The organism is Pseudomonas tumuqii (genome assembly GCF_013184545.1).
GTDB classification, from domain to species: domain Bacteria; phylum Pseudomonadota; class Gammaproteobacteria; order Pseudomonadales; family Pseudomonadaceae; genus Aquipseudomonas; species Aquipseudomonas tumuqii.
Map to the genome: position 1 here is coordinate 1 of NZ_JAAOJA010000015.1, position 57,671 is coordinate 57,671.

A 57,671-nucleotide genomic window follows, 5' to 3' on the forward strand; every position below is an offset into this window, starting at 1 on the left:
TCGCCGCCAGCTACCTCGAGCTGCCGCTGGTACAGAACCTGGCGACGCTGAAGACCTTCCTGCGCACCTCACCGCAATGGCTGATCGTGCGTTTCAGCAACCGCCAGGGACTGAGCGCCGAAGTCTACAAACAGCTGCGCAATTGTCGCTACGAACATTGGCCGACCCTGGCCGACATGGCCGAGGAGCGCGCCCTGAGCATCGCCAGCTTCCGCCGCCAGCTGCAGCGCGAGGGTTTCTCCTTCCAGGAGCTCAAAGACGAGGTACGCCGCGCTATCGCCTTCGAGTGCCTGCGCAACACCGACCTGAGCATCACCGCGATCGCCGAGAAGGCCGGCTTCTGCGAGGCCAGTGCGTTTCACCGGGCGTTCAAGCAGTGGACCGGAGAGAGCCCCGGCCATTACCGGATGAAGTGGCACAGCAGCGAATAGCGTCGCCCACAAGCCTGCCTGTCAAGCAGTTGGACATGAACCAAGCCTCTTCCGCGAGTGCCGATGTAGGAGGTACGCAGCTTCTGGTGACCGGGCACGTGGCCGGGGAAGCCGATGGCCGGGCCGCGCTCCTCGCTCAGACAGATCTGGAAGCTGGAGAAGCGGATCCGTTGGAAGCGGATCAGCCCCCCGAGGAACACCCGGAACAGTTCAGCGCACTACTGCTGAGCTTCCTCGCCGAGCCGTGTTCTCCAGGCGACGCCAACACAGGCCCTTTGCAGCAGAGCCCGCGTTGCCGGTCTGACTCGGCGCAACGCCGAGCATGGTTCAGGATAGGAGCCACGAATCAGCCGGTGATCTCTTTGCCGAAGATGCCGCGCGCGATCACCATCTTCTGGATCTCATTGGCCCCTTCGTAGATCTCGGCAATCTTGCAGTCGCGGTAAATCTCCTCGACGCGGTAGTGCGAGCCATCGGCGGCAATTTCCCGCATGCAGCCGTAGCCGCCGAAGATCTGCACCGCTTCTCGGGCGAACTCGCCGGCCAGGTTGGTGGCGTACCACTTGGCCATCGCAGCCTCGGGCTCGGGAAACGCCTGCCCCTCATCCATGCGCAGTGCCGCCTTGAGGTAAAGGTTGCGGGCATTCTCGATTTCGGTGGCGCGCTCGGCCAGCTTGAACTGCCAGTACTGGAACTGCCCGATGGCCTTGCCGAAGACGCGACGGGTCTTGAGCCGCTCGACACTGTGATCGAACAGTGCCTGGGCCATGCCGGTGCCGCTGGCGGCGATTGCGACCCGGCCGAAGGTGAGCGTCTGCAGGGCGATCTTGAGGCCCTGACCGGGCTGGCCTACGACATTCTCCAGGGGCACCTTGACGTCGTCGAAGTAGATATCTGCCGTCAGTTGGCCATGATTGCCCAGCTTCTTGTCCGGCTGGCCCACGCGTACACCGGGCCAATCCAGCTCGACCACCAGTTCGGTCATGCGCTCGCCATCGACGCACAGCAGCACGACGAAATCGGCGACCGGCGAGTTGCTGATGAAGCGCTTGCGGCCATTGACGATGTAGCCATCCTCGGTACGGATGGCGATGGTGCGCATGGCCTCGACGCTCAGGTCCGAGCTGGCGTCAGGCTCGGTAGTGGCGAAGCTGCCGACTTTCTCGCCCTTGAGCAGAGGCGTGAGGTAGCGCTGTTTGATCGAGTCGGAGCCATGCCTGAGGGCACCACCGGCAAGAATGCAGTGCACATCGACTATCGCCGCAACGGAGTTCGAATGATAGGCCAGCTCTTCGATCATCACCGCGGTCGCAGTGGCGGGATGCCGAAGGCCGCGCCCCCCGACCTCTGCCGCGAAGGGAATGCGAAACAGCCCGGCCTGGGCCATCTTGGTGAACAACTCGCGCGGAAAAGCGTCTACCGACTCCTCGGTATGACCGATCGCATAGGCCACAGGTGCCACATGCTCATCGGCAAAGCGGCGTACCTCCTGGCGGATGGCCAGAATTTCCTCGGGGGTGTTCAGGTCGTGGTACAGGCTGTCCTGATAGCGGGTAACGGTGTTCTGAGCGGTCATGGAGTTTCCCTTGGTGAACTCGTTCGGTGAAACGACGAAAACTCTAGGGAGCCCCGATGGCCAGGGTAATAGGCTAAATCGACTTTTAATATGCGAATACAGCCATAGGCAAGGATGAGAGTCCTCGACCGGCACCTGGCCGTCAGTCCTCGTCAGCCGACAACTGAAAGCGCTCCCGATAAGCCCCGGGAGTGATGCCGACCCGCTCGCGGAACAGCCGGCTGAAGGAGCTGATATCGCGGTAGCCGACATACTGGGCAATCCGCTCGGTGGAGAGGTCGCCGGCCTCAAGCAGGGCCCGCGCCGTGTCGATGCGCAGGTGCTGCAGATAGGTCAGCGGCGACTGTCCCAGCACCCGCTGAAACCGGCGCCCCAGGGTCCGCTCGCTGACCGCCAGCCGGTCGGCCAGCTCGGCGATGCGAACAGTCTCGGTCATGTGCTCCTCAAGCCACTGCTGGGCGCGGTGCACCAGCGCATCGTTGTGCGACTTGTCCGCAATCAGTGGCAACAGTGGCGTCTGCGTGGTCTGCGTCAGATCGATCAGCATGCTGCGTGCACACTGCATGGCAACGGCCTTGCCGACGAAGTGGGTGAGCACGCGAGCCGTCTGCAGCAGAAAGGTGGCATGGGCACCACCGCACACCAGGCGATCGGCTTCTGTCACCACGGGACGCATCTGCAGATCGACCCGGGGAAAACGCGAACGGAAATGTCCCTCCAGCCACCAAGTGGTCGTGGCCACGCGGTGATCGAGCAGGCCGGTATCGGCGAGCAAGAAGGTGCCCGTACAGTTGGCTACCAGCCAGGTGCCCTGCTGCCACTGCCGGATCAGCCAGGCCCGAGCCTCGGCTTGTCTGCCCAGGAAGGACTGGAATTCGTCCCAGCCCCGGTAATGCCGGCTGGGAATAAACACCAGGTCGAAGCGGCTATCCATCGACAGCGGACGCATCGCCAGCTCCAGTCCATTGCAGGCCCTCACCGACCGCCCATCGACGCTGATGAACTGCCACTCGAAGAGTTGTTCCGGAGCCGCACCTTGTCTGCGCAGGTGTGCATTGGCCACCTGCAGCATGTCGGCAAAACCGCCAAGCACCGAGGCATAGACATCATCGAAGCCCAAGATGGCGGCACTGGGCACGGCTCTCTCCACAGGTTTTCCGTGATTCGTTAGACCAGGCCCGTGAGCCTGACCGTACTGTCTGTATCCGCACATTAACTGTCGTTTCAGACCAGTGCGCAAGCATGCCGCCGCCCCTAGAGTGGGTGCATCCCGTTAGCCACCTGCCTGGACAACCCCTGCATGAACGTACTGATCATCCACGCCCACCCCGAACCGCAGTCCTTCAATACCGCCATGATGAATCTCGCCGTGCAGGAGCTGAGCGCGCAAGGCAATGAGGTGGAGCTTTCCGACCTCTATGCCATGCACTGGAATCCGGTCGCCAGCGCCGCCGACTTCGGCTCCCGCCAACAACCGGACTATCTGGTCTATGCCCTGGAACAGCGCCACAACCATCAGCAGCAAACGCTGGCAGCGGACATCCAGGGCGAACTGGACAAACTGCTGCGCGCCGACCTGCTGATTTTCAATTTCCCGCTTTACTGGTTCTCGATGCCGGCCATCATGAAAGGCTGGATCGACCGCGTGCTGCTGTCCGGCGTCTGCTATGGCGGCAAGCGCTTCTACGACCAGGGCGGGCTGAGCGGCAAGCGGGCCATGCTGGCGATCAGTGTCGGCGGGCGACCGCACATGCTGGTCGAGGGCGGCGTGCACGGCGACGTCAACACCATGCTGCGCCCCATCCTGCAGGGCACCCTGGCCTACACCGGGATGACCGTGCTGCCGCCCTTCGTCGCCCACCATGTGCCCTACATCTCGCACGAGGCCCGCTTGGAACTGCTCGATCAATACCGCCAGCACCTGCGCCGGCTGGACCAGTTGCAACCGTTGCAGTTCGTCAGCCTCAACCAGTTCGACGAGCATCTCAACCCGCTGTAGCCCAAGGCAGCACACTGAGGCAGTTGAGGTGAACACCGGTTCTTCCAGCGTCAGCGGAAACTGCTCTGCTGTCGCCCTCTGCCTGGATGTAACCCCAAGCGACAATGCCGGTATTGAGTAATACGGGCATTACTACTGTTTGTTATGAGCGTGGTACGCCCTGATCAGCCGCCGGCTCGCCGGGCCGAACAGCAACCCGCCGAGCAGCAGGAACGCAGCAGCGGCTCGCGCAATGCGCGCTGCAACAAAGTAACGCCAGCGGCGCTGAGCGGTGCAATTCACATGGTCTCTCTCCCAATCGGTGTAACGCCGGAGGCGAGGGCATCGCCCCTACCGTTGTGCGGCAGCCGTTTAGCGCCGCACTGGCTTCGCCGGTTTAGGCCTGCCGGGCACCGAGCAGCGCCCGGTACAGCGCCCTTACTTGGTCGCCTTCACCGCCGCATGCTGATGCACCGGCTGCAAGGTGCCGGTATCGGCAACGTCCGGCTGGATGCAGACGAAGGCAGGCAGGCCGTCCTCATGGGCATAGGCCGGCAGGTTGGAGTTGGAGGTGCACACGCGGCCATCCTGGGTGAACTCGAAGTCACGGAACCAGATCACCCGGTTGGGCATCGGGTAGGCGATGAACTTCTTCTGGGCCGGGATGTAGCGCATCACTCGATCGGCATTGTTGGTGGCGATCCACACGTCGCCGTGCTTGTCGACGTTCAGCGCATAGGGGATCTCGTACTCGTTGGCCGCCAGCAACGGCAGCGCGATGCTCTCGAACGTCTTGCTCTGGGTGTCGAAGCGCATCAGGTAGCCCTCGTCGAAGGACGGAATCCACAGGCTGCCATCCGCCCCGAAACGCAGGCGACGCGGGCCCTTGTGCGGCACGTCGTACTCGGTGACCTCATGGGTGACGGGGTCGATGTGGCCGATCTTGTTGGCCAGTACCTTGCTGTACCAGACGCCGCCATCGAGTGGATTGATGTCGATGCCGTAGGGCCAGTTGAACACGTCGCGGCCACCGTTGAGCCACTTGTGGTGCGACAGCGCCAGGTGGAAATTCTGCTCGGGGAACCAGGCGGAGATCTTCAGCACGACGCCGATGAAGGTGTCGGTGATCCAGCGCAGCACGCCATTGTGCGGGGTCTCGATTTCAGTGAATTGCTCGGTCTTGGTGTCGAACTTCATCACCGTGTTGGAGATCAGCACGGTGAACCAGACATTGTCATCCTTGTCGACGCGGATGGTGTGCGAATACAGGCCCTTGCGCCAAAGGAAGCCCTGCGGGATCGGGTAGAGCTTCCAGGCCTTGGTCGCCGGGTTGAACATGATCAGGTTGCTCGACAGCGCGCCGGTGAAGAAGATGCGCCCGTCGGAGATCTGCGCGCCACTGTGCGGGCCGTGCTTGCCGGTGAAGATGCCGATCGGCATCTGCATGCCGCGGAAGTTGCCACCCTTGACCTCGTCGGTCACCGGCATCTGGTAGGTGTCGATCTGCCCGCTCTGGCGATCGAGGATGTACACCTCGTCGCGGCCTTCGTCGATGCCCATCAGCTTGTCGTCGGCTAGCACCATGGTGTCGTGCAGGAAGGACAGGGGCGTGGCTGCATGCCACTCCTCGACTCGCGCCTTGGCCAGCTCGGGGCTGAAGTCGTGACTCTGGATCGCCTTGATCGGCTTGCCGTCGTAGCCCTCGGCGAGCATCTTGGCGATGCTCTTTTCCTCGCTATAGGTCAGCGTCGCCAGATAGCCTTCCATGCGATTGATCGACTCCCCCCACTGCTCCTCGCTGCGCGGAATACGGGTGGTCGAATTGCCCTGCTGGTGGCAGAAGCTGCACTGGGAAATGAACGCTTCCTTGGTCGGCGCATCCGGGAACGGCAGGGTCGCGGCATGCGCCGAGGCGGTCAGGCTGCTGGACAGTTCCTCGACCGAGGCGATCTTGGCCACGCGAAAATCCAGGCGCTGCCGATCGGACGCGGCCAGTTCCAGCGGCTGCACGACATCCCTGAAATAGGGGGTGCGCGTGCGCACCTGCAGCTTGCCGACGAAGCCGGTTTCCAGCGAGTAACGGCCGTTGGCGTCGCTGTAGACGGTTTCCTTGCGGTTACGCGCTTCGTTCCAGACGGTCACCATGCTGCCGGCGACCGCTTTGCCATCGTCGGTCATGACGTGGCCGCTGAGGGTGGCGGCGCTGGCACTGGCACCGAATAGCAGGGTGAGCAAACCGAGGGAGTAGGCTGATTTCATGGGAGGCATCTCGCTCAACCGAAGATATAGAAGTAGAAGTGCAGCGCGGCGACGACCGTCACGGGCACGACAATGTTCAGGACGATGTGTTTGCTTATGAATTTCAGGATATGCATGTTGTTTTTCTCCAGATTCATGGGGTGGCGAGAAGGCATGCTCAGGTCGTCAGCTGGCGGCGCAGGCCTGCGAGCGCAGCATTGAGCTTGTGTTCGAGCAGATAACGCAGGAGCACACCCAGGCCGGGGATGCGCGAACGGAAGCGGATCTGCCAGTCGACGCGGGTGCCGCCGCGGCAGGGGGTCAGGCGCACCTCGCCTTGGTGGCAATACACCGGTGAGCCCTGGAGCACGCGATAGCGGTAGCCCCGGTTCGGACTGAACTCGGTGATCTGTTCATGAATGGCACCAAATGGCGAATCCAGCACCCGTTCGGCACCATAGCCGTTGACCTCGCCGGCCCCCGGCTTGACCAGGCGGCACTGCCCCAGTCCCGCCCAGCGACCCAGCGTCGGATGGTCACTGAGCTGGGCGAAGACCCGCTCCGGCACGGCGGCGATTTCGATGCTCGCTGCGCAGGCCTGGTTGTCGGCGAGCGGCCGCCGCTCGCGCGGCAGCGGCAGGAAGCCGAAGTCACGATGCCCCCTGCCCGGCCGGGCCCACATGAACTCGTAGGAAAACCCCAACGGGTCGTTGACGTAGACGCAACCAGCCAGCGGCATATGGATCGGCCGGCAGTTCGCCTTGGCACCCGCGGCCAGCGCCCGCAGATGCATGGCGTTGACGCCATGGCGGTTGCGCGGATCGCCAAAGCAGATATTGAGGATGCCCTGGTCGTTGATCCGGTAGCCCGCCTCGCGGCCCCGCCCCGGGTCGCGGCCATACTCGACGATTTCCAGCAACAGGGTCGGCCCGCCGAATACCCGGCGCTTGGCACCGGCGTCCGCCAGTCCCCACAGCGCTTCATGGGCGTCGTCGTGTAACTGCAGGTCGTGCTCGGGCACTCCCAGGCCGCTGCCGACGAACGTGCTGGAGGCGGCCAGATCCGGGGTGGTCATGCTCACGTAACGGATCGCCACCGGACAGTCCTGGCGACCACGACGGTTCTCCTCGGGTAGTGGATCCTGCTCCAGCAACTCGACATAGACCCCGTCGGGGTTGCGCACGCAGACGCGGCGCGCACCAGCTGCGCCGAGCGGTGCCGTCAACGGCTGGGTACCGAGCTTGGCCAGACGGGCCAGCGCCAGGTCGAAATCGGCCACCCAGACGCCCATGCGGCTATAGCCGATGTCGTTGGGCTGGCGATCGGCCGGCATCAGGCGCGCCATCGGCCGCTCGTACTGGAACAGCTCCAGCTGACACCAGTCGTTGCGCCCGACCAGGCACCAGCAGGTCATCGCCGCGCCGGGCAGGTCGACGATGGCGGCGCTCAGCGGGCCGCGCATCATCAGGCGGCTGCCGCCAGCCGGGAGGAAGCCCAGACCGTCGCACCACCAGGCTTCGGTGCGGCGCAGATCGACCACGCTGAAGGCGATCTGGTTCAACGGCAGGGGCAAGGGCGAACGTGCGTTCAAGGTCGTCGTCCCGCTCATAGCTGGGCCACCGCGCTTTGCGGGTCGATCAGGATCTTCGCGTGCTGCTCCGGATCCTTGAGGGCGTCAAACGCGTTGGCGACCCCGTCCAGGCCGACGGTGCCGGTGATCATGGGCGCACAGTCGACCTTGCCCTCGGCGATCATGTGCAGGGTGTCGCGGTATTCCAGCGGCGAATGGCCGAAGGCGAAGCGCAGGTCGATCTCCTTGTGGATCGCCAGGGCCGGCTCGTAGCGGTCGACCTGCATGCACACACCGACCACCATCACCCGCGACAGCAGCGGCGCGCCATCGATGATCTGCTGCAGCAGCCCGGGCAGGCCGACGCACTCGAAGATCACCGGACGCTTCGGTGCCCCGACACCAAGCTTCTCGGCCAGGCGCCAGGCGATGTGCCAGGGCACCGGCAGCTTGCCGAGCTTCTCGCGGGTGCCCAACGAGAGTTCCAGCAAGCTGGGCAGATCGCGGATGAAATCCTCGCCAGGACGCTCGGCGTAGGGCGAGCCCTCGCGCGGATCGATCAGCACATCGGCCCCGCAGCGCTGCGCCAGGGCACGCCGCCCGGCGGAGAAGTCGCTGGCCACCACGCGCTCCACACCCTGCGCCTTGAGCAGGCAGATCAGCGCCAGGCCCACCGGCCCGCAACCGATGATGATGGCCACGTCCTTGCGCTGGATTTCGCTGCGGCGTACCGCATGCCAGGCCACCGCCATCGGCTCGGTCAGGGCCGCCATCTCGGCCGACAGGCCATTGGGCACCGGCACCAGCGCCGACTCCTGCAACAGCATGCGCTCGGCGAAGCCGCCGGTGGCCAGCGGCGACAGGCCGGCCAGGTGGATCGCATTACCGATACGCAGGACCGGCTGGGCCACCACCCGGGTACCGGGCTTGAGCTTCTTGTCGCACCCGGCACCGTACTCCAGCACTTCGGCACAGAGTTCATGGCCAAACACAACCGGATCGCTGCTGGACGGCAATACCTTGGCGAAGCCGACCTTATCCACCACGGCCTTGAACTCGTCGCAATGGTGGCGCATGTGCAAGTCCGAGCCACAAATTCCGCAGCGCAGCACCTCGACCAGTGCCTGACCCTTGGCGGGTACCGGCTCCGGCAGCTCGACGACCTGCAATTTGGTGTTCTGGCAAACAACAGCTTTCATCCGCTACCTCCGGAATGTTGGATGGGGTGGGTGCCGGGCAGCGGCTGCCGCAGCTCCCAATGTCAGTTAGTGCGCAGGGTCCAGGCCACGGCCAGGAACAGGATCAGCAGGCCAGCGCTGAGCGGGCGGTTCAGCGCAGCACCAGGCGCAGCAGACCCTCGGTGAGACGCCCATAGGGTGGTTTGAGCAGGAAGCTGCCATTGAAACGGGCCTGGTAGAAGATTGGCCGCATCTTGCTGAAGGTCTGGAACCCCTCCTCCGCGTGGTAATGCCCCAGCCCCGAGTTGCCGACACCGCCGAACGGCAGGTTTTCCTGTAGCACGTGAAGCATCACGGTGTTCACCGAGACGCCTCCTGAGAGAGTCTTCCTCAGCACCTGCTCAACCCGCGCATCGTCCTCGTCGAAGAGGTACAGGGCCAACGGCCGCTCATGCGCATTGATGTAGTCCAGGGCTTGCTCCAGCTCGCGATAAGCGAGCACCGGCAGCAGCGGGCCAAAGATTTCCTCCTGCATGATCTGCATGTCGTCGCGCACATTCAGCACCAGGTGCGGTGCCAGCTTACCGGCGCGGCGCGCCTCCTCGGCATCAGCCAGCGCCACGACTTGCGCGCCCTTGTCGTGGGCATCGGCGAGCAGAGCCTCGACCCGGGCCAACTGCCGGGCATTGATCATGCAGCTGTAATCCGGGTTGCTGCCAAGTGGCCCCGGGTAGTAACGGGCCACGGCGCTCCGCGCCTGCTCGATGAACTGCTGCTCGCTACCCTCGGGCAGGAACAGGTAATCCGGCGCGACACAGGTCTGCCCGGAGTTCAGGCACTTGCCCCATAGGATGGCCTCGGCGGCACGCTGCAGCGAAAAGCCTGGCGCCACCAGGGTAGGCGACTTGCCGCCGAGCTCCAGAGTCACGGGGGTAAGGTTCTCGCTGCAGTTGCGCATGATCTGGCGTCCGACGCCCGGCGAGCCGGTGAAGATCAGGTGATCGAACGGCAGGCGGGAGAACTGGTCGTTGATCCCGGGTCCCGGCTGGATCACTGCCACCAGGTCTTCCGCGAACCGCTCGCCCAACAAGCGCGCGAGCAACGCCCCGTAATGGCTGGAGTCGCTGGCGATCTTGATCATGGCGCGGTTGCCGGCAGCCAATGCACCACACAGCGGCCCCAGGGTCAGGTACAGCGGATAGTTCCAAGGTGCCGCAATACCGATCACCCCGAGCGGCTGCGCCAGCAGAGCAGCACGCCCAGGCTGGAACCACAGACCGACCCCGCGCTTGTGCGGCTTCATCCACTGTTTTAGGCATCTGAGCGCGTGGTTGATTTCGCTCACCAGGCCAAAGATGTCGAGCAGCTTGCTCTCGTGGCTGGAGCGGTGACCAAAGTCGGCGGCGATGGCTGCAGCGATCGCATCGGCATTGTCCAACACCACCGCCTTGAGTGCCTGCAGGTTGGCCCGGCGCACCGGGTACGACGGATAGCGCTCGCGGGCGAAGGCGGCCCGCTGGCTGGCGAAGACCTGGCGCATCTGCTCGACGGCCGGCCCGACTTGTTCAATCGACATGAGAGGAACTCCGAATAAGGGGGAATCATCTGGAGAGGTGCCACGACAGCCGGCAGCTCTCGTGTAGCTTCGCCGCCAGCCATGGCTCAGTTGCGACTGCGGCGCAGCGCGCGGACCCAGGCCACAGCCCGGAGCAGGATCAGCAGGCCAGCGCCCAACTGAGCAAGGGCAGGATCAGATCGCCCTTCTTCTGCGCCGGCCAGGGCAGGTTCTGCTCCAGGCTACTCATGTAACCGTCGATCTCGTCGGCACCGTGCTTGCTGCCCGGCGTGTGCCACTGGGATAAGACGAGGAGGCGAGCAGCAGCGCCGCCAGGGTCAGTTCGAAACGATAGGTGTGCATGTGAATTCCTTGCTCAACGCAGGCAGTCGAGTAGCAGTGGATTGAGTTTTTCCGGCGCGTGGAGCTGCAGCCAGTGGTTGGCACCGTCGATGCGCTCGTAGCGAAAAGGGCCGTCCACATGGCGCGCGGTGTCGCGCATCTGCCCTTCGGTCAGGAAACGGTCGCCGCTGCTGTAGATGCCGCACACCGGCACCCGGGCCTTGGGCCAGGCGTGCGGCAGGATCACGCCGGGGTTGGCACGGTAATAGTTGATGCCGGCCGCGAGGCGCCCCGGCCGCGTCAGGGTCTGCCGCCAGTGGCCAAACTCCTCGGGAAAGGCGGTGACCTTGCGGAATAACCACCAGTAGCCGGCCTTCAGCAGCCACTCGGGAAAGCCACGCAGCTGGAACATCAGCACGTACCAGCCTTTGAGTTTCTGCGCCAAGCCGCCGCTGCCATAGGCCGCCGGATGGCCAACCGACAGGGTGATGTAGCGCTCCACCCGCTCGGGATGGGTCAGGGTAAAAAACCAGCCCTGCATCGCGCCCCAATCGTGGCCGACCAGGCGCACCCGCTCGATGCCGAGCGCATCGAGCAGCGCGCGCAGGTCCGCCACCAGCAGGTCGCGGTGGTAGTCGGCGACCCGGCTCGGCATCTGCGACTCGCCGCAGCCGCGGGTATCCGGGGCGATCACCTGGTAGCCGGCCGCGACCAGCATGGGGATTTGCTTGCGCCAGACTGCATGGGTGTCGGGAAAACCATGCACCAGCAGCACCGGTGGGCCTTCGCCGGCAATCAGCACGTTCATTTCCAGGCCGTTGATCTGCAATCTGCGCATCGGATAGTCCATCTCGTTCATTCTCCCAGGGCGTTGGCCAGACGCTCAGGCAGGTGGCCGAGGAAGGGATGCACCAGCGTGCACGGGAAGGCCGCTACCACGCCCGACTTCACGTGCTTGTCGATCAGCCTGGCCATCTCGCCCGAGGAGGTGCCGGTGATCACCGCGGTGGAGGCTGTGTCTGTGTGCATGGGGCTATTTCTCTTTCTTAGAAATGGTCTGGGGTGGAGCTGTGCGTGAGGCCCTGGCGGGCCTCAGCCGATGGCCAAGACCGAACGCGCCTGCTCGCGCAGGACGAATTTCTGAATCTTGCCGGTCGAGGTCTTCGGCAAAGGGCCGAAGATGAACTGCTTGGGCACCTTGAAACGGGCCAGGCGCTCGCGGCAGAACTCGCTCAGCTCCTGCGCGCTGGGCGCATGGCCATCGCGCAGTTCGAGGAAGGCACAGGGCACCTCGCCCCAGCGCTCGTCGGGAGTGGCGACCACAGCTGCGGCCAGCACGGACGGGTGGCGGTAGAGCACGTCCTCGACCTCGATCGAGCTGATGTTCTCGCCCCCGGAGATGATGATGTCCTTGCTGCGATCCTTGATCTTCACGTAACCATCCGGCTCTACCACCGCCAGGTCGCCGCTGTGGTACCAGCCACCAACGAAGGACTCCTCGGTGGCGCGCGGGTTTTTCAGGTAGCCCTTCATTATCAGGTTGCCGCGGTGCATGATCTCGCCCACGGTCTCGCCGTCATGGGGGACTTCCTCCATGGTCTCGGAATCGCGCACGCTGATGCCTTCCTGGCAGATGCTGCGCACGCCCTGACGCGCGCCGAGACGAGCCTGCTCCTCAAGTGGCAACGCCTCCCACTCCGGGTGTTTGGCACATACCGTAGACATGCCATAGGTTTCGGTGAGACCGTAGCCATGGGTCAGGTCGAAGCCCAGCTGCTTCATGCCCTCGACCATCGCCATCGGCGGCGGCGCACCTCCGGTTATCGCCGAGACCCGATGACTGATACCCTCGCGCCATTCGGCCGGCGCATTGATCAGTAGCGACTGCACGATGGGCGCGCCGCCGTAGTGGCTGACCCGGTGCTCGCGGATGGCCTGGAAGATCAGTTGTGCGTCGACCTTGCGCAGGCACACATTGGTGCCGGCATTGGCCGCCAGGGCCCAGGTGAAGCACCAGCCGTTGCAGTGGAACATCGGCACCGTCCACAGGTAAGTCGCATGCGGCGGCATGCCCCAGGTGACGATGTTGGACAGCGCACTGAGGTAAGCACCGCGGTGGTGGTAGACCACGCCCTTGGGATTACCGGTGGTGCCCGAGGTGTAGTTCAGGCTAATCGCGTCCCACTCGTCGGCCGGCAACGACCAGACGAACTGCGGGTTGCCACTGGCGATGAACGCCTCATACTCGTAGCTGCCGAGCGGTTCGCCGGGACCGTCATATTCGCTGTCGCAGACATTGATGACCAGGATGTCATGGTTGACCCTGGGCAATGCCGCCCGGATGGTCGGGGCGAACTCTCGGTCGGTGATCAACACCTTGGCCTCGCCATGCTCGAGCATAAAGGCGATGGCTTCGGCATCCAGGCGGGTGTTGAGGGTATTGAGCACAGCCCCGCACATCGGCACGCCGAAGTGGCACTCATACATTTCCGGGGTGTTGGCCAGCATCACGGCCACCGTGTCCTCTTGCCCCACACCGGCGTCCGCCAGCGACGACGCCAGTCGACGACAGCGCGCATAGGTCTCGGCCCAGGTATATCGACGCCGACCGTGAATCACCGCCGGACGCTGCGGATAGATGCAAGCCGAACGCTCGATGAACGTCAGCGGGCTCAACGCCATGTGGTTGGCCGGTTGCTTGTCCAGCCCTACGCGATACGGACTCATACGACACACTCCTCGAGTACTGCGTTGTTCAATGAAATGGCATCTAACGCGGAGGGGAAGGAGCAGTCCGCTATACCCGTCCACGCTGCCACCATAGGCCGCCCATACCGCGGCTCCACCCCCCTCGATGGGGGGGCGCGTCGGAATCCGATCAGACTCGGCGCAACGAACGTCTAGACTTCTGTTCGTCTGCAATGGCCAAATGAAAAGATCGCATCGCGCGCCGGCAGCATCGCCAGCCGGCGAAAACGGATGCAGAATGGTCCGACAATAAGAACCGCCAGCGGCGCACCGTAGCCAGTTGGAGACCACTCTCCGTCAACCGTGAGAACAGCGTTTGAGCTTAGTGAGTACCGAACCCGGGCTGGTCCTGAAGGCCACCCCGCCGCGCCTGCAGAAGTCCGCCACGGCGCGCCCCCGACTGAGCCTGGACTCCGCCGAGCTGGCCGACAAGGCAGTGATCGCGCTGCAGGCACCAGCGGGCTTCGGCAAGACCCAGCTACTGGCCCAGTGGCGCCGCGACTGGCTGGCACAGGGTGGCGTGGTGATCTGGCTGACCCTCGACGAGCATGATGACCCCCAGCGCCTGGCTCACGGCCTGGCCGTCGCCAAGGCGGTCGGCAGCGGTCGACCAGCGATACCCCAGAACAGCACCGCCCTCTTCGGCAAGGGTGCCGACGACCTCGACGACCTCGACGAGCTGACCAGCTGGCTGGCCGAAATCGCCGACCTGGGTGCCGAAACCCTACTGATTCTGGATGACGCGCACAGCCTGCCGGAGGCGACGACACGCCACTCACTGACCTACCTGCTGCGCAACACACCCGCCAACCTGCGCGTGGCCATGGCCTCGCGCGGACGCATGGCCCTGCCGATGGCCGACCTGCTGGCCCAGGGTTATTTCGGCGTGGTCGGCGTCGAGGACCTGCGCTTCACCCTCGACGAGACCCTCGCCCTGCTCGCGATGCGCTTCGGCCAGCGCCTGGAACTGGACGACTGCGCACACCTGCACGAGATCACCGAGGGCTGGCCGCTGGGCCTGCAACTGGCGATCTCGGCGATCGAGCGCAGCAGCGACCTGCACAGCGCCATTCGCGACCTGGCCGTCAGCAATGGCAATCGGCAGAATTTCTTCATCGACTCGCTGCTGTCCCGCCTCTCGCAGCAGCAGACCGACTTCCTCACGCGCATCTCGCTGTTCGAGATGGTCCATCCGCAACTGTGCGTCGTCTTGCTCGCCGATGAACGCGCCGCGGCATGGCTGCAAGAGCTACTGAGCAGCACACCGATCCTGATCGAGGGCGTGGACAGCGATTGGTTGCGCATCCATCCGCTGGCCCAGGAGTTGCTGCGCAGCCGCTTCGCCGTGCTGCCCGAAGCAGAACGTCAACTGCTGCACCAGCGCGCCGCCGAATGGCTCGCTGGCCATGGCCTGCCAGAGGCCGCCGCGCGCCAGGCACTGCTGGCCGGGCAAACCAGGCAAGCCTATGCACTGGCCGAGAGCTGCCTGTACGAATTGATGTTGCGCGGTCACTTTACCCGGACGCTGGACTGGATTGAGCAACTGCCCAGCCACGAAGTCGAGCGGCGTCCGCGCCTGCGCCTGGTCGCGGCCTGGTCACTGGCCTTGAGCGGGCACCAGACGCAGGCCGTGCAGATGATCGAGCGGGTCAGCAACGACCCGAACGCCAGCGCAGAAGAGCAGTGCGAAGCGGCGGCGATCCTCTCGACCGCCGCCTTTTCCGCCGACCACCCCGATTCCTCGCAGCAGATCATCGAACCCTGGCTGGACAAGGCTTCCGCTTTCTCCATCAAGCTGCAGGCCATCCTGGCCAACCACAGGATTCGCCTGGCCCTGGCGGCGGGGCATACCGAGCGCGCCCGCCATTACTGCCAGCATGCGCCGCGCTTCGAATGGACCTCCGGCATGGATGCCGTACGCGGCCATCGCGACTGGCAGTTCGGCTTGTCGTATTTCTGGGAGGGCCAGATGCTCAGCGCCGAGCGGGCGTTGCGCGCCAGCCTGAGCCAGGCCGACCAGGATATCGGCCGGCGCAGCGGCATCGCCTTGCTGATGGCCACGACCCTGGCCAACGTGCTGCTCGAACGCGACGCCCAGACCGAGGCCAGCACCGTACTCGCCAATCGCCTGGACTTGCTGGCGCGCCTGGCCGCCCCCGAGGCGATCGTCCAGGGCTATGTCAGCGGGGCCCGCCTGGCGGCCCTGCAGGGGCAGACCCACCGCGCCCACGACCTGCTCGACGAACTGTTCGCCATCGGCGAGACCCGGCAGATGCCACGCCTGTGCATCAGCGCGCTGGCCGAACAGCTGCGCCAGCACGCCCTGCGCGGCCACAGCGAAACCTGCCAGGCCCTGTGGCAGCGCCTCGACCAACTGCTGCCCGACTTCGTCCGCGAACCACGCGGCCTGCTGGGCCCCGAACTGGCCCTGTACGCACAACTCGGGCATGTCTATGCCTGCGTCTCCAGCCATGACTGGAGCGGCGTACTGGCGCTGCTGGAGCAGGCCGCGCCACTGGCCGAGCGCCTGCGCCGTGGCCGTGAACGCGTACAGATACTGCTGCTCCAGGCACTGGCCCGCCAGCGCCTCGGCGAGGACGGTGTGCCGGCCCTGCGCGAGGCCGTCAGTCTGGCCGAGGAATACGGCCTGCTGCGGATTCTCGCCGACACCCACCCGGACCTGCCGGCCTGGGCGGCCCAGCTACAGGGCAATGCCCCGGCGGCCGCCGTGCAGCCACCCGCCGCTGCGCCCGGCCCGCCGCGCAAGCACTCGACGGTGAGCGTCTCGCCGAGCAGGATGCTCACCCCCAAGGAGCGCGAGGTCCTGCAGTTGCTCTCGCGCAACTTGTCGAACAAGCAGATCGCCCTGGCCCTGGAGGTCGGCGAAGAAACCGTGAAATGGCACATGAAGAACCTGTTCGGCAAGTTCCAGGCCGGCACCCGCAAGCATGTGCTCGATCGCGCCTATCTGCTGGGCATTCTGCAGCCCTAGCAACCCTCCCTGGCCACCCGCACAGCCCCCCCCATCGCCGGGGGGGTCAAAGTAGCGCGCCGGCAATAACCTCGATCCCATGAAGAACCGCCGGCAAGTCTGCTGACGGCTCGGCGCGACGCCTATTGCTAGGTCGCGCTATCGACCTCGGGACACAGACGATGAAGCACAAGGTACTGATCGCAGGTGTTGGCATGACCCCGTTCACCGCATTGGGCAGTGGCCATGCCTCTGAACTGACCAAGTCGGCGGTGAACCTGGCCTTGGCCGACACGGACCTCGATCTCGACCTGATCGACCAGACCTTCTTCGCCTGCGTGCACGCCGGCTCGGGCATTGGCGAGCGCTTGATGGCGCCGCTCGGACTGAACGGGGCAAGCCTGGTCAATGTCCGCGACGGCTGCGTCTCCGGGCATAGCGCCTTTCACCTGGCGCGTCAGAGCCTGCTCTCGGGCGAAAGCGAGTGCGTGCTGGTGGTCGGTTGCGAAGCCATGCCGGCAGGCATTTCCAGCCGGGCGTTCTTCGATCTGGGCGAGCGCGCGAGCAAAGCGCAGGAGCTCGCGGCGGAACACCATCAAGCCCTCGAACAGCTGGAGCGACGCCAGCATCCGGCAGAATTGTTCGCCGCCCAGAGCAGCCATCTGCTCACCGGCCTGGGGGTCTCGGAGGCCACCTTCGAACAGGTTGTGCTGGCTGCCAGAACCCAGGCCCGCCTCAACCCCTACGCCCTGTTCAACCAGTTAGATGAGGTCGATAGCTGGCTTGCCCCTTACCTGAGTGCCCCGGCATGCGGTGCCGCCGCCCTGATCCTGTGCACGCCGTCGTTCGCCCAGCGCCACGGGCTGCGTGCCGACATTGCCTGCCTGGTCAGCCTGCGCGGTGGCGACAGCAACGCCGACCAGGAGTCGCTCAGTGCGCTCGACGTACTGGGCCGAGTCGCTACCCGACGCCTGTCGACGCGCGCCTACGAGTTGGCCGGTCTCGGCCCGGAAGATATCGACCTGGTTGAGTTGCATGACCAAAGCGTCGGCGACTACCTGATCAACTGCGCCGCGCTGGGCTTCTGCCGTGAGGATCAGTTCGCCGCCTTCGCCCAGGGCCGGCATACCGGTGACGACGGCGGCGTGGCGATTTGCCCGTCCGGCGGGTTGCTCGGCCGCGGCCATGCCCCCGGTGCCAGCGGCGTCGCCCAGCTGGTCGAGCTGGTCTGGCAACTGCGCGGCGTGGCCGGTCCGCGTCAGCTGAGTAGAGCCAGAACCGCCCTGCAGCACAGCACGGCGCTGGGGCGCGCGGTCTCTCTCAGCATCCTGCAACGGCTTTCCCAGTAACGGCCGTTAAAGGTCCGAAAGGTCTGCCACACAACCAACAACGACAACAAAAAGGTGCATCAGCCCATGAAGAGCAATAACAGCCACCTCAACCTGCGGCAAAGCCTGCTGGCCTCGGCCATTCTGGCGGCCGCCATGCCAGCCGCCCAGGCCTTCGAACTCGACACAGGCAGTGACGATTGGGCAGTGCGCTTCGACAACACGCTCAAGCTGAATTACGCCCAGCGTGTGGAAAGCGCCAACTCCAAGTTGGCCAATTCGTGGAACAACAACGACGGCAACCGCAATTTCTCATCCGGCAGCCCGGTGTCCGAGCGCATCGACGTGCTGACCGAACTGGATGTGGTGTTCAAAGAGCAGATGGGCTTCCGGGTCAGCGCCAACTCCTGGTACGACCATGCCTATGACAAGGTCGGCAGCTATAACCCGGCGACCAACCAGATCAACGACGGCCAACCGGACTCCCGTCACATCAGCGGCTATGCCGACCGTTATTACAACGGTCCGTCCTCCGAGATTCTCGATGCCTTCGTCTTCGGCAGCGTCGAGGTCGGCGACGGCTCCCTGCTCAGCTCCAAGCTGGGCAGGACCACCAGCTACTGGGGCGAAACCGTGTTTGCCGCCGTTCATGGCATCGCCTACGGCCAGGCCGGCATCGATGTGGCCAAGCAGCTGGCGATTCCGGGCACCGAGGCCAAGGAACTGTTCATCCCGCGCGAGCAGTTGCTGGTGAACTTCAACCTCAACGAGGAATGGAACTTCTCCGGCCAGTACTTCTTCGGCTGGGATGAAGCGCGCCTGCCGGAATCTGGAACTTACCTAGGGTTCAACGATGGCATCCAGAATGGCGGGCATAACCTGTCGCTGATTGCGCAGCCCAACCCATTGTTCGGCGCCTCTGGATTCACCCCCTTGCAACAAGTCATGCCGGGCACCTTCCTGGGCGCGAATATCCCCGGCGCGGTGAGCGCTGACTTCCTGAGAGTCTACAACGGACGGACCTATACTCCGGACGACACGGGTGACTTCGGCCTGAATGTGAAGTGGGCGCCGCTGTGGCTGGATGGCAGCCTGGGCTTCTACTACCGCAATACCTCGGACGTTCTGCCGAACATCGTGATCAATCCGAACACGGCGCAGACCCTGGTTACTACCGATCTGTGTGGTGCAGCAGTGCCCGGCGGCGGCTGTCTCAGTGGCCTTGGTCTCACGCCGAGCCAAATCAATCCCGGCCTGCCCGATGCCGTACCGCTGCCCAGCGCTGCGCTCACCGGCGACGCCGGCACCTACAACCAGTTCTATGCCGATGACATCGATATCTTCGGTATCAGCCTGTCGAAAAGCCTGGGTGGCGTGTCGATCGGTGTGGACCTGAACTACCGCGAGAACATGCCGCTGGCCAGCGTGGCTGCCACCGTGTCTCCGGGAGCCGCCGCCTTGGGCATGCCCGGCTTCATCACCAGCTTCGATGGTGACAGCGACGATGCAGTCGCCAAGGGCAAGACCTTGCACCTGGTGGTCAACGGCCTTGCCACCTTCGGCGATACCCCGTTGTGGGACAGCTCCACCCTGCTCGGTGAAGTGGCCTACAGTCGCTGGCTGAGCGTGGACAAGAACAAGCAACTGTTCAAGGGCGAAGACTGGTACCGCGGCGCCGACAAGGTGACCAAGGACAACTATGTGCTGGGGGTGAACTTCACTCCGACCTGGTACCAGGTGCTGCCGGGCATGGACATGTACCTGCCACTCAGCTACAGCGTCGGCCTCAACGGCAATTCAGCCGTGCAATCGGGCGGCAACGAAGACGCCGGCAGCTACGCGGTGGGCATCGCCGCCGACCTGTACGCCAAATACCGCTTCGACCTCAAGTACGTGGATAACTTCGGCCCCTTCGATACCTGCGAGACCGGTACCGACGGTGCTGCTCCTGGCGCAGCCGGCAATTATGCCTGTGCAGTGGGCCAGGCCACTTCCTTCGGCGGTACCCCGGCACAGCTGAAAGACCGCGGCATGGTCACCTTCACCTTCAAGACAACCTTCTGATCTACGCATTGCGTCAGACGCAAGCAGGAGAACACAGATGAAATTGATCCACACTCTGCTGGCCGCCTCCATGGCCATCGCCATCGCCGGTCAGGCCCAGGCGGCCGTCTCCACCGCGGAAGCCGCCAAGCTCGGCACCGAGCTGACGCTGATCGGCGCGGAAAAGGCCGGCAACGCCGACGGCTCCATCCCGGCCTACGAGGGCGGCCTGACCACCCCGCCGGCCAGCTACAAGCCCGGCGAAAGCATGCGTCCCGATCCGTTCGCCAACGAGAAGCCGCTGCTGGTGATCGACGGCAAGAACGTCGAGCAGTACAAAGACCAGCTGACTGCCGTGTCCGTCGAACTGGCCAAGCGTTATCCCGGCTTCCGCATGGAGGTCTACCCGACCCATCGCAGTGCTTCCATTCCCCAGGGTGTGCTGGACAACACCCTGAAGAACGCCGTCACGACCAAGTCCGCGGAAGGTGGCAACGCCATCGAGAACGCGCTGCCGGGCACCCCCTTCCCGATCCCGCAGTCCGGCGCCGAGGCCATGTGGAACCACCTGCTGCGCTACCAGGGCATGAACATCTCCAGCAAGTTCGACAACTGGTTTGTCGACAGCAGTGGCCGGCCCAGCCTGGCCGCCACCGGCAACGCCTGGGTCAACTACGCGGTATACGACGACCTGAACAAGCCGATGCAGGCCAAGGATACTTACTATCAGATCAAGCTGATGTACACCGGCCCGGCCCGCCGTGCCGGCGAAGCGATCGTGCTACGTGACGCGGTCAACCCACTGGCCCAGCCGCGGCGCGCCTGGCAGTACCTGCCTGGCGTGCGCCGGGTCAAGCTGGCGCCGAGCCTGGCCTACGACACCCCCGACCCGGGCTCCGCCGGTGCGGCGACTTACGATGACGCCTTCGTCTTTCTTGGTGCGCTGGACCGCTATGACTGGAAACTGGTGGGTAAGCAGGAGCTGATCGTGCCCTACAACGCCTATCGGGTGACCTATGAGGCCGACGTCAACAAGCTGCTCACGCCCAACCACATCGAACCGAGTTCCGTGCGCTGGGAGAAGCATCGCGTCTGGGTGGTCGAAGCCACCCTCAAGGAGGGCGCCCGTCACATCTACCACAAGCGCCGCTTCTACCTGGACGAGGACACCTGGGTGGCCCTGGCCTCCGATCAGTATGACGCCCGTGGTCAGCTGTACCGGGGCGCCTTCACCTTCCTCAGCCAGAGCTACGACCAGCAGGTGCCTGACGCCACCCCCTACGTCAACTATGACCTGATCGGTGGCAGCTACAGCGTCAGCGGCCTCACCGGCCCCTATGGCGGCATCAAGTACAGCGAGCCGCTGAGCAAGGCCCAGTGGTCTTCCGAATCGCTGGCCGGTGCTGGCATCCGTTGAGCTAGGTTTCACGCTACTCCGCCTGCCCGTCCGACGCCGGGCAGACTTTGCGCCGGAGTGCATGCCCATGCATTCCGGCGACTCTTTTCCAAGAGGACGCACTATGTGTTCTTTCAACAAATGCGTACTGCTCGTGCTGTGCGCCACGTTGACGCTGGTGCAGGGTGTCGCTCAGGCAGCCAGCTTTGTCGATGTACTGGAACTGCCCGCGAAGGCCAGTGCCCTGGCGCAGCGCAGCCCCTTGCTGGACGTCACCCGTGCGGGTGAGCGTCTGGTTGCCGTTGGCCAGCGTGGCCACATTCTCTATTCCGATGATGCTGGCCAGTCCTGGCAGCAGGCCGCCGTGCCGGTCAGCGCCGATCTGAATGCCGTGCATTTCCCCACCGCCGAGCTGGGCTGGGCGGTGGGCAACGATGGCGTGATCCTGCACAGCAGCGATGCCGGTGTGACCTGGAACAAGCAGCTCGACGGCCGTGAAATCGGCGCTTTGCTGGTCAGGCATTACGGCGCGCTGGCCAGCGCCGAGCCGGCCAACGAGCAGTGGCCACTGCTGGTGGCCGAAGGCGAGCGCCTGACCGCCGACGGCGCCGACAAGCCGTTTCTCGACGTCTGGTTCGCCGACGCCAAGCGCGGTTACGCGGTCGGCGTGTTCAACCTGATCCTCGCGACCCGCGACGGCGGCCAAAGCTGGACGCCGCTGCAGGATCGCACCGACAACCCGCAGGGCTTGCACCTGAATGCCATCGCCTTCACCGGTGACGCGCTGTACCTCGCCGGCGAACAGGGCCTGCTGCGCACGTGGGATGCCGAGCAGGAACGCTTCGTCGCCATCGCCACCCCCTACCAGGGCAGCTACTTTGGCGTCATCGGCAGGCCCGGCGAGGTGCTGGTCTACGGCCTGCGCGGCCACGTGTTCCACAGCCGTGACGGTGGCCAGAGCTGGACGCAGCGTGATACCGAGCTGCAGGTCAGCATCACCGCCGGCGTGCTCGATGACGGCGGCCGCTACCAGCTGTTCACCCAGGCCGGGCACCGTCTGCTGGCCAGCAACGGACAGACGGCCCTGCAGATTCTGCCGCAGCAGGGCCAGTCGCCGGTGGCCGGCGCCGTATTGGCCGGCGCTGGTGCGCTGGTGCTGGTGGGCGCCCGTGGCGCGCGCACGCTGTCCGCCGAATAACAGAACAATTAGAGCGAGTACCCTGACATGGGCAATATGAAGCAAGACACCATGCCGGTGATTGCCCACCTGCGTGACTTCGACACGCGCACCGGCAACCTGCTGGAACGCCTGGTGTTCAACCACCGTCCGCTGTTCGTCGTGCTCATGGCGCTGGTCACCCTGCTGCTGGGCTACATGGCCGTGACCCGCCTGGAGATGCGCCCCAGCTTCGAGAAGATGATTCCGCAGAGCCAGCCGTACATCCAGAACTACCTGGAAAACCGCGCCGCGCTGCGTGGCCTGGGCAACTCGGTGCGGGTGGTGGTGGAGAACACCGAGGGCGACATCTACGACCCCGAGTACCTGGAGGTGCTCAAGCAGGTCAACGACGAACTGTTCCTCACCGCCGGCGTCGACCGCGCCTGGATGAAGTCGCTGTGGAGCCCGGGCGTACGCTGGACCGAAGTCACCGAGGAAGGCTTCCAGGGCGGGCCGGTGATGCCCGACACCTACAGCGGCACGCCGGCGGACATCGAGCTGCTGCGGCAGAACATCAACCGTGCCGGCATCGTCGGCAGCCTGGTGGCCAGCGATTTCAAGTCGAGCATGCTGATCGTGCCGCTGCTCGACAAGGACTCGGCCACCGGTCAGGGCATCGACTACCACCAGTTCTCCCGGGTGCTCGAGGAGAAACTGCGCGACCAGTACGAGTTCGCCGGCGGTGGCGCGCTGCAGGCCGACGCGGAAGGCAGCGGCAAGATCAAGATCCGCGTGATCGGCTTCGCCAAGCTGATCGGCGACCTGATCGACGGCCTGATCCAGGTCATGATGTTCTTCGGCGTCGCCGTGCTCAGTGCCTTCTGCATCATCCTGCTGTACACCCGCTGCCTGCGCAGCACCCTGCTGGTGATCGGCTGTTCGCTGATGGCGGTGGTCTGGCAGCTGGGCATCGTCTCCTGGCTGGGCTATGCGATCGATCCCTACTCGATCCTGGTGCCCTTCCTGATCTTCGCCATCGGCGTGTCGCACGCCTCGCAGAAGATGAACGGCATCATGCAGGACATCGCCCAGGGCACCCACAAGCTGGTGGCGGCGCGCTACACCTTCCGCCGCCTGTTCATCGCCGGGGTCACCGCGCTGCTGTCCGACGCGGTGGGTTTCGCCGTGCTGATGCTGATCGATATCCCGGTGATCCAGGAGCTGGCGATCACCGCCAGCATCGGCGTGGCCGTGCTGATCTTCACCACCCTGCTGACGATGCCGGTGGCGCTGTCCTATGTCGGCGTCAGCGCCAAGGCAGCCGAGCGCGCGCTGATCATCGACGCCCACGCCACCCAGCATCGCGGCCTGGGCAAGCTGTGGGACCTGCTCGACCTGTTCACCACGCCCAAGTGGGCGACCGGCGCGGTGCTGGTCGCCGTGCTGCTGGGCATCGGCGGTTTCGTCGTCAGCCTGCAACTGAAGATCGGCGACCTCGACAGCGGTGCCCCGGAGCTGCGCAAGGACTCGCGCTACAACCGCGACAACGCCTACATCACCAGCCACTACGCGCTGTCCAGCGACATGTTCGCGGTGATGATCAAGACCGGCCCGGAAGGCTGCCTGAACTACCGGACCCTGGTCCTGGCCGACCGCCTGGCCTGGGAACTGCAGCAGCATCCGCAGGTGCAGACCACCGTGTCGCTGGTCAACGCGGTACGCCAGATCACCGCCGGCTCGTTCGAGGGCAACCCCAAGCTGAGCAGCATCCAGCGCAACCAGGACATGCTCAACTACGCCGCGCAGCAGGCCTCGGTCAACGCGCCGGAACTGTTCAACACCGACTGCTCGCTGATGCCGGTGATCGCCTACCTGGCCGACCACAAGGCCGAGACCCTCGACGAAGTAGTGGCCATCGCCGAGCGCTTCGCCGAGGACAACAGCAGCGAGGATCGCCAGTTCCTGCTCGCCGCCGGCAGCGCCGGCATCGAGGCGGCGACCAACATCGTGGTGCGCGAGGCCAACCGCACCATGCTGCTCTATGTCTACACCGCGGTGATCATCTTCTGCCTGATCGCCTTTCGCAGCTGGCGTGCGGCCGTAGTGGCGATACTGCCGCTGGTGCTCACCTCGATCCTCTGCGAGGCGCTGATGGTGTACATGGGCATCGGCGTCAAGGTCGCGACCCTGCCGGTGATCGCCCTCGGCGTGGGCATCGGTATCGACTATGCGCTGTACCTGCTCAGCGTGCAGTTGCACTTCCAGCGCCAGGGCCTGTCGCTGTCGGCGGCCTACAAGAACGCGGTGGCCTTCACCGGGCGGGTGGTCGGCCTGGTCGGCATCACCCTGGCCGCCGGGGTGATCACCTGGGCCTGGTCGCCGATCAAGTTCCAGGCCGACATGGGCATCCTGCTGACCTTCATGTTTGTCTGGAACATGCTCGGCGCGCTGATCCTGATCCCGGCGCTGTCGCACTTCCTGCTGCCGGCTCAGGCGCAGATGAAGCCGATTCCGGCGGATGGCACCGTGCCTGCCAAGCGCAAAACCGAGGCGGTGACATGAGCCGGTGGTACCAGCCTGTTGCTGTTGCCGCGCCGAAGCACCTTGAACCTCAAGACTGTCCATAACAACCAGAACCGAGGATGGAGAAGATGCGAACGCCAGTGCTGTTGTGCCTGCTGTACCTGATGAGTCCGCTGGCTTGGGGCGATGCGCGCAGTGCCCAGCAACTCAGCGAAGTCGGCAGCCGCAGTCGGCTGCTGTGCGCCAGTGCCATGGTCTATTTCGATCCGCAGGAGCGCAGCCCCGACCCACGCAGCCTGACTGCAGTCTTTCACCACCTCAATACCCTCGAGACCCATGTCGTGCAGCTCGGCCAGCCGGACCTGCTGGCGCAGCCGCTGCACGCCTTGAAAGGCCTGTTCGCCGAGCTGGACAACTTGCCGCGCGCCCAACACGAGCGCTATCCAGAACTGGTACGGCAACTGCTGGTAGCGAATCGGCAGCTGCAGCAGGCCACCGATAGCTACGCACGCGCGCAGCCGGGCCTGGTCGCGGCGGCCCCGGTGCAACCGCTCAACGCGCTGAGCCAGGCCCTGGCCAGCCTGTTACTGGACTACCAGCTGCGCCGCTACCCGCTGCAGGACAAGACTGGATTTGCCCTGACGCCTGCGCAGGTGCAGGCCCTCGACAGCGCCATCGAACAGCGTTTCGATGGCCTGCTGGTCGAGCATTCCACGCACGCCGAGGTGCTGGCCAAGATCAGGGCCAGCTACCGCTTCGTGCGCGCCGAACTGCAGCAGGATAAAGGTCGCGCGCAGGGCGGTGCCGAGTTCTACCTCAGTCGCGCGGTGCTCGATCTCGACGAACTGGCGATGACGTTGCTCGAGGAGCAGAGCTGAACCCAATCGCCGTCCATCAAGCCAATCAATGCCTGATCCACAGACCTCACCGACAGACATTCCAACCAGCGAGCTACCCATGGCAATTGCGCAACTGCAAGGCAAACAGATCCTGATCACTGGCGCGGCCTCCGGCATCGGCCGCGCGTCCGCCATTACCTTCGCCCGCGAGGGTGCCCACATCATCGCCAGCGACTTGCAGCTCGAAGCACTGCGGAGCCTGCAGGAGGAAATCCACGCGTTGGGTGTGCAATGCCACATTTACACGGTCGACGTCAGCAGCGAAGCGGCCATGCGGACCTTCTGCGAGCAGGTGATCGCCGAACTGGGGGCACCTGACGTGCTCTACAACAATGCCGGCATCGTCCACCTCGGCAAGTTCCTCGACAGCGACCTGGCCCACTGGCAGCGGGTGATCAACGTCAACCTGATGGGCGTGGTCTACGGCTGCCACCTGTTCATCCCGCACATGCTGGCCGCTGGCGGCGCGCGCCAGGTGGTCAATGTCTCCTCCGCAGCGAGCTTCGCCCCGGCACCGTCCATGGCAGCCTATGCGGCCTCCAAGGCTGCCGTCGCCGGTTTCAGCGATGTGCTGCGCCTGGAACTGGCCGGCAGCGAGATCGTGGTCACCGACGTCTGTCCGGGGGTGATCAACACCGCCATCTCCACCAGCAGCGCTACTACCCCGGGCATGACCTCGGCGCAGTTGCAGCACCTGCAGAACTACTACGCCCGCGAAGGATGCTCCCCAGATGTCGTTGCCAACGACGTGCTGCAAGCTGTGAAAACCGGCAAGACCCTGGTGCTCAGCGGCCCCTATGCGCGCCTGACCTTTCACCTCAAGCGCATCTCGCGGCGCCTGTTGCAGAAGGTGATGCTTGGCAGCGCCCGCAAGCTTGGCTATCTCTGAGGTGCAGCAGACGCCGAGCGGGCCACGCCCCGCACTCGGCAAGTCGTGCTTTACCGCTCGGTGCCAGCAGCTACGGCCGTACGATACTTGGCTGGCGTCACCGCGTGCGCAGCCCGAAAACAGGCCGTCAGGTGGCTTTGGCTGCTGAACCCGCTCTCCTGGGCAATGCGCGCAATCGGCATACTGGACATGCTCAGCAGCTTGCGCGCCTGCTCCAGCCACACACTCAGAACATAACGATGCGGCGGCATACCCATGGCATCTTCAAAAATCCGCCGGAAGTTGGCATGGCATTCTGACGATTAAGCGTGAGCGCGGTCTTGATACTGGAGACCGCGTTTTTTTCAACCGTGGCACTGCAGAAGCGACCATAGGACGATAAATCCTAAAGTCCGCGAGCCCAAACATACGCTCAGAGTTCCTTCAATTTCTTCAGCGCATTGAATCGTCCCCGGTTTTGTGGACGCCTCCGAACGTCGCAATCGAGCCTAGGTAAAGGTCCGCTTTTGGCCGGTTTCTACCGATCCCCAACGGCGGCTTTGGGTCGATTCTGTTGAAAAAGTAGCTCCTCTGTCTGACCTGCGGCAAAATCTCTTTATTGGCCGGAGGGGGATCACCAGCATGATGGGACAGTTATCGAGTGGGCAGGAGCGACTGTTTTACTCGTTCAACCTTGAAGATCACATCCCAGCCAATCACCTCCTGCGCAGCATTGATCAATGCCTCGATCTGAGCGACCTGCGCCATCACCTCGCCGATTTCTATAGCCCGATTGGGCGTCCGTCGATTGATCCTGAACTGATGATCCGCATGCTGATCGTGGGCTATTGGTATGGCATTCGCTCAGAAAGAAGGTTGTGTGAAGAGGCCCATTTGAACCTGGCCTATCGCTGGTTCTGCCGATTGAGCCTTGAGGATGAAGTGCCCAATCACTCAACGTTTTCCAAAAATCGACACGGTCGTTTCCGCGATAGCGATCTGTTTCGCTGGTTGTTCAATGAAGTGCTGCGTCGCTGCATGGACGCAGGCTTGGTCAAGGGCGAGGGATTTGCCGTGGACGCCAGCATCATCAAAGCGGATGCGAGCAGACAGCGTGGCGTGCCGGGTGATGAGGAGGTCAACTGGAGTGATCCGTCGCTCAGCACCCGTGCTGTACGTGAATACCTTGAGGCACTTGATGAAGAGGCTTTGGCCGAAACGCTACCGAAACGCCTATCGTTGACGGATCCTCAAGCCCGCTGGACGGCCGCTCCAGGCGGTCCAGCGTTCTTCGCCTACTCCACGAACTACCTGATCGATACCGAGCATGGCGTAATCGTGGATGTGGAACCCACGCCTGCTCATCGAAGCGCAGAAGTCGAGAGCACCAAGATAATGATCGAGCGCGTTGAAGCGCAGTTCGACATCAAACCGGAACGCCTCATTGGCGACACCGCTTACGGTACAGCGCCAATGCTGGCCTGGATGGTGGAGGAAAAAGACATCGAGCCTCATGTGCCGGTGTGGGACAAAACCGAGCGCAAGAACGACAGTTTCTCGAGCAACGATTTCCACTGGAATGAAGAGATTGAGGAATATCGCTGCCCAGCCGGCAACGCATTACGTAGCGAATGGTGAGCCTTCAAGAACGAGCGTTCGCACGTCACGAAAGCCAACACCATCATCTTCCGATCCAGACAGACCGACTGCGCGGCGTGTCCGATGAAAGCCAAGTGCTGCCCGAACACTTCGATTCGCAAGATCGCCCGCAGCGTCCATGAAGCGGCTCGTGATGTGGCCCGGCGCATAGCAGCGACGCCTGAGTACGAGCGCTCTCGTCACGAACGCAAGAAAGTCGAAATGTTGTTTGCCCACCTCAAACGCATCCTGAAACTGGATCGTTTGCGGCTACGCGGCATGAGTGGTGCGACCGACGAGTTCACGCTGGCAGCTGCGGTGCAAAACCTGCGACGGCTGGCCAAACTTACATCGCAAGGGCCACCAATCACGGGGTAGGTGCGCCTGCGCCAAGCAAAAACCTCAAATTAACCCAATAACAAAGCTACAAAGGTCAACGAAGAACCGAAAAACCACTCAATGTGGTGAGTAGGTTTTCCGCTGATGGTCGTGCCTGAGTTCAGGCGATCTAGAAAATCCGACTTTTTCAACAGAATCGGTCGAAAGCTGCCGGTCTGCACTGTAAATAGATCCGTCCCCTTTGCTGTTCTGCCAATCGGGCCTGGTTCAAACACGCTCGGTTCATAAGCCTCTTGAGGGCTTCTCGTATCCGCGCCCTACCATTTCTCATGGTAGGGGCGAACCTCAGAGAGAAAGGTCCAGGCATCTTTAGGTTGATGGGCCAAATGAAACACTTCTGCTGCGATGCTCTTGGGCTGGATGAAAAAATCATCCGCTGCTTCGCTGTGCATCTTGCGCGCCCAAGGCACATCAATCACAGCATCAATCACCAGATAAGCTACGTGGACACCCTTGGGACCCAGGTCCCTGGCCAGCGACTCGGCGAGGATGCGTTGCGCTGCCTTGGTAGGCGCGAAGCCGGCAAAATTGGGTTTGCCGCGCAGTGCGGAGGTGTTTCCAGTGACAATGATCGAACCCTCACCAGCCTCTATCATCGCCGGTGCGACCATCTGCGCCAGGTGCAGCAGGGCCATGGTATTGATCTCGAAGTTCTTCTGCAGCACTGCAGGATCGGTCTCCTGAAAAGGCGCAAAAGAACCGCCGACCGCATTGTGTACAACAACTTTAGGTGCGCCGATTTGGTCGATAACCTGCTGGAGTGCCTGGGTATCTGTCACATCACAAGGCATGGCAAAGGCGCTGGGGATCTCTGCCTCAAGCTCGGCAAGGCGGTCAGTATCACGCGCGATCATCGCCACGCGATAGCCAGCCTCTGCGAAACGACGGACCAGCGATGTACCCACGCCTGGGCCAACGCCGGTGATCAGCGCCAGAGGTTGTTGGGAAGAATGGTTCATGAGGTGTGTACTCCTATCCATTATCACTTGCTTGTGGAATCTATGGGTTTGCGAAACTTCAGCGTCATTCGATCGGTTTCGCCGATGGCTGTGTACTTGTCTTCGTCACCCGAACGCAGGGACGGGGGCAGGGACCAGATGCCGTGCGGATGCTCCGTAGTGTCTAAAGGATTCGCGTTGATTTCACTGGGCGCTTCGAACACAAATCCGGCGCGTTGCGCGATCTCTTTGACGTAGGCTTCCGTGACATAGCCGCTGGTGCGCATGCTTTGCATATCAGCGTCGGGCCGGGCACGGTGCTCCACGATGCCGAGGACGCCGCCCGGTTTCAGCGCCTGGAAAAATGCGGCGAAATACTCATGCTCCTGATCCGCCATGATCCAGTTGTGTACATTGCGAAAGGTCAACGCCAAATCCGCGGTCCCCGGGGGCGTAACGCTGATCTCCTTGGGCGGATTGATATGGCGCACCGTGACCTTGCCGAAGATCTCCGGCTGACGTACTACACGGTTTTCATACATTTCCAGCACCTTGGGCATGTACGGCATGAGCCCATCAGGGGAGAAATGAGCAACGTACAGGCGTCCACGTTCCGCAACATAGGGGGCCAGGATTTCTGTGTACCAACCCAACGCCGGGAGGACTTCGAGCACTGTCATCTCGGGCTGCAAACCGAAAAAATTCAACGTCTCGACCGGGTGACGTGCGTCGTTGCGAGCAATGTTCTGCGCGCTCCTATGCTCGCCTACGACGAGGGCTTCAAGCGCCGTATCTGCCATCTGTATGTCTCCTGAAGATAAATGACGGGTAACCCGTTGTTTACTGGTGGTTCAACCACGGCCGATCCGAGAAGGCGCTCAAATCAAGGATTCACGGGCCTTCTCCTCTAACTCATTTTTCGGTCTTACCCTTATATGTGTTCAACAAGGCGTGGACGTGCGCATCCGCGCCGGGTCCGGGGCGCAACCAGATCCTGTCGCGCGGAACGACCTGGCCGGTCTTCGGATCGACAAGGGCGAGGCGTAATTCGTTTTCCGTCTCACGATCAACAACTTCGATGGTCGGCGCGCCATAGCCAGAGGCATCCCAGCGATCACCCCATTCACGCAGGGCGGTTGTGACCTTCCAGAGATCCCGGCCTTTTTCGGTCAGGTGGTATTCGTCGCGCGGCGGCCGCTCGTTGTAGCGGGTTCGCTTGACAACGCCGTGCTCTTCCAGCGATTGCAGCCGCTTGGATAGCGTCGTCGTCGGGATACCACAGCTCTTTCGGAAGTCGTCATACCGCGACAGTCCGAGGCCGAGATCGCGCAGCAACAATAGGATCCAGCGATCACCGATGATCTCCAGCGCGCCCGCCACCGAGCAGCGCATACCAGCAAAGGATTTGGTTTTCATTTGACATTCCTTTAGTAACTCTTATGATGAGAGTCACAAGTTCCATCGGCTTTGTCAAGGTGTCGGTCGCCTGAAGAGCAAACGCCCTGGGTCAGAACGCCGTCACTGTAAAGAGAACGCCTGTGAAACCGACCTCCGATTCACCACGAGTCCTGACTGGATCGATTCTTTTTTTGCTAGCGGGGCTGGCCGCCATGGGATCGCTGGCAACGAATGTGATCCTGCCGGTATTCCCCAGCATGAGCGCCAGTCTTGGCGTGGAGCCACGCGATCTCGGACTGACATTGAGCAGCTTTTTCATCGCGTTTGCCCTGGGGCAGCTTTTCGTCGGGCCGCTGGCCGATCGTTTCGGCCGCATGCCTTTGGTGGTCGGCGGCCTGGTGACCTTCGTTGCTGGCAGCGCGCTGTGTGCCCTATCGCAAACTCTGGATATCTTGATTTTGGGCCGCGTTATCCAGGCCTTGGGCGCCTGTGCCGCGTCCGTCCTGGCACGGGCGATAGCACGTGATTTATTCGATGGTGAGGCACTTGCACGAGTATTGGCGTTAATCATGATCGCCATGGCTGCAGCACCTGGCTTCTCGCCGCTCGTCGGTACTGGGCTCGGTGCGCTACTGGGCTGGCGCTTCATATTCGCTGGCGTTGGTTTGTTCGCCCTGGCGCTCGGGATTTTTTATCTGCGAAGCATGGGCGAAACGCAGCCGAGCAATGCAAAACAGCCGCTTCGGTTCCGTACGGTCGTCGTAGCCTATGCTGCGCTCGCACGCGATCGCCGTTTTATCTACCCCGCACTGTCGGTCAGCCTGACCATCGGCATGCTCTTCGCCTTTTTTGCGACCGCGCCGGCCATTCTTATCAGTGAGCTTGGGCTGACCGGATTGCAGCTTGCGCTGTATTTCGCGGCTACCGTGTTTATCGTTTTTGGCGCCGGGTTCCTCGCTCCGCGACTGGCGCGCAGGTGGGGTCAATCCTGGGCTGTGATGATCGGCGCGGTGATTGCACTGATTGGTAGTCTGGTGATTTTGACCCTGGCTGCATCACCGAGCTTGTTGTCGATCACCGCTGGCCTTGGGTTGTTTCTTCTCGGCATGGGCTTTCTCAACCCGCTGGGTACGGCGATCACGCTGCAACCCTTTTCGCACAACGCTGGACTGGCTTCAGCGCTGCTGGGATTTCTGCAGATGGCCTGTGCGGCGATCGGTGCTACAGCGGCGAGCGTTCTGCCATTACCGCCAACAACCGCTCTGGCAGCCACGATGACCGTTGGCTCGGCGCTGGCGCTACTGGTGTTCATCCCGGTTATCGTCCGCCTGACCCACACCAAGGTTGCCCTGTCATGAAAGCGTTCATTATTGATCAATACAAAAGTGCAGCAGCCCGGCGTATTGGCGAGATGCCAACGCCGGTCCTCAAGAACGATCAAGTGCTCGTCAAGGTCCATGCTGCAAGCATTAATCCGCTGGATAGCAAAATTGCGGCAGGCGCATTCAAGCCGATATTGCCCTACCGGACACCCTTCGTTCTGGGTCACGATCTGGCCGGTGTCGTGGAGCAGGTCGGTTCCGCCGTCAGGCGGTTCAAGCCCGGCGACGCCGTGTATGGGCGCCCGCGCGACGGAGCCATTGGCACGTTCGCAGAATTCATAGCGGTCAATGAGGCTGATCTGGCCACCAAGCCGAAAAATCTGACGATGGAGGAGGCGGCTTCAATTCCGCTCGTTGGCCTTACCGCCTGGCAGGTGCTGGTCGAGCGCGCCCAGGTCAAACTCGGTTAGAAAGTGCTGATCCATGCCGGGTCCGGTGGATTCGGCACCATTGCCATCCAGCTAGCGAAACATCTCGGCGCTGAGGTGGCGACCACCGCCGGGCCAAACAACCTTGCATTGGTCACGAGCCTGGGCGCGGATGTGGCCATGAACTACCAAGCCGAGCAGTTCGAGTCCCTGCTCGATGGTTACGATGTCGTCATCAATACTCAGGATAAGGCCACACTCGCCAAGTCCGTGGGTGTGCTGCGGCCAAGTGGGCAACTCATCTCGGTTTCAGGCCCGCCGGATGCGGATTTCGCGAAAGCCCAAGGGTTGAATCCGGTGCTCAGATTAGTGATGTCCGTCCTGAGCTCCAGTATTCGGCGCAAAGCCCGGCTTCATAACATTCGTTACGCGTTTCACTTCATGCGTGCGAGCGGTGAGCAACTGGAGCAGCTGACACCACTTCTGGAGGCCGGCACGATCCGCCCCGTCATCGACCGTGTCTTTCCCTTCGCCGAGATCGCCGATGCTTTTACCTATGTCGAAGCAGGGCATGCCAAGGGAGCGGTAGTGGTCAGTATTGCCTGATTGCTCATCAATCAGCGTGCAATGTGGATACACCGCCGTTGTTCACTCGCTACTTTGGCCCGCAGTTCAGAACACATGCGGTGTATTCAACGGATGGGACACAGGCTCCAGCAGACACGGAAATTCGATATTTTTTCAAACAAGATCAGTTTATTGCGAGGAATATATCGATCGCACTCAAAACCCCACTGGGCAAATTTCCCAAGTGTACGAAATGGGATGGAGCAGAAACCAAGGCAAAAGCTGGGGTGCTTCAACTGTGGGTCAGTCCAGGCACGGTCATTGGGGACGTGACACCGAAAACCGTGTCTTTTGCCCAAGTGGCAGGGGAAGGATGTTCAACCTAAGGCTGAGAGAAGATCCGGCCCGTCTCGAGCGAAGTTACCTTACGCGCCGACACATACACCCTGAATCGTCTAGTTTTCGTAGACGCGTTTGAACGTCAGTCCCTGGCCGGATTCTGCCTGTCACTACCGACCGCTTTTGGCCCAGACTGTGTAAAAACGCAGCAAGCGATGGCAATCAACTGCCCGGGATTTTCTCAGTGTCCCGGAGGCCGTCGGAGGTCCACTCAGGCGCAATCGGTGATTCTGGTTGTTATGGTACTTTTCGGCTTCGGCGCGCCTGCTGGAGGGCGGCAAGAGTCGTAAAACAGGCCTCAGGCCTCAGGCCTTCATCGCTGCCATCAATGCATCGCTACCCATCAAGCGCAAAACGCGTTTGAGATTGTAGGCGAGCACATGCAGGCTCATCTCGGTGCTCACCCGGTCGAGCGTTCTGGTGAGGAAGTGGGTGGCGCCCATCCAGGACTTCAGCGTGCCGAACGGGTGCTCGACCGTTTGGCGGCGGGTTCGCATCATCTCGGGCGCTTGATCCAGACGATTCTGCATCGCCTCGAGCACTGCCTCATGCTCCCAGCGGCTCACTCGGCGTTCTGAGCTAGGCGTACAGTACTCTTCCAACGCGCAACCTTGGCAATGCGAACTCCAGTAGCGGTGCAGCTTCAGCCCTTTCTCGACGCTTGAAAAACGCCAGATCAGGCTTTGCCCAGCCGGGCATCGGTACTCGTTCTTGGCTGCGTCATAGATGAAATCACCTTTGCCAAAGCGGCCAATCGCTGTCGCTCCCGAGGTCAGCGTCTTGGGCACGAAAACAGTGATTCCAGCCTCATGACAGGCAAGGATTTCTTCGCCTTTGAAGTAGCCTCTGTCTGCGACCGCCGAGAGTTCCTCGGCACCCATGGCCTCTCGCGCCTGCTTGGCCATGGCGCTCAGTTGGTCTCGATCGACCCCGTTGTTCGTGACCTCGTGCGTCACGATCAGGTGGTGCTTCGCGTCGACCGCCGCCTGCACGTTGTAGCCGACCATTCCGGTGCCCCGGGTCTTCATCGAACGGGCATCGGGATCGGTCAGGGAGATCTGTTTATCCGGTGTTTCGTTGAGCTGAACCTCGATTTCCTTGAGCTCCTGCAGCTTGGTTTTCAAGGTCGCGATCTTGTCGTGGAGGCGTTCTGCTTTGACCTGCGCCACGGGAGGTTCCTGACGATCTGCAGTATCCAGTGCGGTCAGGTAGCGATTGATGCTGGACTCGATCTCCTCCATTCGCCGCTGAAGCTTGGCGCTGGTGAAGTTGCGGTCGCGGTTGTTGACCGCCTTGAACTTGCTGCCATCGATGGCCACAAGCGCTTCAGAGAACAGGCCAAGCTGCTGGCACAGCACCACGAACTGCCTACAGACGCCGCGGATTGCCTTGCCGTTATCCTTGCGGAAGTTGGCGATGGTCTTGAAGTCCGGCATCAAGCGTCCGGTCAGCCACATCAACTCAACGTTGCGCTGAGCCTCGCGCTCGAGACGGCGACTGGACTGGATGCGATTGAGATAGCCGTAGATGTAGATCTTCAGGAGGTAGGCAGGATGGTAGGCGGGCCGACCTGTTTCAGCCGGGACGACACCGTCGAAACCCAGCTGGCCAAGGTCGAGTTCATCGACGAAAACATCGACCACCCACACCGGGTTGGTGTCCGCCACATAGTCATCCAGGCTCTCGGGAAGCAGCGCGCTTTGGCCTCGATGCTCTCCCTGGATAAAACGCTTCATTGGCGTCCCCCACTAATTTTGAATCCATCAAATCACAGCAAGGTCGATGCCAACGTTTTTACACAGTCTGGGCCGGAAGCAGCCATCGAGTATCTACAAATTCAGTGACGATTCACATTGCGTGGTTCGTATTGATCCCAAGCTCCATCTGGAAGGTCGTAACCGTCCGGCGAACACGGCGATTACTGAAATAATCGGGGGACCACGGTAATTTCGTATCTGCTTGATCATTCAAGCCAAAACCGTGGTCTGTCCCCCGATTGTCCCCAGTATGTCGTTCAGAAAAAACAGGTCGTCACCCGTTCGCGTTGACTCAACTCACGCCGGTAAACATTCAGTAGTTGAAAGGTGGGGCAGGACTGGCAGCCAGTCCTTGATCTGTTTGGCAAGCAAAAGGCGATCTCTTATGGCGGTTTCTCCCATAAGTGCAAAGCCATGAAGCTCCCCCCCCGTTGACCGATATTCACCACGCCAGCCATCGGGCAGCGTTTTGTTCAGCCATTGCCCATCGATACCTAAGGCTGGTGGACAGATAACGGTGGGGCAGGCGGGTGTTTTGACGGTTACTGGAAACGCCGGATAGTGCACAGGCGTGGGCTGGCCGCTGAGCGTGGCCGCGAGAGCGCGAGCCTGAGCCATCAGCGGCAACACAAACGGCAGCACCCAACCGTCAATTTGCACAACGTCACCGAGAGCGTAAATGTCCGGGTGTGAGGTTTGCAGCATTTGATCGGTGACGATGCCGCGCTGCACTGCAAGGCCAGCAGCGGTGGCGAGTTCAGCCCTCGGCGTCAGCCCGACAGCAGACAACACCATGTCAGCGTCCAGGACGCTGGCGTCATCGAGTGTGAGTTTCAATGACGCTGCACTCCGGTCGACGCGAGCGATGCTGCTGCCTAAACGAAAGCGCACCCCCGCTTGTTCAAGTCGTTTCTGCAAGGCGGCACCACCCTCAACCGGGAGCAGGCGTCCCAGAGGGTGGGGCGCACAGTCGACCACCGTCACCGCAAAACCATGTCCCGCCAAATCGTTGGCAAACTCACAGCCGATCAGTCCGGCGCCCAGCAACACAACGCTTCGCTTGCCGATCAGAGCTTCTCTGAACGAGGCATAATCGAGTCTGTTGTTGACCGAGAGCACTTGATCGACAGCATCGCCAGCAAGAGGCAGGCGAACCGGATTTGCTCCGCAGGCCAGGACCAGTTTGCTCCAGGCAAGCGTCTGGCCATCGACCAAAAGGGTGTTCGCCTGCGGATCGATCATGGACACACAAACGCCAGTGAGAATGGTTGCATTGAGCTGTTTGGCCATCTCATCGGCCGGCATTTGCAGCAGTTGATCGGCTGACTTGCCGTCCTTAAAGGCGTTCGACAGACGAGGCTTGGAATAGAACGCGCCATCGTCGTCGGTCAGCAATACCAAAGGCACATTCGGTTCACGTTTGCGGTACTCGCGCGCCAGGGTATAGCCCGCTAGCCCCGTACCCACAATAATCAGTGGTTTCATTTCAACTTGCTCCGTAACCGTTGTTGTCGTGCACCTGGCTGCTGTTCGGCGGAACTGAACTCAAGACTCGCAGAGGCCGAAATCGCTTTTGGTGACGCCGCAATCCGGGCATACCCAGCTGTCCGGCACGTCCTCCCAGCGGGTCCCAGGCGCAATACCCTCTTGTGGCGCGCCCAGCGCTTCGTCGTAGATGTGGCCGCAGATTTCACAGAGGTATTGGCGAAACATCAGGACGACTCCGTGGTGCGCAATTGGGCGTCTTCGCTTTCGACGTTGCGTCGGCTGAAAATACCGATCATGGGCGTGCCGTGAGCGCGCATGACCGGCTCGATCCGGCGATGCAGTGCGTGGTAGCGATAGAACGGCACCCGCGGAAACAGATGGTGCACTGAGTGCAGGTTCTGACCGAGCCAGAACCACTCCAACGGTTTCATCCACCCGGGCATGATCAGGCTGTTGGTGTTCCGGTAACGAGTGGAGTTTTCGTACGGTAAATGCGGGCGATACGCGAACCAGTACGATACGAAGAATGCACCGGCCAAGTAGCCGAATACCAACAGTGCCCAGGTATGTTCTCGAGCAATCAGCGTAATGAACGCGACCCGCCAACCGATCGCGAACAGCACTTCCGCAATGTAGGCTGCCTTTATCCGTCGCGGAGCGGTCGCCCAATAGTCGCGGAACAGGAAGGTGTTCTGGGTCCACAGAAAACGAAATCCGCAAACCAGGAAGGCGAGAAAGCCAGCGCGCATGCCGCTGACGACGTAGTCCGGATCCTTGTCCGGCTGGTTGGTGTAGCGATGATGCGTGAAATGTTCGACCTTGTGAGTAGAGAACGGCACCATGATCAAAGGTGCCACTAGGTATCCACAGAGATTATTGAGCCACTGCAGTCGATCATGATCGCCATGAATGTTGCCATGCACAGCCTCATGCAGCGGCGTATAGGACATATAAGTGGCGATGGAGTAGATCAGTATTGCAGGTGCCAGCGACAACTGGCCTGTCGCAAACAGGTAAAAGTCCGCGATAAGCAATACCCACACCAGCAGCACCAGTGCCATCGTCCGCCAGGCTAGTTCACTGGTGTATTCGCGTGCCGTGGCGATGGCCTGTTTGTTCAGCGCGTTTAGATCGTGATGCATGGTCGTCCTCCAGGGGCCTCGTAGTTACGCAACACTAGCGGGCAGCTCTGTATGCTTGACAGGGCATTGGGGGACTACTGCCATGCATTTGCGGCCAGGTCGTATCTCGTCGTTGTTCCAGAAATTTCCGCTATGGGCCTATCAATGGACACAAGCTTCCAGCACCCAGTTGCCATCAGTCAGGTGATGGTGAACTTCGCGGCGCGATACGGCATCGATGCGCAGACCTGCTTGCTAGGTACCGGCATCAGCGAAGCGCAGTTGCGGGACGCGGATGCCCTGATCGCACGCGAGCAGGAGATGCGCCTGATTGAAAACCTGATGCTCGCCTTACCGGACGTTCCCGCACTAGGCTTCGAGCTTGGCCTGCGCTACAACGTGGCGACCTTCGGCATCTGGGGATTTGCGCTGCGGACCAGCCGCAATGTGCGTGAGGCCCTCCAGCGTGCGCTGCGCTATCTGCCGCTGAGCACGGCGTACTGCCGGCTGGCGATATTCTGCGATCAGCACGAATACGGCATTAGCGCCGACGCCTCAGCGATCCCCCATCACCTGCGGCAGTTCCTACTGGAACGCGATACGGCGACAGCCATCAATCTGTTCGACGAGCTCGGGCTTTCGGGGCTGCGCGTGCTGCGGCTCGAATTCCAGGGCAAGCCGCCGGCGCACACGGACCGGATCGAAGCACTCAGCGGCATCGCGCCTCACTATGAATGTTCGCGCAACGCCATCGTGCTGCGTCGACAGGACGCGGAACTGTCTCTGCCGATGTACGACGTGCATCTGGTGCGGCTACTGGAAGAGCAGTGCCGCGCGCAACTGGAGAGACGACAGGTCGCCGGCATCACCGGCCAGGTCCGACAGCTTCTCCTGGGTTCGACGGGGCTGGTGGCCTCCCTCGAAGATGTTGCGAGTCAGCTGGCAATGGCACCGCGCAGCCTGCGTCGTAGACTGGCAGAGGAAGGCACCAGCTTCCGCAACCTTGTCGACGCGGAGCGTGGACAACTCGCGGGGCAACTGCTGGAAAACACGGAGATGAAGCTGGAAGAGATGGCGATTCAGCTTGGCTACGGTGATGCCGCCAGTTTCACGCGTGCGTTCCGGCGCTGGTTCGGACAATCGCCGAGCGAGTATCGGAAGGTCTCAAAACGGTGAACACAGATCGTTTCACCGGTTGTCGAACTTGTGACGAAGCTCGGCCCAATCAATCTGGGCGGCCATGGTCGGCCCCAGCGCATGGCCTAGCTCTGTAAGGGTGTACTCGGGGGGACCTCTGGATACACGGTACGTGTGGACAATGCCATCCTGGCCCTGAACTCTTTGCCCGCAGCCTAGCCATGAAGACGTGGTTGCATTCAACCGGGACTTCACGCCATCCGCGCATGCCCGCATAGCTCTATCAAGGCGTACGGCTGTCTGGGATAAAACGCGGAGAGCGACATCCCACAGTGTCAGCGGCAATCCAGACGGGCAACTGCATCTCATGTATAGGCTTGGACGAACAGCTCCACAGCAGCGCTGACGCGGGACTCGTTCACCGGCATGAGATTACCGGCTTAAGGGCTTAAGGGTTAAAGGGGTCGGAGTGGAATGGCACTTACTTAAGCGCTAAGTGATTGATCAGGAATGAGAAAGGCTGCTCTTGGTCTACGGTGATAGTTGCGAACACACACCGAACCCAAGGAGCAGCCCACATGAATCCTAGGCGCCAAGCGGTTATTCATCAACAGCAGCAGCGTGTCAGTCGGAAAGCTTCAAATACTGACGCTTACGCCTTCTTCAACCTGCTTACCAGCCCCGAATTATTCGACTGCGTTGAGTCACTGCTACCGGATCATCGGGAGCGTCTGTTCCCGCCGACGGAGACGCTTTCGATGTTCATGGCCCAGGCATTAAGCGCCGATCGCTCCTGCCAGAAGGCGGTCAATGACATGGCCGTCAAGCAATTACTCGGCGGTTTGAAACCTTGCAGCACTCATACAGGTGGCTACTGCCAAGCTCGTCAGAGGCTCCCTGTGGAGATGGTTTCCACATTGCTACGAAGTACGGGAAGCATGATTAGCGCTTACTCCGCCAAGACATGGCAATGGATGGGCAGGCCTGTGCGACTCGTGGACGGCACGACGGTGTCGATGCCGGATACGGCGGCCAATCAGGCAGCCTATCCACAATCGCGCGGGCAAAAACCGGGGCTTGGTTTTCCGATTTGCCGGCTGGTTGGAATTGTCTGCCTTTCCAGTGGTGCGGTGCTGAACGCGGCGCTGGGGCGTTTTCGGGGTAAAGGCGGAGATGAGCAGACGTTGCTACGGTCGATGCTCGATACGTTGAATGCAGGCGATGTCCTAGTGGGAGATGCCTACTATGCAACCTACTTCTTGCTGTGCGAATTGCAGCGTAGAGGCATTGATGGTGTGTTCGAGCAATATGGCGCGCGTCGGCGCAGCACCGACTTTCGGCGCGGTAAACGTCTGGGCACACGCGACCACTTGATTAGCCTAGAAAAGCCATCGAAACGTCCGGCCTGGATGAGCCCGGTGTACTACGAACAAGTCCCTGAAAGGCTGGAGATTCGAGAATTGAAAGTTGGGGGCAAGATACTGGTAACGACATTGTGTTGTACAAACCGCACGCCCAAGGCAGAGCTCAAAGGCCTGTTCAACAGTCGTTGGCATATCGAGTTGGATCTGCGCAATCTCAAGACCACGATGGGGCTTGAAATGCTGAGTTGCAAAACGCCCGCGATGGCTGTCAGAGAGCTCTGGATTTACCTACTGGCGCAAATATGAAAAGTATGAAAAGGGAACAGATTTATTTTTCTTCCGGAATGCCCGCTTTTGGCCGGCTGCTGCCTGTCGCGACAGGCCGGAGTCGACCCATTGCTGCCGGTGGGAAAAGGCAGGAGTCGGCGTAAAGCCGCCGGTAAGGTGACCCTCTTTTTTTAGTCCGCTGCGGTGTCAGTCCAGAGTTGGCTTCAAGGCATCAGCGCTTATCTGGAGGCACACGCTGGTTCAGGGCGGGTTCTTCAGATCTACGCTGATATTCTGTGGTAGCCGGTGGCGGAGGTGGAGTCCTGTTTTCGTTATTCTGTGTTTTTTTGTCTGTCATATTGTTAGCTCCCTAATAGCGGTAAGTATCGCGAGTAGCATGAGAAAACTGGCCCCAAAGACAAGCTCGCTGTACGCCAATTCCAAGGGCTTGGATTTCTCATCAATTGCCTTCTTTAGCTTTTCGAGGGTGTCAATGTAGCAGTTGTAGATGTGTAGCTTTTGCTGCTCAGCGTCGACGATCCGCAGATAATCCGCAGTTGGCCGATTTGAAGGAAGGCTCGGGCATTCGCTAATGCGCAAAGCGCTCAAGGCATGCCCCCATGAGCAGGCGATGCAGACAGCTGCAGCGGTAAATGATAGAAAAATCACCACTTCGAATGGTGACGATACTTGGAACAATACCCCACCCTTTAACCCCGTCAATGCGCTCAGTGCCGCAATTACGATCGACACTGCAGTCAAAAATTTCGCACACTTATTCTCGAAATGATCGAAGCGTCCTTGTTCCTCTTTGAAGCGGTCTTTCAGGTAGCTGATTGTCTCGTCCATGCAGTGACGTATTCCGTTGGAAGCTCGAGAGGGATGTATGCGTACCCCAACAATGCACATGACCAGCCGAACTCGTCAACGCACCACGGGCAACGCTCCCCAGCGGCAGGTGTAGCCGGATGATTTAAGCTGCTGCTTCATCACCCAACGCCCTACAGCCGGCACCCACGGCAGGCGCACTGTGCCACGGCCCATCTGGGTGTTTATCTTGCCATGGCGTTCGTCAGCTCCGCGCTACGTGGCCAGACGGTTAACCTACCCGAACAGTTCGATACAACTGTTGATTCTGGGCGGTTTTTCCGACGCTATCTATCCGGACCTGAATCTTATCTTCCCGCACCCTTCCACCCTCTGGCTGCGCTTTGACAAGACGCATGAAGGCTTTGCCGAGCCGAATTCGAGTTCCTGCACTCCGAGCTTCCCACGGGCTGAGATCAAGTTGTTTGTAGATTTCCTCAACCAAAAAGGGCAGGCCGTCTTCGGGGAGCTCAATTGCCGAGTCAAATAGGGACTGAGCAAGTCCTTCAATGGGCTCGTGACCAGGAGCTGCCGGTGTAGCCTCTGGTATGAAATCGCCACTGCTTAGCTGCATATCAATGTAGTCATCCAGCGACAGCCCATGCTTGGTAGCGGCAGCGATAGCGTTGGCAAGAGTCTGGTCTGGAAGGTTGATTTGGAGGGTGATCATTTTGAACCTCAGCATCTATTTGTCTTGTAGCTACAATAGCTATCACAATAGCTGTTGTAAAGACTCACATGCATGATTGGTCCGCGAAGGGCCGCTTTTAGCCGATAGCGACGGTTGTCTCTGCAATCGTCGCTAGCCTGATGATTACCTGAGTCGCAACCTGCAGCGCCCAGTCGATGCTCACCAGTAGCTGGTTTGTGATATGTATTTACAAGGGCAATCTTGCCGGACAGTAAGCACCACTCCGAATCGGAGATATCTGGGGCATCCGGGCAAGCCCCCAGATCGCGCAAAAGCGCAGGGAGCTCGCCAGCTTGCGCTCGTTTGCAGATAGCGCGCTCACTCGCGCTTTCCGTGGATACCAAGCCTGGATACCGGGCCTGGATACCAGGCGGAAAATGGAAGTTTGAAGCCACCCACCGGATTGTCTGAAGCCTTTCTTTCGATGGTAACCACGCTGGTAACCTGTGCAGAGAAAAGGTTATTTCGCTGTTAACCGGCCTGTTAACCCCCGCCCGTTAACTGACTGAATCCCATGCGTATAAGCCCATACAGGCTCATAGCGGCTCATAGCGGCTCATAGCGGCTCATAGCATGTTTAGCCGAGCTTATAGGCCGCCCAACGTCTCTCGCCTTGCTGTATCAGCGAGCCTTTATCCTTCATTCGTTTAAGCAGTTTTGAGTGCGAGCCTGACGGCGCTGTAGATACCACGGCATGGTAGATATAGAAGGGAGTCCAGAAACTGGACCGGGTGAAGGTGCTCCATCGGTACAGAAAATGTACGCACGGCGGTAGCTTGAACACCTCGCCACGGCACCGTGCGTACAGAAACTGTACTCAGCCAGGTACAGAAACTGGACCGGGCATTCTGCTCTTCAGCATGCTCAGTTTGAGCAGCGGTGTGACGGTCGGATTCACCTCCAGATCCTTGCCGGGACAGTCATCGATGCGCAGCCAGGTCAGCGCATACAATGCGCAGCGACCGCCGGGATTGAGGAAGACGCCTTCGCGGGTGCGGATGATCAGATCAAGCTGCTGCAGTCGATCCAGAGCTTTGGCCAGCGATGTCTTGCTGCCCACACCCCACACCTTGGCCTGAGTGTGAGAGGCCGACAGGTTGCCGTTGTTCTTGCCCCGGTACTGCCGCATCAGGCCAAGCAACACCTTGTGCTCTGTTCCGCTCAGGCTGGTAAATGCCGGGCTGTCATACAGCGCATGAGGTAGAGCGATGAATCCACCACCCTCGGCCCGCCCTTTGCACTTCAGTCGGCTACGTGCCATGCCCGGCCTCCCCAGAGGGCGCAGTACGCCCCCTGTAGTCGGCAAGACAGCGAGCCGCGAACGGTCGACGCCTCGGCATGGTCTACCTCACTGCCTGGCTTGCGGGGGAACCGAGGGACTGCACGGATACGGCGGGGGGCAGGAGCAGGTGGCCCGCGCCGACCATATAACCCTCGCAAGCAGCCTTGGCCCTGCGCGTGACCGTGCGGTGGTCGTTACCCTCAGCGAGGCCGTCCAGAACCGCGCGAACGAAGACAAGCTGCAAGCTGCTGAGAGTCAGCTGCTGTGCGACCGTCAGGTTTTCGCGTTCGCCGCTCGTAATCCCCAGCACCGAATTCAGCATCCTGTTGGCGTTGCCGTGAAAAATTGCATCCGGCGTCGTGCTGCCACATTCACGTGCACGATGGATCAACGCCTCCACAGCATCGTGAACACTATGGTAGAGCGGCAGGTACTGGGTAGCTCTGACGCTCGCGCGGTCACGGGCCATGCGGAAAGCGGCTACAAGCTCCGCCTTCAGCGGCACTACCCGGTCGTTGTTCTTCGCCAGCGTTAGCAGGTAGATCGCCTGATCTTCATTCAGCCGCGCATAGCGCTCAGCCTTTCCGCCCCCCTGCTTGCGTTCACCAACCTGCGTTTCAAACAGCAGATGGCCAAACTTCTTGAACTGCTCGGCATGCTTCTGGATCAGCACCATGACGTTGCGGTGATGATTGCCAAACAGCCGAGCCAGCGCACGGCTATCGACCCGCGGCTCAGCACTACCCGTGTTCAGCCTGATGCTGAGCGCAACAGCTTTCTTCGAGCCGAGCGAGCCCTGCCCCGCCGATTTGCGGAGTTGTCCGGTTTGCATGGATTAGCCCTCCTGCTGAGTCAGGAAGGCTTCGATGGCCTCGACCGACCAGCGAACCGAGCGACCGTAGCGGACAGGGCGCGGGAAGCCAGCACTCTGCGACCAGCGCCACCAGGTGGTGCGGCTGACTTGGTAGCGGTTGCAGAGCTGAGCAGTCGTGGCGAGGGTGCCGGGAATCGGCAGATTGGGAACAGCATTGGTGTTGACAGCAATATGTGCCATGCAAGGGATTCCACTAAACAAACTAGAAAACCCGCGGGATGGGAGCAACAAGCCGCCAGACCGTAGATCTGGGTGATGTATTTTTGCGTTGACGCAAAAATACGCTGGCTTGATACTCTCGCGTGGTAAGCAATGCTTACCGCTTGAAGCGTGAGAACTTCATACCCTCGGGGCGCTTGCTGGCTTGCTGGTACGCGAGGACAGGTCAATGTCCTTCCCGAATTAAGCCCCGACCCTGCAAGGTTGGGGCTTTTCATTTCTGTACCCAGCAACGACATAACCTACTTCGACGCTTCTGCAGCTCTCGCCATCTTGGACGCGACGCGGTACTACGCCCGTTCGGATATGTCTCGCCAACGCCTTCATGCTACCGAGATGTTTCACAAAGGTGCAGTCTTGACGGTCTATGTCCAGTCACATAATCGCGACGCCAGCCCGCGTATTTCCTGGGTTTCCAAGACAGATTATTTTCCGCGCCTGCTCTTCAGAGTGACCACATTGCCAATTTGCGCACTAGTCTCACCGAGGACCCCGGCTAGCGCTCGGTCGAAAAGCTCAATGGCACGTTTTTTCTCCGGCAGCGCCGCTTCGGGGTTGTTGCGATAGTGCAGATTGGCTACGCCAGTCTGCCCATGTGCCTGGAGCAAGTCGGACAGTTGGTCGCTGATACCATGTCTTTGCATCAATTGAGTGCAGGTGCGGCGCAGGTCGCGCGGCGAGAAGCTGGGAATCTGCTTCTCCTCGATTACCGCATGCTCAGAACTAAGCCAATCGGCAACTGCGTGCCGGGGGCTGCTGACGACAATGTGCTGCTTTCCAGTTGTGGTCCACGGCCAAGGGTGACATCCGTTAATCTCTCTCACGCGCTCCATAATGGCGACGGCGCGCGGTGATAGCGGGACAAGGTGCGGCCTGCTCATTGTCTGGCCCCCACGCCCCTTTCGGTGGATCAGGCGAACAGTGCCGGCTTCCAGGTCGTAATCATCCCAAGTGGTCTGGCAGACGTTGAAGATGCGCTGCCCACCCGTGGAAATGACGAACTTGAACAACAGCGCCATGACCGGCCCAACGCCTTCGGTGCTTTCAATGGTTTCCCAGAAATGGCGCAGTTCGGCATCCGACAGCGCGCGGGTGGCCGGTGCCGATACCTTTTCGACCGCCACCACGGTTGCCGGGTTGTTCTCCAGGTTGTAGCTCTTGGCATTCGCCCTACCGACCGCGTTCTCAGCGCGCAGGCCATGATTGAATGCCGCCGACAGGAACGAACGCATACGCTCGGCCTGTACCTTTGCGCCGCGCTCCCAGATCGGATTGAGAATGTCGAGAATGTGGTCGGGGCGAATGTCGCGCGCCTTCATCGCCATGATGCAGGGGTGCGGCTTTAGCATGTTGGTCTGATACAGCCGCTCCAACTCCTTGACGACGCCAGCCGTAGCCTTCTGTCGGCGCGACTCGATATAGTCGAGAAATAGCTCGCCGAAGCTGCCGCGCGATGCTTCGATCTCGGCCAGGCGCTGACGCTCGGCACGCTTCAGTGCGGCGGCAGCTTCCTGCTCTTCGATGAAAGCCTTGACGTCACCGCGCTCGGCGGCGATTGCTGCGTACTCGTTTGCCTTGTCCCGAATCTGCGAGACGGTCATCCCGGCAGCCCGAGGGTTCGACTTGTAAGTGCCCAGCTTCAAACTCACGTCTTTGCCGTTTACCCGCTGGCGGTAGTACGCCTCGACGATGCCGGACGGCCTGCGCTCGAACAACAAGGTGCCGAAGCCGCGCTTCTGATCCTTGTCTGCTGGTTCTGAGATTTTTCCCTTCAGGTTGCGTACCTGAAGGTCAGTGATCCGTTTGTCATCCTTGGTCTTAGTGGTGGCCATTTCTGCTCCCCGTTGCTCCCCGTTCTGCTCCCCGTTCGGGGGCGTGCTGCAACGGTACAATCTGAAACAATGAAAAACAAGAAAGTGACATAACCCCATTTAAAACAATGGCTTCAGCGATTTACATGTAATTCTGCGAAACGTCGGAAAACACTGAAGCGAGCCGCTTGTAATCAGTAGCTCACGAGTTCGACTCTTGGTGCCGGCACCATATAAAACAAAGGCTTGCAGCGATGCAGGCCTTTGCTTTTTCTGCCAGACGTAAATTCCAGCCCTCGACCGCACAACGCCCCTCCCATCCAGGGCTACGGCACGACACTGCTACTCCCATCGTGAGCCGGCTCTTTCATCGAATCCAACGGCCATGCCGTAGCCAACGGCACCAGCGCGGGTTACTGCTTCAGAGCCGCTTCGATCGTCGCGATGTCGATCTTTCTCATGTTCATCATGGCTTCGAACGCGCGCTTGGCCGCCGCTCGATCAGGATCGGCTATCGCAGCGGTCAATGCGCGTGGCGTGATCTGCCACGACAGCCCCCACTTGTCCTTGCACCAGCCGCATGCGCTTTCCTCGCCGCCGTTTCCGACAATCGCGTTCCATAAGCGGTCCGTTTCGGCCTGATCGTCGGTCGCAACCTGGAACGAGAACGCCTCGTTGTGCTTGAACGCCGGGCCTCCGTTCAGCCCAAGACAGGGGATGCCCATCACCGTGAACTCGACCGTAATGACATCGCCCTGTTTGCCCGCCGGATAGTCGCCAGGCGCGCGATGGACAGCTCCCACAGCACTATCCGGGAACGTCTCGGCATAGAACTTCGCAGCGTCCAATGCGGTGCCGTCATACCAGAGGCAAATCGTATTTTTGCTGATCATCTTGGTTCTCCAAAATCGGAACTGACACATGCATTCCAGCCGCGCAGGCAGCCGGACTAGTTCGGCAACGTGCCTACCATGGCCTATGCGCGTTCACTGTATCAACGAAGGAGACGGCCCAAACCTGCCTGTGACAACCGGCGGGTTTCACCCAATCTGGGGCGTTAGCCGACCATGGCGAATGAGCGTTTCGTTGTCGGCTAGCACAAGGCCGGTCTTGCGCAGTGACGGCCGGCGTGATCGAAGGCGCTGTCCTCGAGCATCTGGTTCGATATCTCGATCAAGGCACATATCTCGGTCACCTCGTAACGGCGTCTTCGCACCGTTGGTGCCGCCTACTCCTCACGGCGACCCGTACCGTCACGATCGCGTTCGTATCGTCGCGTGAGCGGAAACGGCGGCAACCAGGATTCGCGACGGACGACCCAGCTTTCGTAGGTTGGCTTCAGTTGGTCAGGGGCATCCAGGGCTCCCAGGTGTACTTCGATTTCGTCTGCAGTTCGGGAGAAAACCGACGAGCCGCAGCGGGGACAGAAAAACCGCCCTGCGTAGTCGCGTGTTTCGCCAGCGATCGTCACCGCCTCCTGGGGAAAGATCGCCGAAGCGTGAAAGAGAGCCCCATGATGCTTGCGGCAATCGAGACAGTGACAAAGGCCGACCCGGTATGGGCGTCCCGAGGCGACAATGCGGACGTTGCCGCACAGGCAACCGCCGGTGAATCGGTCCATGTTGCGTCTCCTCTACAACCAGATGGTCTGAAGGTTCACCCCGTCGGGCGTCCATAAAAGATACGCCAGCCTTTTCGAGCACGCCTTCCCACTCATCTCGGTCTATCCCCTGCCCCCGTCGCCGTCGGTCAGGCAGGCCACCAGATCGGCGGCAAACCCGGACAGCGCCTCCCGTTTGCGTACGCAGACCTTCAAGTCGCGCTGGGCCCAGGGTTCATCCAGCTCGACAACAGCGAGCGGGGCGTGTTCGGTTAGGGCGCTGCGGGGCACCAGTCCCAGGCCGACGCCAGCGCTGACCATGCGGCATACCGCCTCGAAGCTGCGCACCTGAATCCGCACCTGAAGATGCCGGCCGAGCGCAGCCGCGGCGTTCATGGTGAAGGTGTGGATGGCCGAGCCCGCGTGCAGCATCACGAAGGGGTAATCCAGGACCTCGGCAAAAAGCGCACTGGACCGCCGTGCGATCGAGTGATCGATGGGGGCGATCAGCACCAGCCTGTCCGCGCGGTAGGGGATCAGTTCGACTTCGGCGCCTTCGACCGTGTCCGCCACCACGCCGACGTCGACTTCACCGCGCGCAACGGCCAGGACCACCTCGGGACTGGTGTGCTCCTCCAGGGTGATGGTGACTTGCGGATGGCACTGCAAAAAGGTCGACAGGCTGTCAGGCAGAAAGGCATGGGTGGCGTGGGTGTTGGCCCACAGGCTGACATGCCCGCGCACGCCTTTGGCGTAGGGCGTGAGGTCGGCGTGCATCTGTTCGAGCTGGGCAAGTACCTGACGCGCGTGGCGCAACAGGGCATCGCCGGCACGGGTCAGGCTGATTCCGCGGGGCTCGCGGATCAGCAGCGGCGTGCCCATCGACGCTTCCAGCGAGCGCATACGATGGCTGGCCGAGGACGGGGCCAAGTGCACGCGCTCGGCACCACGGGTCAGGTTCTTGGCGTCGGCAATCGCGACGAAGAGGCGCAGGTCGGTCAGGTCATAGCTCATAGGGTTGGTTGAATCCGAACGATCAGTTGCGAAAAAGCCAATTTCATAGGGGTTATACACCCGCCATCATTCGATTCAAGACAACTCTTAGGGATTTACCTGCCATGCCATGGAAAACCTGGTCGGCCGAACGCGTCGGCATCGCACTGGCGATCCTTGCTGCCTTTGGTTTTTCCTTCAAGGCGATTTTCGTCAAGTTGGCCTATGCCGCCGCGCCGGTGGACGCGGTCACGCTGCTGACCCTGCGCATGACCTTTGCGTTGCCGATCGTGCTCTGGGTCAGCCTTTCGCTCTGCCGCTCCGCCCCGCCGCTTACGCGCAAGGATTGGGGCCTGCTGATCGCGCTGGGCCTGCTCGGTTATTACGGCGCCAGCATTCTCGACTTCATCGGCCTGCAGTACATTTCCGCCGCGCTCGAGCGTTTGATTCTCTTCATCTACCCGACCATTACCGTACTCATCGGCGTGCTCGCCATGGGCAAACGCCTGGAGAGACGCCAAGTGGGTGCGCTGTTGCTGTCCTATGCCGGCATCGGCCTGGCCTTCGCCCATGATTTGCAGGTAGCGGAGGACATCAACGCCGTGCTGATCGGCGCGGCCTTCGTCTTCGGCTCGGCGGTGTCCTATGCGCTGTATAGCGCCGGGGCCGAGATCGCGGTGCATCGCCTCGGCACCGTCCGCTTTGCCGCGCTGGCGATTATGGTGTCCACCGTCGCCACCCAGCTGCACTTCGTCGCCACCCAGCCGTTTTCCGCCTTGATCCAGCCAGTGCCGGTCTATGTGTATGGCGCGGCGATGGCGCTGTTCTCGACGGTACTGCCGGTGTTCTGGCAGTCGGCGGCGGTTCGTCAAATAGGTGCGGCACGCACCGTGCTGATCGGCACACTGGGCCCGATACTGACGATCCTCTTCGGTTGGCTGTTGCTCTCGGAGCCGGTTTCCCTGGCGCAATTGGCGGGTGCCGGCTTGGTGCTGGCGGGCGTGTTGCTGGTCTCGCGGCGCCACAGCTCGCCCGCTCGGCTGGAGGATGTTGCCGAGGCGGCCTCCGCTGAGGGCACGAAAGCGATCGCACGCTCTGCAGCCAGCTCGTAGGACGGTAGCCCCTAAAGACCGTGCTCGACGAAGGTGGAACCCTGGACCCGAAACGGGTGCTGGCGCTGTTGGCGAGCGGGTCGCGCAACTGGTGCAGGACGCCGAAGCGGTGCTGCGCCCCGCCGCGCAGATCGACCCGAAACAGCTGCTGCGAACCTTCACCCTGCGCAGCAGCGAAGGCTTTGTGGAGAACTTCGGGCCGGCGCTGATCGCGCGCATCGCACAAGAAGCGCCTGGCGTACGCCTGTGCTTCATGCAAAAGCCGGATAAAGACAGCACGCCCCTGCGCGACGGCACCGTCGACCTGGAAACCGGTGTCGTGGGCCAGGGCGCCAGCCCGGAGTTGCGGACCCAGGCCTTGTTCCGCGACCGCTTCATCGGCGTCGTGCGCCTGGGCCACCCGCTGAGCCAGGGCGAGGTCACGCCGGCCCGTTATGCGGCTGGCGGGCACATCTACGTTTCCCGCCGCGGGCTCGACAAGGGCCCGATCGATGAAGCCCTGAAATCGCTGGGCCTTGCACGGGAGGTCATGACGATTGTCGCCGGCTTTTCCACCGCACTCGCCCTGGCCCGCGCCACCGAGCTGATCGTCAACGTCCCGGAACGGCACACCGCCAGCCTGCGCGCCGGCATGCACAGCTTCCCGCTACCGCTCACCCTGCCGACATTCACGGTCGCCATGCTCTGGCACCCGCGAATGGACGCCGATCCGGCTCATCGCTGGTTGCGGGCTTGCTTGCGGGTTTGTAAGCACTAGGCAGCGCTTCGGCTCCAGACGATCTGCATAGCTGGCTGGCGGTCAGTGAATGGCTGGGTCGGTTCCGGGCAGCTTTCGACCCAAACGAACGCTGGCGGCCTCTGGACGCTGACGTTTGTAATCGCATCAACTGCCTGAACTGCCGAAATGCCATGCCTGTTCGCGGGGTTGCCAACCGCCACCGAGCGCCTTGAAGGCGGTGACTCGCTGATCCAGTTCGAAAACGTGTCTATCTCGGAGAGCACCCTGGGTAACAAAATCTGCCTAGAGAATACGGGGGGCAGATTGACCGACTTCTGCCAGTCATCACTAGCAGCCAGAGGTCAATTGATGCCACTAGCCAATAGCAACTTTGGGGCGCTCATTACCAGTCGCCATCATGACGCTAAAGACCAACAAGTCGATGAGCGACGGTCAAGCAGCGCATGCCTCAACTCCCCCGCCCAGCCGATATCAGCAGCGTAAAATTTGACCATTCGCCAAACCGATGACCGCCCGATCGTTAGAAACTCGCGCGCGATGTGTACAGGGCGGTGCTGGCAGATGTTTTCGCCGCGGGCTTTCCCCGGGATGCCATAGGACCACAACGGCACGCCTGCCGGCATCCAGCGCTTGCGGCCGGGGCGTTCAGCCTACAAGCTATGCGCCACACTCGAAGACTGTATTCAAAGGGCAATTTTTCCATGCGTATTCTGGTCACCGGCGGCGCGGGTTTTATCGGCTCGGCGCTGATTCGCCACCTGCTCAATAACACCCAGCATCAGGTGCTTAATCTCGACAAGCTGACCTACGCCGGCAACCTCGAATCGCTGGCCAGCGTCGCGGACAACCCGCGCTACAACTTCCTCCAGGCCGATATCGGCGACAGCGCGGTGGTCAGTCGCGCCCTGGCCGAGTTCCAGCCGGACGCGATCATGCACCTGGCGGCCGAGTCGCATGTGGACCGCTCCATCGACGGCCCGGCCGCCTTTATCCAGACCAATATCGTCGGCACCTATGCCTTGCTGGAAGCCACCCGCGCCTATTGGCTGCAGCTGGACGCGGCGCGCCGGCAGGCCTTTCGCTTTCACCATATTTCCACCGACGAGGTGTATGGCGATCTGCATGGCGTTGACCAGCTGTTCACCGAGAGCACGCCCTATGCGCCCAGCTCGCCCTACTCGGCGAGCAAGGCGGCCTCCGACCATCTGGTTCGCGCCTGGCAGCGTACCTATGGCCTGCCGGTACTGCTGAGCAATTGTTCGAACAACTACGGCCCCTATCACTTCCCGGAAAAACTGATCCCGCTGGTGATCCTCAACGCCCTGGAGGGCAAACCGTTGCCGGTGTACGGCAACGGCCAGCAGGTGCGCGACTGGCTGTATGTCGAGGACCATGCCCGCGCCCTGCTCAAGGTGGTGAGCGAGGGCCGGGTGGGCGAGACCTACAACATTGGCGGGCACAACGAGCAGACCAATCTGCATGTGGTGGAGAGCATCTGCGCGCTGCTCGATGAACTGGCGCCGCGCCAGGCCGGCGCCTACAAAGAACTCATTGCATTTGTGCAGGATCGCCCCGGCCACGACCAGCGCTACGCCATCGACGCCGGCAAGATCGAACGCGAACTCGGTTGGACACCCGAGGAAAGCTTCGCCAGCGGCCTGCGCAAGACCGTGCGCTGGTACCTGGACAACCTCGACTGGTGCCGCCGCGTGCAGGATGGCAGCTATCAACGTGAACGCCTGGGAGCTTCTTTATGAAAGGCGGGATGATGAAAGGAATAATTCTCGCAGGCGGCTCCGGCAGCCGCCTGCACCCGATCACCCTCGGGGTGTCGAAGCAGCTGCTGCCGATCTACGACAAGCCGATGATCTACTACCCGATCTCGGTGCTGATGCTCGCCGGCATCCGCGAGATTCTGATTATCTCCACGCCCGTGGACCTGCCTAATTTTCAGAAGATGCTCGGTGACGGCAGCCAGTTCGGCGTGCGCTTCGTCTACGCCGAACAGCCGGCACCGGAAGGCTTGGCCCAGGCCTTTCTGATCGGCGAGTCGTTCATCGGCAGCGACCCCGTGTGCCTGATCCTCGGCGACAATATCTTTCACGGCCAGCACTTCACCGAGAAGCTCCTGCGCGCCGCCGCCGAACCCAGCGGCGCGACGATTTTCGGCTATTGGGTCAAGGATCCCGAACGCTTCGGCGTGGTCGAGTTCGACGCCAGCGGTCGAGCCATCTCCATCGAGGAAAAACCGGCCAAGGCGAAATCCAGCTACGCCGTCACCGGCCTGTATTTCTACGACAACGATGTGATCGAGATCGCCAAGGCGGTCAAACCTTCGGCGCGCGGCGAACTGGAGATCACCGACGTCAACAACGCCTACCTCGAGCGCGGCGACCTGCATGTCGAGCGTTTCGGTCGTGGCTTCGCCTGGCTCGATACCGGCACCCACGACAGCCTGCTGGAGGCCTCGCAATACGTGCAGACCATCGAACACCGTCAGGGCCTGAAAGTCGCCTGCCTGGAAGAGATCGCCTTCAATAATGGCTGGATCAACAAGCAACAGCTGCTCAGCCAGGCCCAGGCCTTCGGCAAGACCGGCTACGGCCAATACCTGTACAAGCTGGCGGAGGAGCACCCATGAAGGTGATTGCCAGCGAACTGCCGGACGTGCTGATCCTCGAACCCCGGGTGTTCGGCGACGAACGCGGCTTCTTCTACGAGAGTTTCAACGCCCGCGCCTTCGAGCAGGCAACCGGTCGCACATGCGCGTTCGTCCAGGACAACCACTCGCGCTCGCAACGCGGCGTGCTGCGCGGCCTGCACTACCAACTGCAGCAGGCCCAGGGCAAGCTGGTGCGGGTCACCGCGGGCGAGGTGTACGACGTGGCGGTGGATATTCGCCGCAGCTCGCCAACCTTTGGCCAGTGGACAGGCGTGCACCTGTCTGCCGAAAACAAACGCCAACTGTGGCTGCCGGAAGGCTTCGCCCACGGCTTTCTGGTGCTCAGCGAATACGCCGAATTCCTCTACAAGACCACCGACTACTATGCGCCGGCCCACGAGCGCTGCATCCGCTGGGACGACCCGAGCCTGGCCATCGCCTGGCCACTGGATAGTGCGCCGCAGCTCTCGGCCAAGGACCAGGCCGGCCTCAGCCTGGCCGATGCGGAGGTTTTCCCATGAAGATCCTGCTGATCGGTGAGCACGGCCAAGTCAGCCGCGAACTGCAACTGAGCCTGCGCGGACAAGGCGAGCTGATCGTGTGCGGCCGCGACCGGCTCGACCTGAGCCAGCCGGAGCAGATTCGCCAGCAGCTGCGCGAGCTGCGACCCGAGCTGGTGATCAACGCCGCGGCGTACACCGCGGTCGACCAGGCCGAGAGTGAAGCGCACCTGGCCTTCGCCATCAACGCCATGGCGCCCGGCATTCTCGCCGAGGAAGCCGCCGCGCTGGGTGCGCCGCTGATCCACTACTCCAGCGACTACGTGTTCGACGGCACAAAAAACGCGCCCTATGCCGAGGACGACGCGCCCAACCCGCTCAACGTCTACGGCCGCAGCAAGCTGGCCGGGGAACAGGCGATCCAGGCGGTCGGCGGCGCCCACCTGATCCTGCGCACCAGCTGGGTCTACTCGCTGCACGGGCGCAACTTTCTGCTGACCATGCAACGCCTGCTGCAGGAACGCGCCAGCCTGAATGTGGTGGCCGACCAGATCGGCGCGCCGACCTGGGCCGGCAGCATCGCCGACGCCACCCGCCAGCTGGTCGAGCGCTGGCGCCATGGCCGCGCCGGCCCCTGGGGGCTGTATCACCTCAGCGCCCAGGGCGAAGTGTCCTGGTTCGGCTTCGCCAGCGCGATCGCCGAGCAACTGCGCGCGCAAGGCAAAGCCACCGCGACCCTGCAGCCCATTCCCAGCAGCGCCTACCCCACACCCGCCCGGCGTCCGCTCAACTCGCGGCTCGACTGCACCCGCCTGCAACGCGACTGGCATGTCCAGTTGAGCGACTGGCACAGCGCCCTGCTCGAGTGCCTGCACAGCGGTGAGCGCCGCAAGCCATAGCCTGAATAAGCGCCAGCACTCTATCCAGGGTGCCCAATCGCGGCAGGCTGGCGACACCTGACGGGTTGCAGCCCGCCTAGCCAAGCGCCACTGGCACATCCCTTGCTAAAGCTCGAAGATGCATACTACCTGCGACACCCAGGCGCCTGACTCCATGACCGCAACCATCCGCACCCCCAAACGTCTCCGCTGGCGCAGCCTGGCGTTGCTGGCCCTGCTGCTGACGCCGCTGCTCTGGCCGCTGCAGCAACTGGCGGAACGTTATTACAGCGGCGTGCTGAGCGAACAGAATCGCCAGACCCTCGATCTCTACGTCGCCAACCTGCTCGGCACCCTGAACCGCTACGAGGTGCTACCGCCGGTCCTCGGGCAACTGCCGACCCTGCGTCAGCTGTTGCAGCAGAGCGCCGATGGGCAACTGCGCGACCAGGCCAACCACCTGCTCGCCGACCTGCAGCAGCAGACCGGGGCCGACGTGATCTACCTGATGGCCCCCGACGGCAAGACCCTGGCCGCCTCCAACTGGGATCAGCAGGACAGCTTCGTCGAGCGCAACTTCTCCTACCGTCCCTATTTCCGCGAAGCCATGCAGGGCCGCCCCGGGCGCTTCTTCGGCCTCGGCACCACCTCCGGCAAGCGCGGCTACTTCTTCGCCGCCGCCGTGCGCGAGGGTGCGCAGAACCTTGGCGTGCTGGTGGTCAAGGTCGACCTCGACCACACCGAAACCCTGTGGGGCAATCGTCCCGAGCAGTTGCTGGTCACCGACAACTACGGCGTGGTGATCCTCACCTCCCAGGCCGATTGGCGTTTCCATGCCACCCGCGAGCTGGACAATGCCGAACGCGCCACGATTACCGCCACCCAGCCGTACCGCATCCAGTCGCCGCCGCCCCTGCACCTCGAACCCGCGGCCTGGCTCCGGCAGAGCCGCCACCTCGACGATATCGGCTGGACCGTGAGCATCCTGGCGCCGCGCCTGCTGCTCGATCGCCCCGTGCGCACCGCTGTCGCCGTCGGTGGCGCGGCGCTGCTGGTACTGATCCTGCTGCTCGGCCTGCTGATGCAACGGCGCCGGCATTACCTTGAACGCATCGCCCTGGATACCCATGCGCGGCAACAGCTGGAGCTGCGCGTACAGGAGCGCACCCAGGATCTTGAGCTGCTCAACAGCCGCCTGAAACAGGAAGTGCTGGAGCGCGAACACGCCCAGCAGGAGCTGGTCCGCGCCCAGGACGAGCTGGTCCAGGCCGGCAAACTGTCGGCCCTGGGCACCATGAGCGCGAGCATCAGCCACGAGCTCAACCAGCCGCTGGCGGCGATTCGCAGCTATGCCGACAACGCCTGCGTGCTGCTCGACCACCAGCGCAGCGAAGACGCGCGCGCCAATCTCAAGCTGATCAGCCAGATGACCGAACGCATGGCCTCGATCATTTCCCACCTGCGCGCCTTCGCCCGCCGCGATCGTCATGCTCCGGAAAGCGTGGCCCTGCAACCGGCCCTCGACGACGCCCTGGCGCTGTTGGCCAAACGCCGCCGGGCGATGGAGGTCGAGCTGATTCGCGACCTGCCGGACGCCACCCTCTGGGTCCAGGCCGGCGAAACCCGCCTGCGCCAGGTGCTCGGCAACCTGCTGGCCAATGCCCTCGATGCCCTGGGCGAGAAAGCGCCGCCGCGGCGCATCTGGCTCAGTGCCGAACGCAGTGCGGAGGGCGTCGACCTGCACCTGCGCGACAACGGCCCGGGATTCACTGCCGAAGCCCTGCAACGCGCCCGCGAACCCTTCTTCACCACCAAGACCAGCGCTCAAGGGCTAGGCTTGGGCCTGGCAATTTGCGATACCCTGATCCGTGCCCTCGGCGGTGAACTGCTGCTGGCCAACCACCCCGACGGTGGCGCCCTGCTGACCCTGCGCCTGCGCGCCGCCGAACACGGCGTTAAAACCCAGTCGCCCGAGGACTATTGCGTATGACCACCCTCGCCCCAGGCACCCAGGTGCTGTTGATCGACGACGACCCGCACCTGCGCCAGGCCTTGAGCCAGACCCTCGACCTGGCCGGCCTGAAGGTCGTCAGCCTGGCCGACGCCCGCGGCGTCGCCGCACGCATCGAGCGCGACTGGGCGGGCGTGGTGGTCAGCGATATCCGCATGCCGGGCATCGATGGCATGCAGCTGCTCGAACAGCTGCACGAGCAGGACCCGGACCTGCCGGTGCTGCTGATCACCGGCCATGGCGATGTACCGCTGGCGGTGCAGGCGATGCGCGCCGGCGCCTATGACTTTCTGGAAAAACCCTTCGCCAGCGACGACCTGCTCGACAGCGTGCGCCGCGCCCTCGCCCTGCGCCGCCTGGTCCTGGATAACCGCAGCCTGCGCCTGGCCCTGGCCGACCGCCAGCA

Annotated in this window: 48 protein-coding genes and 3 pseudogenes (1 of these 51 running past the window's edge); 23 read left to right on the forward strand and 28 right to left on the reverse strand. The window is 62.0% G+C overall.

Annotated features, from left to right (window positions below):
• On the forward strand, positions 1–431 hold a 431-nt coding region (locus G9C89_RS21415; protein WP_172152010.1), incomplete at its 5' end, for a helix-turn-helix domain-containing protein.
• A gap of 346 nt (positions 432–777) precedes the next feature.
• Here the strand turns inward: G9C89_RS21415 and G9C89_RS21420 are convergent.
• Entirely contained in the window at positions 778–2,007 is a 1,230-nt protein-coding gene (locus G9C89_RS21420) for an acyl-CoA dehydrogenase family protein (protein WP_172152012.1), read from the reverse strand.
• Positions 2,008–2,149: 142 nt separating this feature from the next.
• A complete protein-coding gene (locus tag G9C89_RS21425; RefSeq protein ID WP_172152014.1) occupies positions 2,150–3,145 on the reverse strand; it encodes a GlxA family transcriptional regulator in 996 nt (331 codons plus the stop codon).
• A 162-nt stretch (positions 3,146–3,307) separates the two neighbouring features.
• Between G9C89_RS21425 and G9C89_RS21430 the strand changes: the two genes are divergently transcribed.
• Positions 3,308–4,006, forward strand: coding sequence for an NAD(P)H-dependent oxidoreductase (locus G9C89_RS21430; protein WP_172152016.1), 699 nt, complete (start codon positions 3,308–3,310; stop codon positions 4,004–4,006).
• A gap of 417 nt (positions 4,007–4,423) precedes the next feature.
• Here G9C89_RS21430 and G9C89_RS21435 read toward each other — a convergent pair whose 3' ends face one another.
• The 7 genes from G9C89_RS21435 to G9C89_RS21465 form a co-directional block, all read right to left on the reverse strand.
• The gene (locus tag G9C89_RS21435) at positions 4,424–6,244 is read right to left on the reverse strand and encodes a carboxypeptidase regulatory-like domain-containing protein (RefSeq protein WP_172152018.1); all 1,821 of its coding nucleotides are present in this window, start codon (positions 6,242–6,244) and stop codon (positions 4,424–4,426) included.
• Positions 6,245–6,401: 157 nt separating this feature from the next.
• Complete coding sequence (locus tag G9C89_RS21440) at positions 6,402–7,814, reverse strand: SRPBCC family protein (protein WP_172152020.1); 1,413 nt, start codon at positions 7,812–7,814, stop codon at positions 6,402–6,404.
• A gap of 14 nt (positions 7,815–7,828) precedes the next feature.
• Positions 7,829–8,992, reverse strand: coding sequence for a zinc-binding dehydrogenase (locus G9C89_RS21445; protein WP_172152022.1), 1,164 nt, complete (start codon positions 8,990–8,992; stop codon positions 7,829–7,831).
• 130 nt (positions 8,993–9,122) lie between these two features.
• Entirely contained in the window at positions 9,123–10,547 is a 1,425-nt protein-coding gene (locus G9C89_RS21450; protein ID WP_172152024.1) for a coniferyl aldehyde dehydrogenase, read from the reverse strand.
• Between the two features lie 355 nt (positions 10,548–10,902).
• A complete protein-coding gene (locus tag G9C89_RS21455) occupies positions 10,903–11,706 on the reverse strand; it encodes an alpha/beta fold hydrolase (protein ID WP_218575959.1) in 804 nt (267 codons plus the stop codon).
• Positions 11,707–11,723: 17 nt separating this feature from the next.
• Positions 11,724–11,897: a hypothetical protein gene (locus G9C89_RS21460; protein WP_172152028.1), complete on the reverse strand. Its 174-nt coding sequence runs from the start codon at positions 11,895–11,897 to the stop codon at positions 11,724–11,726.
• 63 nt (positions 11,898–11,960) lie between these two features.
• Positions 11,961–13,595: an acyl-CoA synthetase gene (locus G9C89_RS21465; protein WP_172152030.1), complete on the reverse strand. Its 1,635-nt coding sequence runs from the start codon at positions 13,593–13,595 to the stop codon at positions 11,961–11,963.
• A gap of 346 nt (positions 13,596–13,941) precedes the next feature.
• Here G9C89_RS21465 and G9C89_RS21470 point away from each other — a divergent pair, with 346 nt between their 5' ends.
• The 8 genes from G9C89_RS21470 to G9C89_RS21505 all read left to right on the forward strand — a co-directional run bounded on the left by G9C89_RS21470 (position 13,942) and on the right by G9C89_RS21505 (position 26,824).
• On the forward strand, positions 13,942–16,608 hold the full coding sequence (locus tag G9C89_RS21470) for a helix-turn-helix transcriptional regulator (protein ID WP_172152032.1): 2,667 nt from the start codon (positions 13,942–13,944) through the stop codon (positions 16,606–16,608).
• 161 nt (positions 16,609–16,769) lie between these two features.
• On the forward strand, positions 16,770–17,936 hold the full coding sequence (locus G9C89_RS21475; protein ID WP_172152033.1) for a thiolase C-terminal domain-containing protein: 1,167 nt from the start codon (positions 16,770–16,772) through the stop codon (positions 17,934–17,936).
• A gap of 66 nt (positions 17,937–18,002) precedes the next feature.
• Positions 18,003–19,979, forward strand: a complete 1,977-nt coding sequence (locus tag G9C89_RS21480; RefSeq protein ID WP_172152035.1) for a DUF1302 domain-containing protein — start codon at positions 18,003–18,005, stop codon at positions 19,977–19,979.
• 37 nt (positions 19,980–20,016) lie between these two features.
• On the forward strand, positions 20,017–21,375 hold the full coding sequence (locus tag G9C89_RS21485) for a DUF1329 domain-containing protein (protein WP_172152037.1): 1,359 nt from the start codon (positions 20,017–20,019) through the stop codon (positions 21,373–21,375).
• A gap of 103 nt (positions 21,376–21,478) precedes the next feature.
• Positions 21,479–22,552 (forward strand): WD40/YVTN/BNR-like repeat-containing protein, encoded by a 1,074-nt coding sequence (locus G9C89_RS21490; protein WP_172152039.1) that lies wholly within the window; start codon positions 21,479–21,481, stop codon positions 22,550–22,552.
• Positions 22,553–22,579: 27 nt separating this feature from the next.
• Positions 22,580–25,075 carry an efflux RND transporter permease subunit gene (locus tag G9C89_RS21495; protein WP_172152041.1) on the forward strand — a complete coding sequence of 832 codons (2,496 nt, stop codon included), beginning with the start codon at positions 22,580–22,582 and terminating at the stop codon, positions 25,073–25,075.
• Between the two features lie 89 nt (positions 25,076–25,164).
• Positions 25,165–25,914 (forward strand): hypothetical protein, encoded by a 750-nt coding sequence (locus G9C89_RS21500; RefSeq protein ID WP_172152043.1) that lies wholly within the window; start codon positions 25,165–25,167, stop codon positions 25,912–25,914.
• 79 nt (positions 25,915–25,993) lie between these two features.
• Positions 25,994–26,824 carry an SDR family NAD(P)-dependent oxidoreductase gene (locus G9C89_RS21505; protein WP_172152045.1) on the forward strand — a complete coding sequence of 277 codons (831 nt, stop codon included), beginning with the start codon at positions 25,994–25,996 and terminating at the stop codon, positions 26,822–26,824.
• Between the two features lie 50 nt (positions 26,825–26,874).
• Here G9C89_RS21505 and G9C89_RS25630 read toward each other — a convergent pair whose 3' ends face one another.
• Complete coding sequence (locus G9C89_RS25630) at positions 26,875–27,096, reverse strand: helix-turn-helix transcriptional regulator (RefSeq protein ID WP_390623856.1); 222 nt, start codon at positions 27,094–27,096, stop codon at positions 26,875–26,877.
• 349 nt (positions 27,097–27,445) lie between these two features.
• Between G9C89_RS25630 and G9C89_RS21515 the strand changes: the two are divergent.
• Positions 27,446–28,819: pseudogene (locus tag G9C89_RS21515) on the forward strand (transposase).
• Between the two features lie 278 nt (positions 28,820–29,097).
• On the opposite strand, the gene G9C89_RS21520 reads toward G9C89_RS21515, so the two are convergent.
• The 3 genes from G9C89_RS21520 to G9C89_RS21530 form a co-directional block, all read right to left on the reverse strand.
• On the reverse strand, positions 29,098–29,799 hold the full coding sequence (locus G9C89_RS21520; protein WP_172152049.1) for an SDR family NAD(P)-dependent oxidoreductase: 702 nt from the start codon (positions 29,797–29,799) through the stop codon (positions 29,098–29,100).
• 23 nt (positions 29,800–29,822) lie between these two features.
• On the reverse strand, positions 29,823–30,578 hold the full coding sequence (locus G9C89_RS21525; RefSeq protein ID WP_178115659.1) for a class I SAM-dependent methyltransferase: 756 nt from the start codon (positions 30,576–30,578) through the stop codon (positions 29,823–29,825).
• A 112-nt stretch (positions 30,579–30,690) separates the two neighbouring features.
• The gene (locus G9C89_RS21530) at positions 30,691–31,194 is read right to left on the reverse strand and encodes a winged helix-turn-helix transcriptional regulator (RefSeq protein ID WP_172152051.1); all 504 of its coding nucleotides are present in this window, start codon (positions 31,192–31,194) and stop codon (positions 30,691–30,693) included.
• A 122-nt stretch (positions 31,195–31,316) separates the two neighbouring features.
• Here G9C89_RS21530 and G9C89_RS21535 point away from each other — a divergent pair, with 122 nt between their 5' ends.
• Positions 31,317–32,534, forward strand: coding sequence for a multidrug effflux MFS transporter (locus G9C89_RS21535; protein ID WP_218575961.1), 1,218 nt, complete (start codon positions 31,317–31,319; stop codon positions 32,532–32,534).
• Positions 32,531–33,532: pseudogene (locus tag G9C89_RS21540) on the forward strand (NADP-dependent oxidoreductase). Before G9C89_RS21535 ends, G9C89_RS21540 begins: the two are co-directional and overlap by 4 nt.
• A gap of 665 nt (positions 33,533–34,197) precedes the next feature.
• Here G9C89_RS21540 and G9C89_RS21545 read toward each other — a convergent pair.
• From G9C89_RS21545 to G9C89_RS21560, 4 genes are all read right to left on the reverse strand, one after another.
• Complete coding sequence (locus tag G9C89_RS21545) at positions 34,198–35,628, reverse strand: IS1182 family transposase (protein WP_172152053.1); 1,431 nt, start codon at positions 35,626–35,628, stop codon at positions 34,198–34,200.
• A 318-nt stretch (positions 35,629–35,946) separates the two neighbouring features.
• The gene (locus G9C89_RS21550; protein WP_172152055.1) at positions 35,947–37,134 is read right to left on the reverse strand and encodes an NAD(P)/FAD-dependent oxidoreductase; all 1,188 of its coding nucleotides are present in this window, start codon (positions 37,132–37,134) and stop codon (positions 35,947–35,949) included.
• 60 nt (positions 37,135–37,194) lie between these two features.
• The gene (locus G9C89_RS21555) at positions 37,195–37,362 is read right to left on the reverse strand and encodes a rubredoxin (RefSeq protein ID WP_172152057.1); all 168 of its coding nucleotides are present in this window, start codon (positions 37,360–37,362) and stop codon (positions 37,195–37,197) included.
• Positions 37,362–38,279, reverse strand: coding sequence for a fatty acid desaturase family protein (locus G9C89_RS21560; protein ID WP_172152059.1), 918 nt, complete (start codon positions 38,277–38,279; stop codon positions 37,362–37,364). The genes G9C89_RS21555 and G9C89_RS21560 overlap by 1 nt, the downstream gene beginning before the upstream one ends.
• Positions 38,280–38,423: 144 nt before the next feature.
• Between G9C89_RS21560 and G9C89_RS21565 the strand changes: the two genes are divergently transcribed.
• On the forward strand, positions 38,424–39,434 hold the full coding sequence (locus tag G9C89_RS21565; protein WP_218575962.1) for an AraC family transcriptional regulator: 1,011 nt from the start codon (positions 38,424–38,426) through the stop codon (positions 39,432–39,434).
• Positions 39,435–39,446: 12 nt separating this feature from the next.
• Here G9C89_RS21565 and G9C89_RS21570 read toward each other — a convergent pair whose 3' ends face one another.
• A complete protein-coding gene (locus G9C89_RS21570; protein WP_172152061.1) occupies positions 39,447–39,764 on the reverse strand; it encodes a winged helix-turn-helix transcriptional regulator in 318 nt (105 codons plus the stop codon).
• A gap of 209 nt (positions 39,765–39,973) precedes the next feature.
• Between G9C89_RS21570 and G9C89_RS21575 the strand changes: the two are divergent.
• A pseudogene (locus G9C89_RS21575) lies at positions 39,974–41,056 on the forward strand (IS4 family transposase); the annotation flags it as partial.
• Positions 41,057–41,380: 324 nt separating this feature from the next.
• On the opposite strand, the gene G9C89_RS21580 reads toward G9C89_RS21575, so the two are convergent.
• The 10 genes from G9C89_RS21580 to G9C89_RS21625 form a co-directional block, all read right to left on the reverse strand.
• Entirely contained in the window at positions 41,381–41,875 is a 495-nt protein-coding gene (locus G9C89_RS21580) for a hypothetical protein (protein WP_172152063.1), read from the reverse strand.
• Between the two features lie 75 nt (positions 41,876–41,950).
• Positions 41,951–42,082 carry a DUF4113 domain-containing protein gene (locus tag G9C89_RS21585; RefSeq protein ID WP_315852837.1) on the reverse strand — a complete coding sequence of 44 codons (132 nt, stop codon included), beginning with the start codon at positions 42,080–42,082 and terminating at the stop codon, positions 41,951–41,953.
• Positions 42,083–42,125: 43 nt separating this feature from the next.
• On the reverse strand, positions 42,126–42,563 hold the full coding sequence (locus tag G9C89_RS21590; RefSeq protein WP_172152067.1) for a hypothetical protein: 438 nt from the start codon (positions 42,561–42,563) through the stop codon (positions 42,126–42,128).
• A gap of 838 nt (positions 42,564–43,401) precedes the next feature.
• On the reverse strand, positions 43,402–43,845 hold the full coding sequence (locus tag G9C89_RS21595; protein ID WP_172152069.1) for a hypothetical protein: 444 nt from the start codon (positions 43,843–43,845) through the stop codon (positions 43,402–43,404).
• A gap of 82 nt (positions 43,846–43,927) precedes the next feature.
• Positions 43,928–44,698, reverse strand: a complete 771-nt coding sequence (locus G9C89_RS21600) for a Rha family transcriptional regulator (RefSeq protein WP_172152071.1) — start codon at positions 44,696–44,698, stop codon at positions 43,928–43,930.
• Positions 44,699–44,701: 3 nt separating this feature from the next.
• Positions 44,702–44,920, reverse strand: a complete 219-nt coding sequence (locus tag G9C89_RS21605) for a helix-turn-helix transcriptional regulator (RefSeq protein WP_172152073.1) — start codon at positions 44,918–44,920, stop codon at positions 44,702–44,704.
• 464 nt (positions 44,921–45,384) lie between these two features.
• Positions 45,385–46,791 carry a tyrosine-type recombinase/integrase gene (locus G9C89_RS21610; RefSeq protein WP_172152075.1) on the reverse strand — a complete coding sequence of 469 codons (1,407 nt, stop codon included), beginning with the start codon at positions 46,789–46,791 and terminating at the stop codon, positions 45,385–45,387.
• Positions 46,792–47,183: 392 nt separating this feature from the next.
• On the reverse strand, positions 47,184–47,663 hold the full coding sequence (locus tag G9C89_RS21615; protein ID WP_172152077.1) for a VOC family protein: 480 nt from the start codon (positions 47,661–47,663) through the stop codon (positions 47,184–47,186).
• 335 nt (positions 47,664–47,998) lie between these two features.
• Positions 47,999–48,391: a GFA family protein gene (locus G9C89_RS21620; protein WP_172152079.1), complete on the reverse strand. Its 393-nt coding sequence runs from the start codon at positions 48,389–48,391 to the stop codon at positions 47,999–48,001.
• A 102-nt stretch (positions 48,392–48,493) separates the two neighbouring features.
• Positions 48,494–49,384, reverse strand: coding sequence for a LysR substrate-binding domain-containing protein (locus G9C89_RS21625; protein WP_172152081.1), 891 nt, complete (start codon positions 49,382–49,384; stop codon positions 48,494–48,496).
• A gap of 104 nt (positions 49,385–49,488) precedes the next feature.
• Between G9C89_RS21625 and G9C89_RS21630 the strand changes: the two genes are divergently transcribed.
• From G9C89_RS21630 to G9C89_RS21665, 8 genes are all read left to right on the forward strand, one after another.
• Positions 49,489–50,475 (forward strand): DMT family transporter, encoded by a 987-nt coding sequence (locus G9C89_RS21630; RefSeq protein ID WP_172152083.1) that lies wholly within the window; start codon positions 49,489–49,491, stop codon positions 50,473–50,475.
• Complete coding sequence (locus G9C89_RS21635) at positions 50,411–51,232, forward strand: LysR substrate-binding domain-containing protein (protein WP_218575963.1); 822 nt, start codon at positions 50,411–50,413, stop codon at positions 51,230–51,232. The genes G9C89_RS21630 and G9C89_RS21635 overlap by 65 nt, the downstream gene beginning before the upstream one ends.
• A gap of 683 nt (positions 51,233–51,915) precedes the next feature.
• The gene (gene rfbB / locus G9C89_RS21640; protein ID WP_172152085.1) at positions 51,916–52,971 is read left to right on the forward strand and encodes a dTDP-glucose 4,6-dehydratase; all 1,056 of its coding nucleotides are present in this window, start codon (positions 51,916–51,918) and stop codon (positions 52,969–52,971) included.
• Positions 52,972–52,982: 11 nt separating this feature from the next.
• On the forward strand, positions 52,983–53,855 hold the full coding sequence (gene rfbA / locus G9C89_RS21645) for a glucose-1-phosphate thymidylyltransferase RfbA (protein WP_172152087.1): 873 nt from the start codon (positions 52,983–52,985) through the stop codon (positions 53,853–53,855).
• On the forward strand, positions 53,852–54,397 hold the full coding sequence (rfbC, locus tag G9C89_RS21650) for a dTDP-4-dehydrorhamnose 3,5-epimerase (protein ID WP_172152089.1): 546 nt from the start codon (positions 53,852–53,854) through the stop codon (positions 54,395–54,397). The genes rfbA and rfbC overlap by 4 nt, the downstream gene beginning before the upstream one ends.
• Complete coding sequence (rfbD, locus tag G9C89_RS21655; protein WP_172152091.1) at positions 54,394–55,275, forward strand: dTDP-4-dehydrorhamnose reductase; 882 nt, start codon at positions 54,394–54,396, stop codon at positions 55,273–55,275. Before rfbC ends, rfbD begins: the two co-directional genes overlap by 4 nt.
• A gap of 154 nt (positions 55,276–55,429) precedes the next feature.
• Entirely contained in the window at positions 55,430–57,244 is a 1,815-nt protein-coding gene (locus G9C89_RS21660; protein ID WP_172152093.1) for a sensor histidine kinase, read from the forward strand.
• A protein-coding gene (locus G9C89_RS21665; RefSeq protein ID WP_172152095.1) for a sigma-54-dependent transcriptional regulator crosses the window boundary here: on the forward strand, positions 57,241–57,671 show its beginning. Its footprint extends 967 nt past the window's final position; 431 of the gene's 1,398 nt are visible here — the first part of the coding sequence; the start codon lies at positions 57,241–57,243; the stop codon falls past the right edge of the window. Before G9C89_RS21660 ends, G9C89_RS21665 begins: the two co-directional genes overlap by 4 nt.

What these genes read in the sequence shown, in the direction of transcription:
- G9C89_RS21420 (WP_172152012.1), bottom strand. Translation starts at nt 2,007, where the DNA reads ATGACCGCTCAGAACACCGTTACCCGCTATCAGGACAGCCTGTACCAC.
- G9C89_RS21430 (WP_172152016.1), top strand. Translation starts at nt 3,308, where the DNA reads ATGAACGTACTGATCATCCACGCCCACCCCGAACCGCAGTCCTTCAAT.
- G9C89_RS21435 (WP_172152018.1), bottom strand. Translation starts at nt 6,244, where the DNA reads ATGAAATCAGCCTACTCCCTCGGTTTGCTCACCCTGCTATTCGGTGCC.
- G9C89_RS21445 (WP_172152022.1), bottom strand. Translation starts at nt 8,992, where the DNA reads ATGAAAGCTGTTGTTTGCCAGAACACCAAATTGCAGGTCGTCGAGCTG.
- G9C89_RS21450 (WP_172152024.1), bottom strand. Translation starts at nt 10,547, where the DNA reads ATGTCGATTGAACAAGTCGGGCCGGCCGTCGAGCAGATGCGCCAGGTC.
- G9C89_RS21455 (WP_218575959.1), bottom strand. Translation starts at nt 11,706, where the DNA reads ATGCGCAGATTGCAGATCAACGGCCTGGAAATGAACGTGCTGATTGCC.
- G9C89_RS21460 (WP_172152028.1), bottom strand. Translation starts at nt 11,897, where the DNA reads ATGCACACAGACACAGCCTCCACCGCGGTGATCACCGGCACCTCCTCG.
- G9C89_RS21465 (WP_172152030.1), bottom strand. Translation starts at nt 13,595, where the DNA reads ATGAGTCCGTATCGCGTAGGGCTGGACAAGCAACCGGCCAACCACATG.
- G9C89_RS21475 (WP_172152033.1), top strand. Translation starts at nt 16,770, where the DNA reads ATGAAGCACAAGGTACTGATCGCAGGTGTTGGCATGACCCCGTTCACC.
- G9C89_RS21480 (WP_172152035.1), top strand. Translation starts at nt 18,003, where the DNA reads ATGAAGAGCAATAACAGCCACCTCAACCTGCGGCAAAGCCTGCTGGCC.
- G9C89_RS21485 (WP_172152037.1), top strand. Translation starts at nt 20,017, where the DNA reads ATGAAATTGATCCACACTCTGCTGGCCGCCTCCATGGCCATCGCCATC.
- G9C89_RS21490 (WP_172152039.1), top strand. Translation starts at nt 21,479, where the DNA reads ATGTGTTCTTTCAACAAATGCGTACTGCTCGTGCTGTGCGCCACGTTG.
- G9C89_RS21495 (WP_172152041.1), top strand. Translation starts at nt 22,580, where the DNA reads ATGGGCAATATGAAGCAAGACACCATGCCGGTGATTGCCCACCTGCGT.
- G9C89_RS21500 (WP_172152043.1), top strand. Translation starts at nt 25,165, where the DNA reads ATGCGAACGCCAGTGCTGTTGTGCCTGCTGTACCTGATGAGTCCGCTG.
- G9C89_RS21505 (WP_172152045.1), top strand. Translation starts at nt 25,994, where the DNA reads ATGGCAATTGCGCAACTGCAAGGCAAACAGATCCTGATCACTGGCGCG.
- G9C89_RS21520 (WP_172152049.1), bottom strand. Translation starts at nt 29,799, where the DNA reads ATGAACCATTCTTCCCAACAACCTCTGGCGCTGATCACCGGCGTTGGC.
- G9C89_RS21525 (WP_178115659.1), bottom strand. Translation starts at nt 30,578, where the DNA reads ATGGCAGATACGGCGCTTGAAGCCCTCGTCGTAGGCGAGCATAGGAGC.
- G9C89_RS21530 (WP_172152051.1), bottom strand. Translation starts at nt 31,194, where the DNA reads ATGAAAACCAAATCCTTTGCTGGTATGCGCTGCTCGGTGGCGGGCGCG.
- G9C89_RS21545 (WP_172152053.1), bottom strand. Translation starts at nt 35,628, where the DNA reads ATGAAGCGTTTTATCCAGGGAGAGCATCGAGGCCAAAGCGCGCTGCTT.
- G9C89_RS21550 (WP_172152055.1), bottom strand. Translation starts at nt 37,134, where the DNA reads ATGAAACCACTGATTATTGTGGGTACGGGGCTAGCGGGCTATACCCTG.
- G9C89_RS21555 (WP_172152057.1), bottom strand. Translation starts at nt 37,362, where the DNA reads ATGTTTCGCCAATACCTCTGTGAAATCTGCGGCCACATCTACGACGAA.
- G9C89_RS21560 (WP_172152059.1), bottom strand. Translation starts at nt 38,279, where the DNA reads ATGCATCACGATCTAAACGCGCTGAACAAACAGGCCATCGCCACGGCA.
- G9C89_RS21565 (WP_218575962.1), top strand. Translation starts at nt 38,424, where the DNA reads ATGGACACAAGCTTCCAGCACCCAGTTGCCATCAGTCAGGTGATGGTG.
- G9C89_RS21570 (WP_172152061.1), bottom strand. Translation starts at nt 39,764, where the DNA reads ATGAGATGCAGTTGCCCGTCTGGATTGCCGCTGACACTGTGGGATGTC.
- G9C89_RS21580 (WP_172152063.1), bottom strand. Translation starts at nt 41,875, where the DNA reads ATGGACGAGACAATCAGCTACCTGAAAGACCGCTTCAAAGAGGAACAA.
- G9C89_RS21590 (WP_172152067.1), bottom strand. Translation starts at nt 42,563, where the DNA reads ATGATCACCCTCCAAATCAACCTTCCAGACCAGACTCTTGCCAACGCT.
- G9C89_RS21595 (WP_172152069.1), bottom strand. Translation starts at nt 43,845, where the DNA reads ATGGCACGTAGCCGACTGAAGTGCAAAGGGCGGGCCGAGGGTGGTGGA.
- G9C89_RS21600 (WP_172152071.1), bottom strand. Translation starts at nt 44,698, where the DNA reads ATGCAAACCGGACAACTCCGCAAATCGGCGGGGCAGGGCTCGCTCGGC.
- G9C89_RS21605 (WP_172152073.1), bottom strand. Translation starts at nt 44,920, where the DNA reads ATGGCACATATTGCTGTCAACACCAATGCTGTTCCCAATCTGCCGATT.
- G9C89_RS21610 (WP_172152075.1), bottom strand. Translation starts at nt 46,791, where the DNA reads ATGGCCACCACTAAGACCAAGGATGACAAACGGATCACTGACCTTCAG.
- G9C89_RS21615 (WP_172152077.1), bottom strand. Translation starts at nt 47,663, where the DNA reads ATGATCAGCAAAAATACGATTTGCCTCTGGTATGACGGCACCGCATTG.
- G9C89_RS21620 (WP_172152079.1), bottom strand. Translation starts at nt 48,391, where the DNA reads ATGGACCGATTCACCGGCGGTTGCCTGTGCGGCAACGTCCGCATTGTC.
- G9C89_RS21625 (WP_172152081.1), bottom strand. Translation starts at nt 49,384, where the DNA reads ATGAGCTATGACCTGACCGACCTGCGCCTCTTCGTCGCGATTGCCGAC.
- G9C89_RS21630 (WP_172152083.1), top strand. Translation starts at nt 49,489, where the DNA reads ATGCCATGGAAAACCTGGTCGGCCGAACGCGTCGGCATCGCACTGGCG.
- G9C89_RS21635 (WP_218575963.1), top strand. Translation starts at nt 50,411, where the DNA reads ATGTTGCCGAGGCGGCCTCCGCTGAGGGCACGAAAGCGATCGCACGCT.
- rfbB (WP_172152085.1), top strand. Translation starts at nt 51,916, where the DNA reads ATGCGTATTCTGGTCACCGGCGGCGCGGGTTTTATCGGCTCGGCGCTG.
- rfbA (WP_172152087.1), top strand. Translation starts at nt 52,983, where the DNA reads ATGAAAGGAATAATTCTCGCAGGCGGCTCCGGCAGCCGCCTGCACCCG.
- rfbC (WP_172152089.1), top strand. Translation starts at nt 53,852, where the DNA reads ATGAAGGTGATTGCCAGCGAACTGCCGGACGTGCTGATCCTCGAACCC.
- rfbD (WP_172152091.1), top strand. Translation starts at nt 54,394, where the DNA reads ATGAAGATCCTGCTGATCGGTGAGCACGGCCAAGTCAGCCGCGAACTG.
- G9C89_RS21660 (WP_172152093.1), top strand. Translation starts at nt 55,430, where the DNA reads ATGACCGCAACCATCCGCACCCCCAAACGTCTCCGCTGGCGCAGCCTG.